This is a genomic window from Rossellomorea sp. DUT-2 (genome assembly GCF_052665285.1).
The window spans coordinates 173,015-230,685 of record NZ_JBQPEO010000003.1 but is presented as its reverse complement, the minus strand read 5'-3'; the positions used below and the strand labels follow the sequence as shown (position 1 = coordinate 230,685).

Genomic DNA, 57,671 nt, shown 5'->3' with positions numbered 1-57,671 from the left:
TCTTTATTTGAAACTTTCCAATACGTCTGATTGGAATCGACAAGAAATTATGGATAAAATAAAAGAGATAGAAAATCACCTTCAGCTAAATGTGAAGTGATAAAAAATTTACTTTATGGGAGAGACGATATGACTTTATTAACGAACATACTTGATTACAACCAACAGTTTGTACAAGAACAATCGTACGAAGAGTACAGAACAACCAAGTTTCCAGACAAACGATTAGTTATTCTTACTTGTATGGATACCCGTTTAGTAGAGCTTCTGCCTAAATCCATGAACATGAAAAATGGCGACGTGAAAATCGTTAAAAACGCCGGTGCTGTCGTGAGTCATCCATTTGGTAGTATCATGCGCAGCCTTCTCGTTGCGGTGTATGAGCTTCAAGCAGACGAAGTACTCGTGATCGGTCACCATGACTGCGGCATGAGTGCCATTGACAGCCACCAGATCCTGGACAAAATGAAGGACCGTGGGATACCAGAAGAAACACTCGACACCGTCAACTACTCCGGCATCGACCTCCACGACTGGCTGAAAGGCTTCAGCTCAGTACAGGAAAGCGTCGCCCACAGCGTCGACATGATCAAGAATCATCCGTTGATGGATAAAAACATTCCTGTTCACGGGCTAGTCATCAGCCCTGAAACAGGGAAGCTGGATTTGGTTGTCGAGGGATACTAATAAAGCCTTGCCCTATTCTGACTACCAGCCCAACCTCCCCCTGAAGGAATAACACCTTCAGGGGGTTTTTTACGTCACTTTGAGGGACGGACCTCCAATTCCCACTAAAACCCGTCCCTATAGCCTTCTTGCCAATTGATTATAAATTAAAGGTCCGTCCCTCCAGAGAAATTCTTCAATTCCTTTAGAATCGGCATCTTTTCCATTTCGTCTTCTGATACGTGTTCCCATTCGATGCCCTGTGGTTTTGGGTATGGGGTGTGGGTTTCGGTGATGCCTGCTTCGGTGATGATCCAGTCGACGGCCAGGTCATAGGAATCTCTTGGGATATCGTCCCCTACAAGCTGCTCACTGTTTATGGTTGTGATGACAGGCACCGGCTTGTTTCCGATTTCACGCAGGATGGCGTATTCACGATCGGCATAGCCTTCCCCTTTTCCAAGTCTTCTCCCATCACGATGAATTGCAACGGAACCGACCACTATCAGGTCAATGGGAGGTATATCTGTGAGCGGTACGACTTTTCCATATGTATTCATATGCTTGATGCTCGCAGCCTTTCTCTCTTCTCCCCGGGGCACCCATCCAGGCTTAATCATGACAAATCCATCCTTTAAGCGCGGCGTTGGAATGAGCAGGGTTTTCCCGTCCTTCAACACAGTTGCGCGAAGTGGAAGCTGAGGTGCATCGGGATTCACCTTTACGACCTCGGCATCTTTGTATATATCCATATCCCGAACAAAAGAAGCAGCTGTTTCAGCTCCTTTGAAGTTTGGAATCCTGCCCGTTAGAGGAAATGGAAAACCGCCTAATTTTCTCTCTGTCAACCGATTCCATACCTTATGCCTGATTTCATCTTTCTCACTCATACTTTTCTCTCCTCTCTTTCCAAAAAAACTGGAAACTAGTGCTAATTTACTATACAATGAAATCTATTCAAAACTTCCTTAGTTGGAGGTGAAAAACATTTATTGGTTCTTGTCCACATCGTTGCTGCAGTAGCTGGACTTGGTGCAAGCTTTGCGATGCCCGTGGTGATGAAGACACCAGAAACGTCTCATCAGGCAAAATTCTCTTTAGAGCTTAGCAAAAAAATCGAAACCTTTGCAAAAATTGGCAGTATCGTGTTACTTATCACCGGTCTCATTATGGGTATTATGAACCCTTACTTATTCAAATCCGGTTGGTATATCGCGTCCATCGTGATCTACATAGGTGTCCAATTCATTGTAGCAGGCCTCATGCCGAAGAAAGTGAAGCAAATGGCTGAGATCATCCACAGTCATAAGGGTGACGACGTCCCTGAATCTTACGGAAAAATCAACTCAGAATTAAAACCATTCAATATCATTATACATAGTTCTGCCATTATTCTTATCATCTTAATGTCAATCAAACCGTTTTAATCTGAGTCGCCAGCCTGCTTGATGTGGGCTGGTTTTTTTGGGGTGTGAGCCGGCTTTGGAAAATTCTCATTTTATATATTAAACAAAAAAAGAACCGAGCGATTATAAGAGTCATCTCGGTTCTTTCGTCTATGCAGTAGCTTCTTTTGATGAAACATTCCCTACGCTTTCTTTGTTCGAAGTTTTTTTAATTTTTGGTACAGGAATGAAATAACTGCTAAATGGAACCTGCTGAATAAGTTGGATCAATCCTACACAAATTAATAATACAGCTACAAATGTTATTGGAAGATACATCATGTTCCATGCAGAAGCAGGTAAATAAATTTTCATCAAGTGAAGAACAAAGGGATGAATCAAGTAAATCCCCATTGAATACTTCCCTAATAACGTCAGAGGCTTTTTCAAGACACTCCACTTTGAAAGTAAAGGATACATTCCAATAGTAGCAATGCTTAATAGAGGTATATTCAATAAATTGCTCGCTCTTCTGTTCGTGAGATCTCCATTGATTGTATACTCTATAATTGCTCCTGCTGTTATGAGTAATGATAAGGTTAACATCATCCAGGGAAAGTCTGTTGCAAAATCTCTAATATCCTCCCAGAAGAAGGCCAATAGTCCACCGAATGAGAAATAGAACATCCATAAAGGCATGAATGATTTACTTGCCATGAAGTTTCCGATAAATCCTTCAATTCCAGGATCAAAGCCGATCAAATTATAACTGATAAAAAATGAAATGACGGTTAAAACAATCAATCCCATCTTCGTTCTAAATACTTTCTGCAGGATAGGAAAAATAAAATAAAATTGAACGATTATGGCAATGAAATAGAGATGATAGAAGTGACCACCTGTAAAGACCTTCACAAGTTCTGTTTTTATTGCTCCAATCTGTTGATTATCAAAATAATAGAGTAAGAAACGATAGACCAAGCTCCATAATATCAAGGGCATAATGATTTTTGATATTCTGGAAGTAACAAATTTATTAAAGGAATACGTGTTTCTTTTTACTTGGTAGAATAATAGAAACCCGGCAATCACAACAAATATAGGCGTTCCAAAACGGCCTACTTGATTTAGAAAGTATGAAAACCAATTAAACGTATTATCATTCATGGAGTAATTGGTAGCTGATACGTGCACTCCTAATACAGCTAAACAAGCAAATGCTCTTAAAAAATGTATTTCAAAAAGATATTTTTTCTTTTTGGTTGTAATGGATGACATGTTCTCTCCCCTTTCTTGCTGACAATATCATAGGTAATTGTAATAGAATCAGGCATAAAAATCCTTGAACAAATTTAAAAGGGAACTTTGGTTCTAAATTTATTTGGAATACTTTCAGACCACAATACCTTCAAGGAATCCTTAGTAATCAGTATTAAATCTATTAAAATTAGATTATCTGTACTTTTTTATTTGCAAAAATAAGAAAAATGTCTTATAAGAGTACACTAGCCATTTTTAAACAAATAGCGACAAATTTCAACATCAACTTACTTGAAGAAGAGGTAATAATTGGAAATGAAGAATTCACAGTACAAATAAAATAAGACCACTTGAACAATCCAAGCGGTTCATTTCTAAATCCAAGACCTCCGGCACCGATGCCCCTGACACGCAACCCTCGTCTGCAGTTTCATATATTGATACATAAGAAAAGCATGTCTACCTTTTCGAGAATCGGGATTGATTTCATTTTTCAGCTTCCTCATGAACATCCGATCACATTGGCAGCTTGGACCGTATCGCTCATAGCAAAGGTCATGGGCCTTGCATGCTGCGTCTACTGAATTGATGGGGGCACCGGGTCCGCTGCATCCTGGTCCGCACCATTTGTATTCCGGGAAAATGCACAGGTTTGGACCTGTCTTATTTCTTTTCATATCCATCGTCCTTTCTACTCACTCTGCACAATAGTACGTTTTGTTTCTCACATAAAGGGAAATACACTCCATGTAAGCAAAATAAATTACTATACTGTATGTATTTCACTCTGGTTAGGATTGTCTTAATGCCTATCTGACTGGAAAGAAAACAATAGGAGGAATGAATAATGGCAACTTTTCAATTAAATGATACGGTACCAACTTTCACGCTCCCGGCAGTTTCAGGTGAAACGTTCTCATTTGAGGACCATCAAAAAGAACATCAAAGCTGGCATCTCATCGTTTTCTTTAGGGGCTCATGGTGCCCGGTATGTCAGGAAGAACTTAGAGAGCTGCAAGCAAACAAAGAGGATTTTGAAAAACATAATGTTCACATACTAGCGATTTCCAGTGATAAATTGGAGGACTTGCAGGAGTTTGCAAACAAAGAGGATTTAACTTTCCCTGTCTTAGCAGACGAAAAGTTAGAGGCCATCAAAGCCTATGATGTGTTCTATCACGGTGAAGATGCCCCTTATGAGGATCACGGACAACATGGTGAACCGGCTTACTTCCTTGTGAATGAAAAAGGACAAACCATGTACCAGCAAAGACAAACGAGCCCCTTTGGCCGTCCACATGCCAATGAACTAAGAAAAATCGTGAAATATATCCAAAAAAACGTTAAATAATATCAGAAGAGGGACGGACCTTGTGTTACTCACCAAGGTCCGTCCCTCTTATTAATGCAAGCTCTAAACTTTTCTGGGCTTCCACTACTGTATGAGGCTGCTTTTCATGATAGCCGTAAAGAAGCAGGACGACGTTGGTGTAAATGGCTTTGAAGCGTGCATATTCCAACTCGACTTCCTCTACCTCTCCATATTCTTCAAAAAACAAATCCCGCCCCGCAGGATTGAGATAACTGTACACGAGGTTTAAATCAATGACTCGATGGCCAATATGAACGTCACCCCAATCCAGAATCCCTGATAAGATTCCATTCCCATTCACAACAATATTTTTAAAATGAAGGTCGCCATGAACCAACGTGGTTTCTGATGGTAATGGCTTTTTGGGTACGTGCTGAAGATAGTCTTTTAACCTTTCAACCTGGTGAAAAAGGTTTAGTTCTTCGATTTCATGAATGTTTTTTTCCAAGGTCGGGATCCGTTTTTTAACATCTAAGCGATGTAATTCATCATGAGGGACTCCCCGTTTCACGGCCTCTGAAGCATCCGTCAGATGAAGCTTCTTTAGAAACCATGCCAATTTGACGGCTGACTCCCCTTCTCTAACCACCCCATGTGCTCGGGATGGAATCGTTCCTTCTACAAAACGGTAGCCTAGAAAGGGCCATTTGTATGGAGGGGAAGGCTTTCCAAAAAAGGTCGGAACCGGAATTCGGAGTCCGAGACTCTTTTCATCGAGCAGTGGCAAGAGCTTTCCTTCTGTTTCCAAAAGCTTCACGGCTATATCCCTTCTTGGAAACCGAAACACCCAATCTTTGTTCACTTTCATAACTGTGTTATCGAATCCATAGTCTATGATGTCTATTCTTGCTGGATGAAGTTCCGGAAACTGATTCCCGATTAATAATCTTGCCTGTTCAATGGTGACAGCGACCTCCGCATCCCAACTATTCGCCACATTCACCCCACCTTTCTCAAGTGTTATTCTTTGTAGAACCTAGACTCCATGTGATAAGTTTCAAGTAATAGGAAAAAAAATTTTCAGCTTAAAATTACGAGGAGGAATCATGATGTTACCCGAAAAGCAGCAGCAAATCCAATTAGTCGCCCGTCCTGAAGGAATGCCTGTAAAAGAGGATTTCAACTTCAAAGAGATTGAAGTTCCTAAACCATCCAAAGGACAAGTATTAGTCAAAACACTTTATCTTTCCGTGGATCCCTATATGCGGGGCAGAATGTCTGATGCCAAGTCGTATGTAGAACCATTCCAATTGAACGAAGCGTTGGCTGGCGGAGCGGTTGGAGAAATCGTTGAATCAGAATCTGAACACTTCCAAAAAGGGGATTTCGTAGTAGGAATGCTGCCTTGGCAGGAATATTCCCTTGCCAATGAGAAACAGGTCCGCTCCATCGATCCGAATGTTGCCCCTATTTCTACTCACCTTAGTATACTGGGAATGACTGGATTGACCGCATACTTCGGACTCCTTGACATCGGTCATCCAAAAGAAGGCGAAACCGTGGTTGTATCCGGTGCTGCAGGTGCAGTCGGCTCTGTTGTCGGACAAATAGCCAAAATCAAAGGAGCTCGTGTTGTCGGGATTGCAGGTTCGGATGAAAAAGTAAGCTACCTGACAGATACGCTTGGATTCGACGAAGGAATCAACTACAAAACAACGGACAACATCTACGCTGCGTTAAAAGAAGCGTGTCCAAACGGCATCGATGTATATTTCGAAAACGTTGGTGGTGAAATTGGTGACGCTGCCCTTAGTTTACTAAATAAACATGCACGTGTACCAGTGTGCGGAGCGATTTCTTCTTACAACAAAACGGATCGTGATCTGGGGCCTCGCGTACAAACCAGATTGATCAAATCAAGCGCACTCATGAAAGGCTTTGTCGTCAACGACTATAATGACCGCTTCAAAGAAGGAGCAACAGAACTTGGCCAATGGCTTTCCCAAGGAAAACTCCAATACGAAGAAACCATCACTGAAGGCCTAGAAAACGTAACCGACGCCTTCCTCGGACTCTTCCAAGGCAAAAACATCGGCAAACAACTCGTCAAAATCGCAGAACCAAGTAAATAACCCTTATGAGGGACGGACCTCCATTTTTACTCAAATCCTATTAAATCAGCACTTTGGTTGAAGGAATTGTGTGAAACGAGGTCCGTCCCTCTATTCATTTTATTTCCAGAAGCGGACCAACACACTCACTTAACCCCTTTTATATCAAGGTCTTAGCTTAATATATGAATGGAATGAGGTCCGTCCCTCGCACATCCCCATGTTTACCCCTACCCATTGAACGGGAAAAGAAGGAGATATGATGAGAAACAGTTTTACAAGGAGGAGTAATCGTGAAGAAGTATCAGTTGTATATTAATGGTGAGTTTGTGGATAGTACGTCGAAGGATACGTTGGACGTGATCAATCCTGCGAATGAGGAGACGATTTCTTCTATTCAGATGGGAACGGAAGAGGATGTCAATCACGCGATTGATGCTGCTCATTCTGCTTTTCTATCCTGGGAGAAGGTCCCTTCCAAGGAGCGTGCCTCCTATTTATATAAAATAGCCGATAAGCTGGAGGAACGGAAAGATCAATTTGTTCAGATGCTGACAGAAGAAAACGGGAAGACATTGGATGCCTCAGAAGGTGAGCTGGATACTGCCATCGAGTATTTCCGCTACATGGCAGGCTGGGCGTTAAGATATGAAGGTGAAATCCTTGAAAGTGAACGCTCGAACGAAAACATACTTGTATACAAGAAACCGATCGGTGTCGTAGCAGGAATCGTTCCCTGGAACTTCCCTATGTTCATCCTCGCCAGGAAAGTTGCGCCTGCGATTGTGACAGGCTGTACGATCGTGATGAAACCGAGTCAATACACACCAAATACAGCATGTGAGTTTGCTAAGATCATAGACGAAATCGGGCTGCCGAAAGGAGTCTTTAACCTTGTAACCGGGAAAGGGTCCGATATCGGAAACCCAATGTCCAGTCACCCTAAAGTACGCATGGTGTCCATGACGGGAAGCTACCCGGCTGGTTCAAAAGTGATGGAAGCAGCATCTAAGTCCATCACAAAAGTAAACCTGGAGCTTGGCGGTAAAGCCCCTGCCATCGTCACCAAGCATGGAAATATTGATCTTGCCGTTGAAAAGATCAAAACGTCCAGAATCACCAACTCCGGGCAGGCATGTACGAACGCGGAACGAGTGTATGTCCATGAGGATGTAGCAGAAGAATTCATCAGCAAAATGACCGAAGCAATGAAAAACACGACAGTCGGCGATCCGACAAACCGGGATAACGACATCGGACCTCTTGTAAATAAAGATCGACTTGAAGCCGTAACGAAAATGGTCAATACAGCCGTTGAAAACGGAGCAAAAATCCTTACCGGCGGGAAACCGCTCAATATGGATAAAGGGTTCTACTACGAGCCTACCATTCTCGTAGATGTAAAACAGGATATGGAGATCATCCAGGAAGAGATCTTTGGACCGGTCCTTCCAATTATGACATACAAGGATTTTGATGAAGTTATCGAGCTTGCCAACGATACGGAATATGGTCTTTCTTCCTCGATCTTCAGTGAAAACCTCCATGAAATCATGAGGGCGGCGAATGAACTTCGATACGGAGAAACCTTCGTGAATCGTGAGAACTTTGAAGCCATCAATGGTTTCCACGCTGGTCGCGGTCAATCCGGAATCGGCGGAGCAGATGGAAAACACGGCCTTAACGAATACCTGGAAACTCATGTTGTTTATCTTGAGTACGATGAAAACTATAAAGGATAAGTACCCAAAAGAAAAGCCTGCCCGCTTTAATCCTAAAAGCGGGCAGGCTTTTTCAATGGAGAGTTTTGCCCAACAAAAAAAGTCCTACTAAACAGTCAGGACTTTTCAAATCACAACAATATGATTAGGCCAGGATAAAGAAATTTGCTAATGCGAGTAATAATAGAATAATAGCAACTCCGGAACTCATCCAAAGAATATCGTTAAAATCCATTTTCAAATCGGCTAATTTATCTTTGTTTAGCAACGAACTTCACTCCCTTGAAAATTTTCAATAAATCCGATGACTTTAAAAATCGAAAGGTCCAATTTAGGATCTGTAGATGTTGAACAATGAGAGCACTCGATTTGGTTGACATTCATCGTTGAACGGAATTCATTCTCACAGTGCGTGCACTCCAGAATATGTAAATCCTTTTTCTTCCCCTTGCGATCAAATTGAATGCGCTCTCTACCTTGGTTAATATAGCTCACTTTTCTCTCTCCCGTCGTGTGTTATTTAGTACATATTTACCCGATGGAACGAACATAAAACATCATTTATCTGATTTCTTTAAGAAAATGGGGTTCAAAAGCACATTGTAGATTTTTATAGAAGAAAAAACTTCAGTAAAAAAACACTGAGCGTACTGGAAAACTTGTACTTACAGAAACCTGATAAGTTGTTGACTGTTTATTTGAATACGGACCGCAGCGACCACGATCAGCAAGGCGGTGAATGGAAGATAGCCCTTAAAAACGGATTCAACCGCCTGGAAGAATACCTTAAAAGTGCTCCCGAGGAAAAAGAAAGGCTTCAATCGATCCGTCCGAAAGTAGAAAACTATGTATATAGTTTAGAGCGTGAACTGCCAAGAAGCTTTATCATCTTCGCTTCAGCCGATAGTGGCATTTGGGAGACCTTCCGGCTTCAAGTACCGGTTGAAACGAATTTTTATTGGGAGGAAAATCCTCACCTGGATCAATTGAAATCCTTGCATAAAGAATACCCTTACACGGGATTGGTGCTTCTTCAGCAAAATCAAATCAAAATCCTCACCTCCGCCTTTGGAGAGATTCAGTCCAGCGAATTTATGGAATTCGATTTAGAAACAGATGATTGGCGAAAGCATGAAGGTCCCCACCACTCAGACGTAAGCATGGGAAGCGGTGGCGGAAAGGCCAATCAGCAGGAAGAATTCGAAAATCGCCTCAAAGCAAATCAACAACGCTGGTGGAAAAGCCTCGGCAGCATCCTGGACAAAAAAGCCGCTGATGAGGAGTGGGAACGGATCTTACTCGTTGGCGATAAAGAAGAGGCTGCTGTGCTGGAAGACAGCATGAATAAAGAGGTTCATGAAACGATCGGCAAAAACCTGCTTAATGAAAATGAGCATAAGGTTGTAGAGAAGTTACTCGCTTAAAAATGTTTTAAAAGACCACTGTCTTGGGATGAGACGGTGGTCTTATTCGTGGTTATCCGCCATTCTATGTATATCGAAAAATCCGCACATGACAACCACCACTCCACCCCACAAAAAACAATTCCCTCAAACAAGCACACGCCTCCCACATAGTCATACACTGAAATAAGGAGGTGTGTGTCCGTGCTTTCACGAATTAAATGGTTATCATTTTCTATCGAATTGTTTCTGGCGGTTCCGATCTTTGGCAATATTGCAGGTGATGCGATTCCTTTTCTCCTGTGTTTAGTAGCTCTTTGGCATGCAAGCGTGTTGTACATTTCAAGGTCAGAAGATCAGCCGATCCTTGGAAGTGCCCTCGGTATTCTTGCTTCCTTCTTAAACTTTTTCCCGGTCATCCGATTGATTGCCCATGCAATCACTGCAATTGTACTTATTTTTGAAATTCAGAAGGCTCCCGGGATGGAGTGAGTTCCCCCCAAAAAAGGATGATTCTCAGAAAAGAGAATCATCCTTTTTGTTCTGTTCCATACTCAAGGAACTTTTCATCCAACCTACTGTACAACCCCTCCAGCATTCACATATCTTGCATTGAACTCCTGCAGGAATTGATTGGTGATGGCATCGTCATGGATGATGAGCATGTTTTCATCATTCACATTATTGCCGTTTTCACTCCAGTTGGTCGACCCTACGATGACGGTTGGATCACTGTCGGTGTCGGCATCGATGAGCATCGTTTTGGCATGAAGCTTGCGGCTTTCATTTGCCTTGTACACGGGTGCAGGGTTTGCCCAGCGCGTATTTGGATTGTTCGTACTCGTTTGCGTAGCCGTTCTTCCTGTCATTTCAATACTCGCTGACCACCATTGGTTCCAGAAGCTGGAATCGTATAGACCTTTCACATCAAAGCCGGTCAACGTTCCCTGGTTATCCACATAGCTTCCTTCCCACTTATTCTTCAATTCGTCCACAAGGGCCTGGTCGCTCCATGCGAAAATGGTGAAATAAGCATTTTCGTCTGCTTCTGTTTTCACTAGCTCTGTCATACGTCCCACCGCATCGTCTCCTGAAGAGAAGTACACTTCTACCGTATCTCCTCCGATGGTCAACGTATGAGGTGTGTTATCTACTTTCCTTGTGCTGAAGTTCGATACTGTATGATTCGGAGTCGTGGAACCACTCCCCCACATTTCTTCAAATTCCGTTTTATAAATGGAGGCAAGTTCAGGAGAGTGAACTTCCACGACATGCTGCTGGTTGCCGCCAAGGATTCCCTGGTTCATGTTTTCCTCAGATCCATATAAACCTGTTACGGTAAAATTCCAGCTTCCTGTGAAAACCCATTTTCCATCCACAACAGCAAATTTATTATGCATTTGATTCCCTGGAGAATAGTAGCTGTCCGTTTCTTTCCATTCCCCTTCTACAAACATATAGCCTGTTGTCGCCGTGCTGCCAACCGTCACGTTTCGCTGCGGGAAATCGCTGAAGCTTGCAGGTAAATCGTAAGCTGCCCGCTTCACGGCATCTTCTACTACAAACATAGGGGAATCCGATAAAATATGAGCATCATCCGCTGATCCTACTATTCCATCCTGACCGCGGACGAGCTTCTCCAGATATAATCGCATAGTTTCATATCGTTCTGCGTAATGAGGGTCCGATCCATCCTTGGCATCAGCGAGAATCCGGACGTCCACCCCTTGTGCCGCTTTGGCCATCAATGTATCGACCACTCGTGGCAAATTGATTTCATACGTGGCGAAGTCAATGGACGTTGTCGCTTCATTCAAACGTTCAATGAGACGATTTTCAAGGTTCACGTTGTAGTTTGCTTCGTTACCTGGCATGGCATATTGAGTCGATGCACTTTTATTAAAGTAGACGTTGATGGCACCCGGCGCATCGCTTACATTGGTAATTGATTCACTTCCACTTCCCGAAGGAACAGCTGAATTTGCCGCTTTAGGTGTTCCAAATCCACCTTCATAGGAAGCCGTCGAGGTGCTCCAATTGGCTGGATCCGTACCGCTGATAGAACGATCGTTTCGCTCCATCGTGGCCTTCGTGCTGTTGTCACCAGCGTACCAGCTGTTCACTTCATCGATAACCGAACCCGACGCATCCTTTAAATAAAGAACTTCATTGGAATTCCCAAGACTTCCTGTATAGACTTGATCCGCTGCGACAGTTGAAATCGTGTCATCGCTTGTCCTTTCCAGTAAAAAATACCCCTGTGCCGGCACGGATCCGCTTAAAGCTATACTCGGTGATCCGTCCTGGGCTTCAATGGTCCATCCCTCCAAGGAAAGAGCAGATGAAGTGGTATTGGATAGTTCCATCCATTCATTGTTGTAAGAGCCCGTTGTCCCCATCCAGGCCACTTCATTTATTACAGCAGACTGAGGTGCAGCTGCTACTCCCTTGTCCATACTTTCTTGAGGCTGAATGAAACCTCCAGTCAGTAAAAACAGAATACTGATAATCGATAGTGAAATCTTTTTCGTCCTCATAGCCTTTCCCCCTTCAGTTAAAAAACAAATATGTTTAAATGATTACAGTACAAGTATATTTTGTCGCATTTTGTAATGTAATGGGATAATGGGCACTATTTTTCTTATTATTTTGTAAATTACGTATAGTAAATGTAAACCTCTATCACAATCATCCTACTATATTTACTTAATTTTCTATCCAACCATCTAATTTCTTGAAAGATTGCTTTAATAGCCACGATAAATCTTCATTAGGCATAAAGTCCTTTTCATCTGACAAATAAAAAAACAGCAAAGCCCTCTCTAGACTTTGCTGCTTTCTACAATTCAAATTCCCATTCTTCCCTCAATGACAGGTATAAAAGGAGAAGGGTATCCTCAAGCTCCTCATATGTTTTATCCTGCACGTCTAATCCCAGTTTCGGATAGAGGATAAGAGCAAGCTTTTTGGTTAATTGGTTTCGTTCTGAAAGGGGGAGCTGAACGAATCGGTTGCTGTACGTTTTGACCAGATTCCATTCCTTCGCACCGAGCTGCTTTAATTCCCACTCTTCCACCGTTAAATCCTCTTTCCTCAAGCCCCGGCGACGGATTTCCTTCTCGATGGCTTTTTCTTTTCGCTTTCCTTTGACGCGTCGCTCATGAACCACGATCGTTCCGGCAACGAGATCCCCTACCCTCTTATGCTTGGAATGAAGGAAGATCATGACCATACCAATGAAATAGGAAACGGGAAGCATGTCGATGATTCTTAATAGATTGCGAATGAAACAGGATAAGAGCGTGACGCTGTGTCCGTTTTCCTGCATCACCCGGATCCCCAGCAATCGCTTCCCTACCGTCTTTCCACCCCAGAAGAATTCTAACGCAAAGAAATACCCCCAGTTGAGAAAGAAGATGGCGATGATGGCGATCCCCCATAGTGTCGAGTTGATTTCCAACATGCTAAATATGCCATTATTCCCTGACGTTATAAAGAATAGGAGTACAAGGATCAGGATGTTTACGATTGTTAACAGCAGCTGATCTATCATCAGGGCTACAGCCCGGCTGCCTAAGCCTGCAGGTTGAAATTGCAGGGAAACATATTCGGGGGTTTTAATATCGACTTGTTCTTCATGCAATACAATCCCCTCCTTATGGATGAATTTACCTTTAATGGTTTCTATTTTTTTCTTAACTTACTATAATAGGAGATAAGAAATCAAAGAACAAGTAGGTGTCACAATGAACGTGAAGCAATTTGTCAAACAGCACCGGGACGACTGGAAGCAGTTAGAAGATCTCCTCGGAACTCTTCGCAAGAGGAAGAACACAACGGGTCCGGCCATTGATCAATTCAACCGGCTTTATCAAAAGGCTGCCCAGAACCTTTCCTACAGCCAGACCTATTTTCCCGGCGAAGAAGTAACCGATTATTTGAACGGCCTCGTATCAAAGTCTCACAATCTATTATATAAAGACCAAATCTCAAGTGGAAAACAGATTAGACATTTTTTCTCTACGACATTTATCGGATTACTGCTTGAACAGTGGAAGTTCGTTGTCGGGGCGATGCTTTTATTTACGATTGGTGCTCTCGGAGCCTTTATTTCTGTCGTGAATGATCCCCTTCACCTTTATTCCATCCTGCCAGCTGAGATGTCTCAAGGGGTGGACCCTTCTAATCTCGGGAAAAGTGACGGAAGAGTGGATTCTTCGCTAATGTCGGCTGCCATTATGACCAATAACATTAAAGTCGCCTTCCTTGCCTTTGCCGGCGGTGTGACATTTGGCCTGTTGACGGTCTATATGCTTGTATACAATGGAATCATTGTAGGTGCCCTGGCCGCTGTCTTCTGGCACCAGGGAATGAGCTATGAATTCTGGGCTTACATCGTCCCCCACGGAATGATCGAGCTTACAGCCATCTTTATTGCAGGCGGTGCAGGTCTCTTGATGGGCTATAAACTCTTTGTACCTGGACGTTTCTCACGCGGCTACCAATTAAAGCAGCAAGCGAAACGATCCGTCCAGCTGCTCCTCGGGACGGTACCCCTGTTTGTGATTGCCGGGATCATCGAAGGCTTCATTACGCCTGCTGCCATACCGCTGCTCGCAAAATACATGGTTGCCTTTTTAACGGTTATCGGTTTGATTCTCTATATGACAATCGGAAAGCTTCGCTTAAACAAAGCGGTCCTACAGTAGCCCCCGGTTCATCATATCGATATAGTAAGAAACAGCCGTTGCGGCCAGTTTCTCTTCACGGGCCTCCACCATCAGGAGGCCCTGCTTTTCCCACTTGGCTTTCTCCCTCTTCTTCACGAGCATCTGCTTCTGGGCCATGCTCTTCATCATCGCCTGCTCTGAATCAACAGGCTCTGTCTTGATTCGCTTGACCAACGTTTCGTCTTCTACTCCAATCGTTAAAAAGAGATGCTGTTTCCGCAGGCGCTGTAAATAAAACAGGGCGCTATCTTCATGTAGGAAGGTGTGTACGTCACTGAATAATAAGAGCAGACTCCGCTTTTTCTGAACCGTTTGAACATAGTGGAGGACGGCAGCATAATTGGACTCGGCTGCGTCCACTTTCAAATGATAAATACGTTGAAGGATCGTTTGCAGATGCGCCATCCCTTTCGCCGGAGGGATATATACCTTCACATCTTTACTGAAAGCTAGGACCGACACATAGTCCCCGTTTTGCAGGGCCGCTGCCGTCACGGTCAGGGCCGCCTCCAGGGATTTCTCCAACCGGTTTCCTTTTTTCAGTTCCGCTCCCATCATTCTTCCGCAATCAATGAGAATCGTGATGTACTTTCCATGCTCAGGTTCATATTCATTGGTCATCACTTCCCGGAGCTTTGCGGTTTGACGCCAGTTGATCTTTCTGGGATCGTCCCCGAGTACATAATTTCTAATCTTGGAGAACTCTCCGGCACCGCTTTGCTGCTTACGGATCTTTACCCCTTCATACAGTAGGAACTGCTGAGCACTTTCCAATACTTTTTTCGTTTCAGTGAGATCTGGAATGACTTTCACCCCATCCTGGAGCTCCATTGTTTTTTGTTTTTCCCACAAACCGAGGGAGCTTCGATAGCGAAGATACAGCTTCGTCAGGTTATAGTCTCCCCGCACCTGTGTCACCACCTCATAGGTAAGGGTCCCTGCTGATTCCTGATCAAGCTTTCCTTCTAAGGGAAAGGATGTTTGAAAGCTTTGCGGTGTACCATCCAGGATCCGAAACTCCATGCCACGGGAAGATCTGTTTATGATTTCCAGATCGACGGCATAATCAAGACCCCTTTCCATTTGATCCGGGATATGGCGCTTGATGTCCACATCCTTTTTGGATGGCGACAGGGTCAGGTCCATGAGACTCACGACGATAAATAAGCCGTTCAATACAAAAATCAGCGTCCATGACAGTCCAATAAACGTTCCGGCAAGAAGGATGACGGAAAATAGGAGATACGAAATTAACAACCTCCCCGTCGGCAATATCCCCTTATCTTGGAACAGGAATCGACCCAACAAGCTCTTGGATGACTTGGTCAATGGTCACTCCCTCCAATTCTACGTGCGGGGATAGCTGTATACGATGTCTTAGGGCCGGTCTTGCCACGATCTTGATATCATCCGGTGTGACATAGTCACGTCCTGACAGATAGGCCCATGCCCGTCCGGCTTTTCCAATGGAAATCGCCGCCCTTGTACTTGCCCCGAAGCGGATCGATTCCGTTTCACGGGTTTTTCTCACAATCTGCATAATATAATCCAACACCGCGTCACTAAGTGTGACCTCCCCGATTTCCCTTCTGATGGAGAGGAAGGTTTCCATGTCGAGAACTGCCCCCACTTCACTTGCATCATAATGATTCTCGATCACTTGTTTCAATACGTTTTTCTCTTCTTCAAAGGTAGGGAAATCGATGTCCAGCTTAAACAGGAATCGATCCTGCTGGGCCTCAGGCAGTGGATAGGTACCCTCGAATTCAATCGGATTCTGGGTGGCTACCACGAAAAATACCTCTTCAAGGGGATACGTTGCCCCTTGGATCGTCACCTGCTTCTCTTCCATGGCTTCGAGCAGGGCCGCCTGGGTTTTGGCCGGTGTCCGGTTGATTTCATCAGCCAATAGTACATTGGTGAAAATCGGCCCTTTGATCGTTTGGAAGCTGCTATCCTTCATATTGTAAATCGTACTACCCGTGATATCACTCGGTAACAGATCCGGTGTGAATTGGATACGGTTAAAGCTTCCCCCCAGCAACCGTGAAAGGGTCTTCACCATCTGTGTCTTCCCTGTCCCCGGGACTCCCTCGATCAGTACATGCCCTCCTGCCAGAATGGAAGACAACAAGAGTTTAAGATTCGTACTCTGACCTACAATGCGCTCTTCATATTTCTCCATTAAGGATGTGATTTCTGGTTTCAACGATCCTCCACCTCTTTCCTGAATAATTCTATTTTTATAGACCATAGTACGTATTCCTGTTTACTGATGCGCTCTTTCTCTAATACAGCCCTTATACCAGTTAAAAACGAATCAATTTCTTTTTTAGAAACGGTGGTTAATCTCCGTTCTAACGGTTCGTTCAATTCCGACCATTCCTTACTCGTCGGAATCCCCCAACGTTCCTGGAACAGAACTCTGACATACTCGGCTTGAATCACTAAGGACTCTTTGTATTGGCGCCCTTTTAAATACCAGGCAGAAAGCGCCTTGATTCGTTCATCACTGAATCGGACCGTCTCTTCCCTTGGTAGAATAATACCTCCGAATCGTTTCCCACGCATCCAGAGCCAAAGGACGGTGATGATCAGCAATTGAAGGATGATAATGAGCAGCCACTGGGGATAAAGGGTAGTAAGGCTTGCCTCACTCTCTCCCCCATGAAGGTATTCATCGACGAGAATCGTTTTCCGGTCGGCTCCACCGCTTTCTAATAGAGTGAGAACCAGCGGGAGATGATCACTATCAAGAATATTCCCGTTCCTTACCCATCCCGGTGAAGTAGAGACAATCAATTGACCCTTTCCCATAGGAGAGCTGTAAGCAATTGTTCCATCCAGATCATCTAATAAAATGGTATCTTCATCCGTCGTTTCCAGTCTTACGTCCGATAAAATATCCGTTTGATATGTATTCCCTTTACCATCACGTATAAGAGGATTATCAAGCCCTTCCCCTAATAGGAACGTCTTCGTGTCAAACATTCCTTTTGGATTATCCTTTAAAAGAAGAATCGTATTCCCTGCCCTCATGAAATTCTCGTAAGCTTCCATTTCTTCTTGTTCAGGGATTGAAAAAGGTTCTACCATAATCAGTAATTGATCAGATTCAGCTGCAGGCAGCCTGTCAGGTGAAAAAGACCACCGTTGTATAGACGCACCTTCGTTTTCCAAATAAGTATAAAGGGCTTTTATTCCAGAAGGAGAGGGAGACTCGGAAACATAGGCTGGATACTCCTTAGGCTTTTCAGGTGAAAGAAATACACCGATGATGATAAATAAACTTAGCAGTGTAGTGAGCCAGACCCACGCCTTTATATTTGTTTTCAATGCTCGTTCCTACCTCCTTTCTCTTATGCGTAAGGCTTTGGATCCGTTTCATTTCCCAACCAGCTAAGAGCTTCCTGCTTATAGGGAAGATACTCTTCTTCCTCCACTTCCCGCTCCCCATAGGCCACCTCATCAAACAGAAGGGCCAGCCTGTAGAATCGCTCTGCCCAATCCCGATTCACTTTACGCAGTTCATCATAATACTCCCAATTTGTTTTCCAGACCTTCGCTTCGAGGTAGTCTCTTTCGTGAAAGTATAATAGGAGGGCCAGGAACATATGACGGGTTGCTTTCGAATAATCTTCGAGCCCCTCTTGTTTATGTGCTTCTTCTAAATGTCTTTCATGGGACCACTCCATCTCATTCATGGATTGAAGTGGTTTATTCGAACGGAATTTCCGTTTTCGGACTCCGTTCCGAATGGCGAAGAATGCAACAACGAGGAGAATGGCCACTACAATGACAATCAACGTGATGAGGATGCCCGATGCCGCCCCGCCTGTCGGTTCAAGGGAAGGGAACAGTTTTCCCAGCTGTTCTGAAAGCCATTCCTTTGCCTTCCCCCACCAACTGGCCAGCAGTCCCTGAGACTCCTCACGATAGGCCTTGTATTCCTCCCCACCCAAGATTTCTTCAATGTGATCTCTTGCTCTGTTTTCATTCAACATTTTCTTCACCTAGCTTTCAGATCAAAAGCCCGGAAGCATGAGGCCTCCGGAGCCAGACTGGATACTTAAATTGTTCAAAGAAGCTATTGAATAGCGTTATAGTCATCGATCATTTCATTTAAATCATCTGCGTCATGTCTCGTTTTAAGGTCAAGGAACATAACCCCGAAACCAACGGCGAACAGCATCGAAGTAAATAAAGACACAACGTTTACAATCATGCCGTACAGGACACTATTCCCTAATACCAACCCAAACGTTAATTCGAAGGCTGAGCTTACAATTCCAACGATCAAGCCGAATACAATGAATAACCCAAGAAGGATCCATCCACGCTTCTTCGTCAGTCTCCAGCTTCTGCCGAGACCAGGTGCATCCTTTTCTATGGCTGTCGCTCCAAAATAGAAGCTCCAACGTGTTAAGAAGTAAGCTACCGCAACCCCGAATGCAAGCAACAGGACAACTCCGGCGACCACAATCCCGACGCCCGGCTCCAGAAGTGCAGCACCGAATACTCCGGCAAAACCAAAGATGAAAATCGGAACAAATACGATACCGAATACAATCACTCCGAATAGGAGACTGCTTCCGATAATCGGCCAAAAGCGGGAGAATGCCTGCTTGATCACAAGCTTCACCGTAAATTCTTCATTCTTCCTCATATGATTCAGGGCAAATAAAATCGCTGCTTGTGCGATAGGAGCGAGGATTATACTGATAAGTCCAATAAGACCTGTACCAAGCTCAGCCGCCAGATTTACTTCTGGACCCCCTTCGTCCGTAAATTCACCTGAAAAGCTGTTGACAATCCCATCGAACCAGGTCTCCCCTGTACCGACCGTTCTAAAGAAGCTAACCCCTGCTGCCAGCTCAATGAGTGCTTGCAGTAAATAAACAGGCCCTAACAGAATAAGAAAAATAAGAAAAAAGTCTTTAAAGCGGTTTTTACTTAATCGAAATGTATGGTCCAATATTTCACCGAACCCTTTAGGCTTACTAAATTTTGTGTTCACGTCGTATCCCCCTACCGGTTATTTTTCAATATTTGACAATATATCGCTTATTCTACCATTATTCTTCCTCCCGTTGATGATAGATTTGTATTTTTTTCATTCTTGTTACCAAAATGCACCAATCCTTATTAGATGTATATTTCACGCTTGGATTCTCATGCTTGGCATTTTGGGGAAGGAGATCCGTTTGCTTTCTTCTTTCTATACGAAAAAGTGACCCAAAAGTTTTCTTTTTGGGTCACTTTTTCTTTATTATTTAGCTAAGTCATGTTTAAAAGCATAGATCACAGCCTGGGTCCGGTCCTGGACTCCGAGCTTGGAGAGGATATTGCTCACGTGGGTTTTCACTGTTTTCAGGGCGATGAATAATTCATCGGCAATTTCCTGGTTCGTTTTCCCTTGTGTCATTAGGAGAAGGATTTCCAGTTCGCGGTTGGTGAGCTCTTCATGGGGATGAGAAACGGTCTTCTGTCTCATACGTGTCATCATTTTCCCCGTGACTTCCGGTTCGAGAATCGATTGACCGTTGTACGTCTTACGCACCGCTTCGGCAATCTCACTCGCTTTCGACGTTTTCAGCATATAACTGACCGCGCCGGCTTCCAGGGCCGGGTACACCTTATCATCATCCAGGAAGCTGGTGACGATGATGATCTTAGCGTCCGGCCACTCTTGAATGATCTCCTTTGTCGCCTGGATGCCATCCATTTCTTTCATCACAAGATCCATGAGAATGATATCAGGCCGTAGCTCCAGGGCAAGCTGGACGCCTTCTTTCCCATCCGACGCTTCCCCGACGACATCAATATCCGCCTGAGCCGATAGATAAGAAGAAACCCCGATCCTTACCATTTCATGATCATCTACGAATACCACTTTAATCATTTTTTTCACCTTCATTCTCCACAACGGGAACCTTCACTTCCAAGCGTGTTCCCTTATTCGGTACACTGATGATTTTAAACGTACCACCGATTTCAATGGCCCGCTCCCTCATATTCTGAAGCCCATAGGAGCTTGTAACCTTCGATTCGTTCACATCAAAGCCCCGACCATCATCCACTACCCGTAAAATAATGATCGATTCCCTTTGGATCAATCGAATATCCAAGGAAGTCGCCTTCGCATGTCGCAAGGTGTTTGAAACCGACTCTTGCAGTATTCTGAAGAGATGATCTTCGATTCCTTTATCAAGGCTCATGTCTTCTATTTTCCACTCGATATCAAGGGGGACCTTCTGAGCTAATTCGACCAACAGCTCCTTCATTCCTTCTTGAAGATTCTTTCCTTTTAACGCAACGGGGCGAAGATGAAGGAGGAGGGCCCTCATTTCAAGCTGAGACTGATGAATCATCTGTTCCACCATGCCTAGCTGCTTTTCTTCATGAGCAGTTCGGCCGGGCGATGATGTTTCCGTGATGGCTGACATCAGCATCGATGCGGCAAATAGCTGCTGACTGACGGAGTCATGTAATTCTCTCGCCAAACGGTTTCGCTCCTGGGAAACGATTTCCTGAATTCTTTTTTCCTGCTCTTCCGCCTTTTCATTGGCAAGCTTCTGGGAATATCGCGCTTGATCCGTTAAATGTTTTCCTAACGAATCGACCTTTTTCCAAACCTGCTGCACTTCCGAGGTTGCCGTTTCAGGAAGTGTGATCAATCGTCCCTGCTGCACATTCATAAGGGCATCTTCTATCTCCCTCAGCTGCCGTTTATCCTTCAACCCTGTCCGGATGCCAAACACAATCCCGATAAGGATACTCACAACGAGGATAAACCCTGCTCCCGGTATATCCATAATCTCTACTTCCCATAATAGGGACCAATCCTCCAAGGGATACAAATAAAAATAGGACAGGGATAAAAAGACCACCATCCCAAGGGAAAAGAGAATGCCTGCAACAATCTGCTTACTGACCGTGCTCATATTCTCTTCACCTCTAAATCCCCAATCCACATAGAGGTGACAATCTTCACCCGCTGGACAGACGTATCATATCCAGGTGTTTGATAATAAAGGGACTGATTGATCGCTTTCGGCTCCACTTCTTCAAAAATCTCAATCGAACCGGCAAGTACTGAGTGATGGACACTCACTTCTACATCGTACGGAATCAAGATTTCAATATTGCCTAAAATGTTTCGAATCGAAACGACGGACGTCCCTTTAGGAAGCACCGTATTTCCAATATCGATGACCGAGTCTCCAATCACACCCTGAATGTTAATATCATTCCATTCGTATACGTCTTCCGGAGTCCGTTTCGGCCCGAACCATTCGTTTTGAAGAGCAGACTTTTTCATGACGAGTGGCTCATTGTTCTGGGTGAACGTTTCTTTAATCATCGGAGTGATGTATTTAGGATGTTTCTTGGAATCAGCAAAACGGACGATGATAAATAGAAGAATGGCAAACAATAAAAATTTAAACGCTACGGTATTAAAGATATTGATGGCTAAGCTGATGATCCCGAACCACAGCAGGAGCTTTCCAAGAGTACTCGGAAGCTTCTTTCTTCCAATATAGATACAGAAGGCCGCAATCGAGAGAAAGACGAGAACCCCCCCATCGTAGAATGATACTTCCAACAGTATTAAAAGGGTTCCTATTAAAATGATCCAGCTGATCCCGTCTGAACGTAAACGATTGAACAAGGGGGTTCCTCCTTTCTGGTTATGTATTTTTTTGAATGAAGATTTTTCGACAAGAGGTTCATATATCGTGATTCCGGATTAAAAAGTTCGTAATGTGGTTCATATTTTCTGATTTCGGGTCATAAATCCCAAATCCGGTTCATATCCCCTCATTTCGGGTCATAAATCTCAAATCCGGTTCATATCTCCTCATTTCGGGTCATAAATCTCAAATCCGGATTATAAATTTCTCATCCTAACATATATTTGATGCTAAAACGGGGTGAACCCGCTTGGGCTCCCCCTTTGTTTATCGTTTCAATTCGTTTTCTTAGATTAGAATACCATGTTTTACGAAGGAATGGCTTCCGTTTCCTCTTTTTTTACTTCTTTTTCTAATTTGGCGATCTTTGCGTCGATCGTATTTCGATAATAAGAGGAGTTCACACCATGCTCTAGATGATCTAAGTATGTTTCAATTTCATCGAATTTAGAGAAAGCCTGGCTATTATAGCCTGAAGACGATTCAAGTACAGAATTCACCTTGTTATGGGCACGGGCGATATTCTCTCTTCCCATCAGCTCCATTCGCTTGATGTACATATCCTTCAGCTTGTGTTTCATCTCTTCATATTTTCTCTCAAGCTCCTCAAGCTCTTTCGTTGCTTTCAGCTTGGAGTCCTGGATGCGCACGGCGCGCTCTTCATAGTATTTTTGTTCCTGCAGGGCAAATTCATACAGGCCTTCTTCATTTGCCTTCGATGCAACCTCAGCCTGGTATTTTCGTTTGTCACCTAATGCAGAAGCCTGCTGATACTCTTTTTGGAATTCTTCTTTTAATAGATATTGTCTTTCCACAAGCTTACTTACTTTTTCTACTTCCTGCTCACATTGTCTTAAATAATGATTCAACACGGCAATTGGATTTTTCTTTTCCTTTTTATCTAATGCTTCGTGCAGGTCGGACATGACTGTATTTTTAATTCTTTGAAATAAGTTTGCCATAGTGAAATCTCTCCTTTAGTTTTTTAATTGAGACCATTCTCTTTCAAAATTTGTGAATGGATCCGATGATTTTTCTTCTATAATCACTTCTTCTTTTTTCCAGTTCTTGTAGATCACATACAGAACGTATAGAGCAACCAATCCGATGATCGCAGGGAAGTTGGATATCGAAGCACTGAATGCCGCAAGACCGATCAGTGCCCATAAGATCTTCTTCATTGTGGAATCTGTTTTCACAAATCCTTTAAAGCTGTAATACATGATCACTAAAGAGATGGCGAGCCCTACGATCGGTCCCAAATTGGCAAGCAGGACAATGGCTGCAATCCCTCCGGCTAAAAGCAATCCGAATTTCTTCATATGTTGTTGCCTCCTTTCTTCTTCATGTCTCTATCCTATCTATTTTCGGGGTTTCCCATAACGAGCCTGAGCTTTATTTTCGTATCAGACTTGAGGCTTAGGGGTGGTAGGACTTGTCGTTTTTTGGTGCTTCTGGGGTCGGGTCACGAAATTTGTCGCTTTTTGAAGGACGGTCGATATATTGAAAATACGGTTGATAAAATGAAAGAACGGTTGATGAATTTTTTTAAAGGTCGATAAACTTGAATATCGGTTGATAAACCTGAATAACTTACGATAAACCACAACAACAGTCGTTCCACTACAAAAATAAGGTCCGTCCCCAAAATGGAACGGACCCTACAAAACATTATTCTGTTAACTCAAGAAATTCTTCCACATCCGCTATGCATAGCTTGATACCTTTTTCCCAGAAGGCTTCTTTGGTAATGTCTTCACCGAGGTGCTTCATCGCAAGCTCCTCGACATTCATGACCGCTGTGTCACGCAGTAATGCCATGTATTTATCTTCATAGCTTTCATCCGACTCCAGGGCTTTGGCGTAAATACTCAGTGAGAACAAGTATCCAAAGGTGTACGGGAAGTTATAGAACGGCACTCCTGTAATATAGAAATGAAGCTTCGATGCCCAGAAGCGCGGGTGAACCTCTCCAATGGAGTCTGAGAATGCTTCCTTCTGAGCGTCCACCATCAGTTCGTTGAGTTTATCAGCAGGTACAATCCCCTTCTTACGTTCTTCATAAAAACGGGTCTCGAATAAGAAGCGAGCATGGATGTTCATGAAAAACGCGACACTTCGCTGCAGTTTATCTTCCACTAAGGCAATCTTTTCTGCCTTCGTCTCCGCTTCTTTTACGGCAGCATCGGCGACGATCATTTCGGCAAAAGTCGATGCGGTCTCGGCAACGTTCATGGCATAGTTCCGATTCAATGTATGCATCGGTTTTAACGCATAGGAATGAAACGCATGCCCTAACTCGTGTGCAAGGGTGGAGACATTCGACATAGAGCCGGAATACGTCATAAAGATACGAGATTGATCACTTAACGGGAAGGATGTGCAGAACCCGCCTGGACGTTTCCCGGACCGGTCCTCTGCTTCGATCCATTGGTTCTCAAATGCCTTTTCAGCAAACTGAGCCATCTCCTCACCAAATCGGGAGAACTGCTTCAGAATGAATTTTGCCCCTTCATCATATGACAAGGTGCTCGTCGATTTGGCCACGGGTGCGTCCAGGTCATACCAATCGAGTCGGTCTTTCCCGATTAGTTCCGCTTTTCTTTCCAGGTACTGAACGAAAGGCTGCTTGTGCTTTGAAATTGCGCCCCACATGGCATCCAGTGTTTCTTGCTTCATACGATTATATTCAAGGGGTTCCTTCATCAATTCGTCCCAGCCACGCTTTTTATAGACATTCAAGCGAAAGCCGCCCAGGTGATTAAGGGTCCTTGCAAAGAGTTCCTCATTTTGTTCCCAGGCCTTCTCTAATTTTTCAAAAACCTGTTTGCGCGTATTGGCGTCTGGACTTGAGAGCAGGTTATTTGCCTGACCGACCGATAGTGTTTTTCCACCGTGTTCAATCTCCACGGCCCCCACGATTGTGTCATACATCTGTCCCCAGCCGTGATAACCGTCGACGGCTAACGCCTGGATCAGTGACTCTTCTGTGCTGGATAGCTTATCTTTCGCTTTTTGTCTCCACTCATTGAGGACGAACGTAATTTCACTCAGTTGATCATGCTGAAGCAGTTCATTCCAGACCTCCTCTCTGCAATCTGAAAGCTGCTGCTGAAACTTTGTAAAAGTAGAAGAAAAGTCGGCACTCAGGCTGGTCACTTCCGCGCGGAGAGAACCTGCTTTTCGGTCATGCATATTTTGAGCTTCAAGACAGCTCACGAAGGCACCTGCCTGACGCAAATACAGCATCACTTCTTTGGCTTCTTCAATCAGGTTCCACACCAGGTCAGCATCACTAGCCGATTGCGGCGGATGGAAAGCGAGTGCATTTTCTGCGAAGTCATTTTTCTTTTTTTCTAACGTATCGAGATGCTTTCTGAATTCCGGTGATTCACTTCCTCCTTGGAAAAAAACATCTAAATCCCAAACATCCGAATATGTATGATTTGTACGGTCCATATTGTCCCCCTAATAGATTTTCTCATTGTCCCTATCCTATTTCTAATTCTCGATAAATCCCTTAAATCCTTCCTGATCTTTCACTAATCCTTTTTGCCTAACTCTCTTCATTTGGTTTTTAATATGACAAGAGTGGAATATTATATAACAACACTACTTACAGGGGGTACACTCAATGAAACTGATCTTGAATATTTTAGCATTCGCTTTAGTGATCGTTATGAATACGCTGGCTGTGACTTTGCCTTTGAATAATCAATCCACTGGTGAAATCAGTGACAGGCTCGATATCATGATTACTCCGGCGGGTTATGTCTTTTCCATCTGGAGCCTGATCTATCTGCTGCTCGCGATTTGGATCATCCGTCAGTTCCCTAAAGACAGAAGAGATCTTCCCCTTTACCAGGAAACAAGCGGACTTTTTATCCTGAGCTGTTTATTGAACTCAGCATGGATCTTCGTTTGGCACTACAATTACTTTCTCGTTTCCGTCTTTATCATGATCGGACTCCTATTAACTCTTATTGCCCTTTATAGACGGGTGAAGAGCACAGGTCCGTCCCTCCTGGATATAGCCCCATTTTCGATATACTTAGGTTGGATTTCGGTTGCCACGATTGTGAATATCACGTATTACTTAACGGATATTGGCTGGGGCGGTTTTGGCATTTCTGAATTAGTGTGGGCTTATCTCGGACTGATTGTCGCAACGATCCTTGCTTTCTGGTTCCGCATCGGGCAGCATGACATGCTCTATCCGCTTGTGTTTGTTTGGGCATTTGTCGGTATCGGAGTAAAGAACATGGCAGAACACTCAACCTATGCCTATACTGCCTATGCACTCGCCTTTATCATCCTCATCTTTGATCTGGTCTACAAGAGAACACGACAATCATAATGTGCACGAAGGTCCGTCCCTCGGGCCTTTTTTTTGTATAGGAAGCCTTCCGATGACTTACATTATGTGATAGGGGGTGTGTAGTATGAACCAGCAAAAGAAAAACGTCACTAGTTCCGGAACGGATATTGATGAGGTTAAACGACTCAATCAGCATTCAGGGCTGACGTATAGTCAAGTGAAACAGTTACTGGGAGAACAATATAGCGGAAAGAAATAGATGCAAAAAAAGAAAGCGTCGACTTAGTCGGCGCTTTCTTGATTCGTTTCATTTTGAGCATTTATGATCTCTTTTTCACGTTGAACCGTAAGTTTCTCCTGAATCTTATTCTTTTCCTTACAGGGCTGAGTGAGACTGACAATCACATCTCCCTGCTCAATCTTAGGTGAAGCACCTTCCGTAAAGAACTCGATTCTGCCTGCAGGTTTAAGGGCAAACATCAATAATGTATTTTCATCCCGCTCCTGCAGATAAGATTCAAATGTGTACTTTTCAGTAATATTCGTTTTTCTGAATACGTCTCCCCGTTCGACACGTTTATTCAGCTCTTCCCACGTCACGTGGTTTTGGAAGAGGATCCTTCCGCCAATCGTATGAACCATATCTTCAAGATCATCGTCCCGCTGGCTGCGCAAACTCAGTTGGAATAGGTTATTACGGCCAATCTCCGGAACAAACGTCGTACAGACAAGAGCGTTGTAAGAATCAAGCTCCGTGGCCGCAATCATGTATTCATACGGCGTCATATCCAGATAGTATTCCGTTTGTTCGGACAAGATTTCACCACGGTAGAATGGGATCCCGGCTTTTCTGACTGAAAACAATCGTTGCCATGATGAATCCGAAATTAAGACGGGAATCTTCAGGTCTTGAAGGGTTTTGGCAAATTCAGTACTGAATTTACTTCCTCCCACAATCATAACTCCCGGTCTTTCATCAATGGCAAGGTCCAATTTTTTCGCCAGCCATTTAATGGAGAAGCCATGTGCACATACCGTAGAGAAAACAAGTGCAAAAGTTAGGGACGTCAGTATAGCCGCATCTTCAAAGCCTTTATCTAATAGGACTGAAGCAAAATAACTTGAGACGGTCAGCGCGACAATTCCCCTTGGGGCAATCCACCCGACAAGCAATTTCTCCTTATTAGAGAGGTCCGTCCCTATCGTAGATATCCAAATCGATAATGGTCGGACAATGAATAACATAAGAAGCACAAACGCTACGATGTTCCAGTTAAAGATTCGTAATAGCGTATCTACGGTTAACGAAGCCGTCAGCATCACGAAAATGGTTGAAATGAGTAGTACTGAAATGTTTTCTTTGAAGTGACGCATATCATCAATGGATGAAATATGCATATTCGCAAGTGTCATCCCCATTGCCGTGACGGCTAACAGTCCTGTTTCATGTGTGATCTGATCTGAAACTGTGAAGCAGGCAAGAACCAGCGCAAAAACAACAGGTGATTTCAAGAACTCCGGTACATGTCCATTTTCAAAAATGAAGCCTGTGAATTTCCCCAGTGCCCATCCAAATACCACGGCAAATAAGGAAGCTGCAAAGAAGAGTAATAAAGCTAATCCCGTGACTTCATCGCTTATAAAGAAATTAATGATTTCAAAAGCAAAAACGGCAAGCAGGGCACCGAATGGATCAACGACTATACCTTCCCATTTCAGGATCGCTGCAGGTCTTGGTTTCAACTTCGCCTGTCTGAGCAGCGGTAGAATGACGGTTGGACCAGTTACGATAAATAATCCACCAATGACAAAGGAAACAGCCCAGGATAACCCGGCCACATAATGAGCCCCGAGAGAACCTAATATCCAAGCAAGAATGGCTCCTATGGTGACTATTCTAAATAAAGGCTTACCTAATCCCTTTACCTCTCGAAAATTAAGATTTAAGCTTCCTTCAAAAAGGATGATGGCAACCGCCATGGATATAATGGGTTTGAACACTTCCCCAAAATCGTCCTTTGGATTAATGAGACCAAATATAGGTCCCACCAGCAATCCAACAATCGACATGACGACGATTGCAGGCAGCCTGAACCTCCAGGCAATCCACTGGGAAGCGATCCCGAGTACTCCGACTAACATGATGTTGAATAAAATAGAATCGATCATAGCTTTCTCCTTTGAAGGTTATGAAATCAGCCATCATAACAGTAGATATTATGTACGTGTTTCCAGGATAAAAGATTTGTCCCTCTTTGTGCAAAACAAAGAGGTTCAAAAGGGCACATCTGTTTTTTTATAGTTTACATTTTAATCGCTGATTTTAACCATAGAGTCGTTTCCAATTCTCTGCAGATCGTAAAATAATGAAGCATGGTGATCAGAACGGCTCCCGCGTTCATGCCAAGAATGACTCCCTCCATTCCAAAACGGGATCCGAGCAAGTATATCAGTGTAAAAGAAAATACACTCGACCATATGGTATGAAGGAGAGCATCCTTCACCAATCCCAGTCCGATCAGAAAGGCTTGGAGTGGAAACACCAGGAAATGAAAGAGAAAATACGGCCAGAGCAGCTTCAAATAATAGGCCGATGCCACAGAATGAAAGAACGTTTCTGTAATATAGCCCCCAAGCAAATAGTATATGAATACTACAGGGATTCCATATCCTAATGTAATCCACATTACCTGCTTAAGATGGGTCAGTATTCCATCAAAGTCCTTTGATGACACTTTTTCCGATACAGTCGGAATTAACACGATCAACATCGAAAAGGCAATAAATGATGGGAAAAAGCCGATGGTAAGGGCAATTCCAGCCAGCATCCCGAAATGCTCATTCGCTTCCAGCACTTCCATACCTGAAAGAACTAACGCCCATTTGATCAAAAATGGCTGAACGGCATGGGTGAGAGCGTGAAAAATCCGCAGCACGGTCGTTGGAACCGATACAGATAATACTGACTTTCTCATTTCAATTGTTGATAATGTAAAATGGCTTTTCTTTCTATTACCCCTAATCTCGAGTACGTAAGCATGAATTAAATAAACAAAGACGACCACTTCACTGGCAATCAGCGTCCCAAGTGCTATGAAGATGGACGTATTGATACCAAATGATAGAAAATTATAGATCGAAACCAGTAAAAATAGCTGAATTCCTTTACGCAGAAAATTAGCGACGGCAATTTTACCCATCTGCTGGATCCCCATAAAATAGCCTCTGGTGATCGAAGTAAACGCCACAATGGGAATGACAATCAAAATGAGCCATCGAATTCCTGGGTGGTATCCTTCAAATAAAGGAGTCCAGGCATATATGAGGACCATGACAATTAAGAGAATGCACGTCGTGATGACCGCAAATCGAAAGGCATAATGAAGCATGCCCCTATGATACTTTTCTTCCCGTTCGGCAAAGAATTTAGAAAGGCTGATCGGGAGCTCCATGCTCGACAAAATGACAATCAGAAACACAGTCGGCAGAATCGACATATACGTGCCAAGACCAGCTTCCCCAAGCTCTCGAGCCAAAATCATATTGATCACAAACTCCAAACACTCTCCTAAAAAAGCCGTCACCACCAGCACCAATGTACCTCTTAAAAACAGACTCATATGTTTGTACCCTGCCTTTGTTTTAGATGGTCTATTCTATGATGGTTGTCCGGGGAATATGTGAAGGGTGCGTCTATCTTCAACGCATAAAAGCAGCCCTCTACAGGACTGCTTTTTTCAATCAACTAATCATAAATGTCGTTATGGAATGCAAGGGAAGAGTCGTGGTGAAACTTCCATCGCCACAGCATAACGAAATCTCTTCATCATGGTCATTTTGATTCATGGCAACCACCACAATCTCCCCATCCTTATTTTCAAAGGCGGTAGCTATAATTCTTGTATTTGAAACATCGCTCCAAATACGTCTTGCTCCAGGCTTGATAAACTTACTAAAATGGCCAATATAATAATAAGAGCTATTATAGTGAACCTCGTCCTTCCCTGTATCTACGATCACCGGGGCATCGCAATAATTCCCTACGTGATTAGGTCCGCCTTCTTCATTCAATACCAGGTTCCAATCGATCCAGGCTTCAAGATAATTGTTCAAGTCCCCGATGATATTCCTGCCGTAACGCTCGCCGGTATCCCATGAACCTACTTGGACCCCGCCTTCCATGCACCCTTCTGTAAAAATCAGATGCTTATCAGGGAAAGCATGATGTACTTTAGAAAGATTTTCAAACTCCTCTGATACATACCAGTGCAAACCAGTTCCCCATACGTACTTAGCTGCTTCAGGATCCGATAACACGGCATGGGCACGCTCAAAAATCACATCACGATTATGGTCCCATATGATGACCTTCACATCATCATGCCCATTTTTCGCCAGGGACGGACCTAGATGATTTTTGATGAAGTCACGTTCTTCCACTCCTGAATACAAACAGGAATCCCACACCTGCTTTGCTTCCGGTTCATTTTGAATCGTGATGCCCCAGATTCGGATACCCTCTTTTTCCATCGCTTCTATATATTTCGAATAATAATCAGCCCACACAGATTCATACTCCGATAAAAGTTTCCCGCCATTGTTCATTTCACCGTTCGTCTTCATCCATGGAGGCGGACTCCAGGGTGAAGCTACAATGGAAAGCTCTTCTCCTGCTACATCCATGGCTTCTTGAATAAGAGGAATCACGAGCTTCTTCTCACGTTCGATGGAAAAGCTTTCTAACGACGTATCGCCATCCTCCACATACGTATAGTTCCCTAATGAAAAATCACAGCTATTGATATGTGTTCTGCCTAAACGATAGCCCAAACCTTCAATCGGATTGAAATACCGGCGGATGATTTCTTCCCGCTTTTCCGGGCTGATGAGGGACAGGCTGTGAGCCGCCGCTTCGGTGAACGCGCCACCAAATCCTAACATTTCTTGATATTTCCGCTCCGGGTCAAGCTGGATAAGAGTAGCGGATGGAGCAAGATCAGAAGAAAAGGAAACCGGTTCTTTTTCAGAGAAACGATCTCCTGTTTCTTTGGCTGTCAATATTACCTTTACTTGCGTCGCATTCATTGTGCAACTTCCTCAGCATTTGTATGAAGGCCATGCTTCTCTTTATGCTCCCGGATGATTTCAGCGTATCGGAAGGCGCTGTCCTTCCAAATCCGCTCCTGTGTATCGAAATCCACATAAAGGATGCCGAATCGCTTATCATATCCGAAGCTCCACTCGAAGTTATCCATCAGTGACCATAAATAATACCCCTGGATGTTCATGCCTTCCTCATTAAGGTCAGAAACTGCCTGAAGATGAAGATTCAAATAATTCACACGTTCCTGATCATGTACTCTTCCATTTTCCAATACATCGTCATAGGCCGCTCCATTTTCCGTGATATAGATTGGCAGATCCGTATATTCTTGTCTCAGGCGGCGGATGAGGTCTTTGAATTCATTCGGCGCAATATCCCAGCCCATCCCTGTTTTCTCATAATCAGAGTAGGCTCCTTTGTGCATGAAGTCATTGGCTGCACTGAACTCCACGATCCCACGGCTGTAATAATTGATCCCGAAGAAATCACATTCCGTTGAAATCAGTTCCATATCCCCTTCTTTGATAAAGTCATAGGTATGAACATATTTAGAGAACAGGTTCATCATGTCTTTCGGGTATTCCCCTTTGAATACCGGATCAAGGAACCAGCGATTCGAATAACCATCTGCATTGTTGGCAGCTAATGCATCGTTCACTGAATCCGAATTGGGATAAACCGGTGATAGATTCAACGTGATGCCGATATCCGTTTGGGATTCGAATTCTTTCTTCAGCATTTCAACCGCTTTTCCGTGGGATAGCAGCATGTGGTGGACCGCTTTGACCGCTTCATCCATATTGGTATGACCCGGAGCATGCACCCCTTGATGGTAGCCAAGGAAGCCCGCACACCAAGGCTCATTATGGGTGATCCAAGAATCGACTACTGAATCAAGTTCCGTGAAACATGCTCTTGCATATTCCAGGAACCATTGAACAGATTCACGATTGACCCATCCGCCTTCTTCATGCGCCCACATTGGCAGATCCCAATGATATAGCGTAACGGCCGGCTTGATTCCTTCTTCTTGAAGTCTTCTTGCAAGCTTTTTATAAAAGTCCATCCCTTCCTGATTGTACTTACCCTTTTCAGGAAAGATGCGTGGCCATGCAATGGAGAAACGGTACGTATCCACACCAAGGCGTTTAATATGCTGGATGTCTTCTTCAAATCGGTGATAGTGATCACATGCGACATCACCATTATGCTGCTTATACACTCTTCCCGGTATATCACAGAACATATCCCAAATGGATGGAGTTCTTCCCCCTTCCTGGTGTGCTCCTTCAATTTGATACGATGATGTGGCGGTTCCAAAGGTAAATGTTTTATCAAAATGCATATGTCATTCTCTCCTCTATTCTTTGATTGACCCTGCTGAAATACTGTTGACGATATATTTAGATAAGAATAGGAACGCAATCATGATTGGTACGACTGAAATGGCAATCCCTAAATACATCGATCCTAAATTTTGTGCTACTTGAGATCCCTTCAAGAATCCCATCAATACTGGCAACGTATATTTTTCAGGTGAGAACAGGATCACGAGTGGCATGATGTAGTTATTCCATGATCCGATGAACGTGAAGATCGACATCGTTGCAACAGCTGGCATCATGATCGGGATCGCCACTGTATGGAAAATCTTGAACTCACTCGCACCATCGATTCGGGCCGCTTCTATTAGACTTGGATGCAAAGTCGTCTTGATGTATTGTCTGAGAAAGAACACGACAAACGGACTTGCGATCGCAGGTACGATCAATGGGATGAAGGAATCCAGTATCCCAAGGTTCTTACTTAGTTCATAAAAGCCGATAAGCCCCAATTGTCCCGGAACCATCATCATCACCAGCATGAATACGAATAAGAAATTCTTCCCCCTGAATGTGTAAAAAGCAAATCCATAGGCTGTCAAAGCTGAAAAATATCCTGATAAAACGGTCGTGAGTACAGAGATGATCAGACTATTCTTAAAACCCGACCAGATGTTTACGTATTCCATCATATTGGTATAGTTTTCAACTAAGGAGCTGCCTGGGATCAAGGTGAACCCTGACAGGATGGCTTCATTTGATCTTGTTGCGTTCACAAGCATCATAAGAAATGGAATGAAGCAAATAATCGCCATCAACACAAGCACGATATAGATGATGCTCTTCACAATGTTATTTCTGGTCTTTAGTTTGGACTCATGTGGCAGAAGTTCAGGTATTGGTTTTTCTACTTTCCCAGTGGATACATTTTTTTCAACCGCTGTTTTTCCCAACATGCTTTACACCTTCCTTGCTTGTTTGCGTTCATTACCATACATCCCTTTGAAGACAATCGCAGAGAAAATCAAAGTAATGACAAACAATCCGTATGCTACAGCTGATGCATACCCGTAATTGTTAAACTTGAATGCTTGATTGTACAGGTACAGTACCATGGTATTCAGTGATCCATCCGGGGAACCGATTCCGTCTGTCAGAAGCATCGGCAGATCAAACAGCTGAAGGCCACCGATCAGGGATGTGATCATGATATAAAGTAAGATTGGTTTTAATAAGGGAATGGTGATTTTTGTAAACGTCTGCCATCGGTTTGCCCCATCGATCAATGCAGCCTCGTAGTAGTCTTTCGAAATTCCGGAAACACCCGCCATGACCACAATGAACGAATGACCGAACCACATCCAGGTAAGAATCAGGGATACAGACAGCTGTGCAGTCGTCGGCTCGTTCAGCCAATTAATCGGTTCTGATATGAGACCTATATTTAATAGAATCATATTTAATGATCCGTGCTGCCAGTCCAGTAAGATACCAAACAACAGAGCGACCGAACTAATCGTGATTAAATTAGGCAAATAAAAGATCGATCTGAAAAATGCCAAACCTTTTAACTTCATTCTCATATCAGAGAAGATTAATGCGAGTACAAGGGCCAGACCTATTTGCAGGGCAAAATTGATCCCCCATATTTTCCATGTGTTAAAAAACGCTTCCACAAAATAACTATCTGTCAGTAAACGGGTATAGTTGGCAAGACCAACGACTTCTGCTGTCCCGCTTCCTGAATAGTTCGTAAAGCTGTAGTAGAATGTAAGTGCAACGGGATAAATACTAAATATTAAAAAGATGATCCAAAACGGGGCGATAAACAGATAACCAAATCGATCTACTTTCTTCATTCCCCAGCCCCCCTAGTTGATAGATTTGACAGGTGGCACGGTTCCATGCCACCTGCCCTGAATTTTTTTCTTGTTAATTTTTTGGTACTTTTATGTCCGGATATGCGTTTTGTACTTTTTTATAGAACTCTTTAATGGCATCGTCTTTGGATTTCTTTCCGTCCACATACTGTTGAACGGCATTTCCGTAGAATGTATCAATCTGTTGATCGTATTTCGTTACGATACCAGGCTCGATTTCTTTCGCCTGCTCAAGGAAGAATTGATAGTTGTTTTGACCGCCAAGGAATTCTTCGCTGAAGTCATCCTTAATTTTGTTTGTTACCGGCAGATAAGATAAAACATCTCCCGTTTCTTTTGCCCAATCCGTCAGGAACTCGTCTTCCTGAGTCATCATTTTCACAAAGTCATAAGCAAGTTCTTTGTTTTCTGACTTTTCGTAGACACCTAACCATGTTCCACCCCAGAAGTATGGGCTTGGTCCACTTGTCACGGCCCAGTCACCGGCAGTTTCTTTTACATTCGTTTTCAGGACGCTGTGAAGTCCCCAAGTAGGAAGAACATAGGAGAATACTTGTGTTTCTTTCTCTTTTCCGTTTTCTTTCATTTTAATCGGCTTATCCATCGCTTCGAACCATGAAGGAGACCACTCAGCTGCAAGAGCTGTATAGTTGTTCTCACGAAGTTTTTTTGCAGATTCCATGTATTCGATCTTTTCATCAGTCAACTGAAGCTCATTCTTGTCGTTCACCCAAGGCTGTGGATTATCTCCTTGAGAGAACCAGCGGATAGAGCCCTCATCCGGGAACATGCTGTAGCCTTTTTCCTTCATCTTTTCAGCCACTTTGAATACATTGTCCATTGAGTTCATCATGTTTCCTACCTCGGTAGGATCATCTGTACCAAGTACTTCTTTCGCGATGCTTCTTCTATAGAAGATCCCGCCAGGAGTTGTCTGCCATGACAAAGCCCTTACATTTCCATCTTTATCTTTGCCTAAGTCGAATACATAAGGTACATATTTATCTTTGATTTCATCTACATTGTATGGTTTTTCCGATAAGTTTTCCCAGTAACCTGCGTCCACCCATTGCTTTAGGAACGCGATTTCACCAGTGAATACATCTGGTGCCCCTACTCCACTTTCTAATACAGGCTTTAATTTCGTCGGGTAATCAGCGATCGGTACAATCGTCAATTCCACTTTCACACCATTTTTCTCTTCAAACTTCGTAATCGGTTTCTTTAACTCATCCGTGAATGACCAAACCTTTAAATCTACATCTTTATCTTTTGAACTTCCCGATGACTCGGAATCTCCGGAGCAAGCTGACAACACCCCTGCCAGCAATACAAGCGTCATAAAAATCCCTAAAAACTTCTTCATCATTATCCCCCTTTGTTCTTTTTCAATATAGTTTCGAAAGCGGTTTCGATTCATTTCTTTTAAAAATTCCGAAACCGGTTTCGGAATTACCAAAAAATAAAAATTAATTCTTTTTTTCTTTTTTTACAGATGTGCATGATTCTCTAATGATTAGTTCTACTGGAATGATTTCTGTTGTTATGAGCTTCTTTTTTTGGATCATTTGTTTAATTAGTAATTGTCCTGCACGAGCACCGATTCTATCCGTGTCTTGTCTGACTGTGGTTAGTTTAGGAGTGACATACGCCGACATTTCAATGTCATCATACCCGATGACGGAGATATCTTCCGGTATTTTTAATCCCTTTTCTTTAATGGCTTCCATTGCTCCGATGGCCATATGGTCACCTGCTACAAAAACAGCGGTAGGTATCGTTTCGAGTTCTAGAAGGGATTTCATTGCTGCTCTACCTTCTTCAATAGAAAACAATCCACCATTCACAAGGTATTCTTGATGAATCGGAAGGTTTAAATCATTCATGGCCTTAGAAAACCCTTTAATCCTTTGTGCTCCTGCATCGACCTTTGGATCTCCTGAAATATGAGCGATTCTTGTATGGCCCAATGAATGAAGATAGTTCACTGCAAGCCTTCCTCCCTCAATATTATCGGAATAGACGACGCTGCAGTTCTGATTGCTCATATCAATCACGACAATCGGCAAATGATTATTAATCATGTCTTGAACCTGCGGGTCATTAGGGTCTGAACATATCACGACGATCCCATCCACTGCACGGTACATAAAATGCTCTAAATAACTAGTATCCCGATTTCGCAGATTACGAGAAGCAAAGATTAAATCATACCCTTCCCGTTCGACATGCTTTCGAAAACTTTCAATAAGGGCGCTGAAGAAAGGATGCTTCATCCCGACCTCATTGTCCTCAGCGAACATCACACCGATCGTCCAGGATTTTTTTGTCGATAAGGACTGAGCGTGGGCATTTGGTAAATACCCCATTTCTGCTGCTGCATCGAGGATTTTTTGCTTCGTTTTTTGACTCACATCTGTGTAATTATTAAGAGCTTTAGAAACTGTCGTACTGGAAAACCCAGTCCGCTTTGCTAAGTCATAGATTGTAACCATTGTTGTCTCCTCTTCATCGAAAGCGCTTTCGTTAATGTTATTATAGTCCAGACTTTTGATGGAATCAATACTATTTTTCAGAAATTTATATATGAGGCTTCCTAAAGAAAAAAGCAGCCCCGCAACAGGACTGCTTTCCTAAATTATCCTTTTACTACCTTTCGCTTACGTCGACCAATCTTTCCTTTAATCTTCATCAGGATTTCATACACGATCGGCACAACGACAAGTGTTAATAGTGTCGAACTTGTCAGGCCGCCAATTACGGTCACACCCAGTCCTTTCGAGATCAATCCGCTTCCTTCAAGACCCAATGCCAACGGGAACAGGGCCCCGATTGTCGCAATGGCTGTCATAAGGATCGGACGAAGTCGGGTGGCACCGGCTTCCAGTAACGCTTCCCTTGTTGATAGACCCTCGTTTTCTTTATGAATCACCCGGTCAATCAGGACGATTGCGTTGGTTACGACGATACCGATCAGCATGAGAGCACCAATCATGGAAGAAATACTGATCGTTTCACCTGCGATCAATAGTCCAACCAATGCTCCAATAATCGTAAATGGAAGCGAGAAAAGAATCGCAAACGGTGCAAGACCTCCACCGAACGTGATCACCAGGATCAAGTACACAATGGCAATGGCTGCGAGCATCGCTAATCCTAATTGTGTGAAGGATTCCTGGATATCTTCTGTTACTCCGCCCATGTCTACATTGATACCCGCTGGCAAATCAAGCTCTTCGATTTCTTTTTGAATGTCTTGCGAAGCTTTTGATACATCATCCGATTTTAATTCTCCGCTCACTTGAGCAAATACTTTTCCGTCCCTTCTTGAAACGGTATCGGATGTCTTACCTTCTTGAACTTCAACGACGTCTTTAATCGGAACTTCCATCCCAAGTGGTGATTGGATCGTTTTATCCGTCAAGTCGTTGATGCTTTCGTACTCTTCTTTCTCAACGTCTAAATAGACATTTATCTCTTCTCCATCCTTTTCGATGGTGGTGAGGACCGGACGCTGACGTGTCTGACCAAGTTCCATGGCGATTTGACCCGCTGTCAGGCCAAGCTCACTCAGCTTTTCCTGGTCTGCGATGAATGAATACTCATCGTACGATTCAGAGATACTCGACCCTACTTTTTTGAAATCTTCTTTATCTTTCATCATAGCTTGAATATCGTTTACAACAGGTTCGATTTCTTTCAGGGTTTCACCGTACACATACACGACAATTTCATTGCTGCCGGCACTGGCGGAAAAGTCTTGTGAAGCCCATTCCCCTTTATCTGTTGTTTCTTGAAGTTTTTTAATGACTTGTTCTTTTTCTTCAGAGAAATTCTCTGTATCATCACTGTATTGAACATAGAAAATGGCATTGTTTGAGCTTCCCGGACTCATTGGATTCTCTCCACCAACCGAGTACTGAATCGTTTCAGCCCCAATACGTCCTTGGAAATACTCTTCTGCATCTTGAGCGATTTGATTTACATCTTCTTCTGTTTGACCAGGTTCCGGTTTATACGTTGCCATGATCATCTTTTCTTCGTCTGATGGCAGGAAACTCACCCCGATGAGCGGAACCAGGAACAAGCTTCCAACAAGCATCGCGACAGCCAGGAGTGACGTGATAATTTTATGGTTCAGTGTCCAATTCAATACGCCTTTGTACCAAATCGCTAAACGACTTTGCTTTTCCACATGCTTCTTCCCGACACCTTTTTTAAACATCGAGTGAGCAAGCATCGGCACAATCGTTACTGCCACTAGAAGTGAAGCCAATAGGGCAAATACGATGGTCAATGCGAATGGAAGGAATAGTTCCCCGATCATTCCTTGAACCAATCCTAATGGCAGGAACACAGCGATCGTTACAATCGTGGAAGACGCGATCGGAACGAACATTTCCTTCGTTGCTTCCCGGATCAATTCTTTCCCTTTCAGCATCTCCCCTTTAAGGGACATCCGTCGGTAAATGTTCTCCACTACTACGATGGAGTCATCAATGACCCGTCCAATGGCTACAGTCATGGCCCCAAGAGTCATGATATTTAACGTGATATCCATCTGTTTTAAAAGTAAAATCGCGATTAACAGCGATAGGGGAATCGATACGACGGAGATAAGCGTCGATTTAATATCCCGTAAGAATAGCAGAATGATGATGACCGCAAATATGGCACCGAATAATGCTTTGTTCAGCATGGTGCTGACCGATTCTTCAATCGGTTCCCCTTGGTCAAAGGTAGAGATGATTTCAACCCCATCCAGGTCTTTTTCAAAAACTTTCACTTCTTCTTTTACCGCGTTTACAACGTCTACCGTATTGGCATCTGCTGTCTTCACCACTTGAAGTCCGATGGATTCCTTCCCATTGGTTCTGGAAATGGATTCAACTTTGCCTTTCAGCTCGATATCAGCAATGTCTGATAGTTGAACCGTCGGGATCTTCATGCCCGCAGGTGCTTCACCGGCAGGCGGGGCTTGCCCCCCAGGCGTTTGCCCTTGTGGAGCTTCCATAGATCCGCCAGATGAAGGCGTCACAGGAATTTTCATTTCTTTCAAATCTTCAATTGTCGTAATATTTCCATCAACCATCACAGATTTCTGGCTGTCTTTAAACGTATAAAGTCCTAATGGTGCTGTGACATCAGAACCTTTGATTATATTTTGGACCGTTTCTTCCGTTAAGCCGTATTCAGCAAGTTTTTCTTGATCAAAAACGACTTGTGCTTCTTGAACTTGTTGACCTGAAACTTGTACAGATGCTACCCCGTCCACTCCTTCAAGTTGTGGTACGATTGTTTCTTCTACAGTCGAAGTTAATTGAGCAAGAGATTGATCATCATTTGCTACACTGAGTGCGATGATCGGGAAAGCGTTAAAGCTTAATCTTGATACTTCCGGCTCATTCACCCCTTCTGGAAAAGGGAGATCCGAAAGAGCATCTTCCACTTCAGTCTTTGCTTCGTCCATATCTTTCGAAAACTTGTATTCTATCTGAACGGCTGAAGCATTTTGATAAGACGTGGAGCTGACAACATTTACCCCATTTAAATTCTTCAAACGTTTTTCAATTGGTTCAGAAACCTTTTCGGCTACATCTTCAGGAGTGGCTCCCGGATATACCGTCGTAACACTTACAATCGGGGTATTAATATTTGGCAAGGTTTCTAGTTTCATATTAAATCCTGAATATAAGCCTGCAATAATGACGATGATGGTCATTAACCATACGGCAAACTTATTCTTGAGTACGAAATTAATAATACTATTCACTCTTTATTCGTCCCTTCTATCATTTATCTGACCGACTAGTCATAACACAATCTAATATAACTGACCGCATAGTCATAAGTCAATATACTTATAAAAGAAAAGGTTTATTTTTTGTGACCAATCGGTCATAATGAAGATAAGGAGTTTATCAAGGAGAGGAAAGCATGAAGGAAAAAGAGAAATTAATTATAGAAACATCGATTAAGCTGTTTGCCACGAAAGGATTTAACGCCACCTCGGTGCAAGAAATCGTGAACGAGTGTGAGATATCAAAAGGTGCATTCTATTTGTATTTCAAATCAAAGGAAGCCCTTCTGTTAGCCATCATGAATTACTATTTTAAAATGATCACGGCTAAAGTAAATGAGATTGAAAACGAGGATTTGCCTCCTTATGAAAAATTCCAAAAGCAATTAGAGTGTCAGCTTATTGAAATCTGTAAACATAAAGAGTTTATCATCATGCAGATCAGAGAGAATGCCATGCCGTTTAACGATGAAATCCATGATCTCCTCAGTGAGATGAAATTGGACACCCATCGTTATTATAAAAGAAGATTATATGGGATATACGGAAAAAAAATCGAGCCCTACTTCTGGGATATCACCATGATGATTCAAGGTTTTTTCCATTCTTATTTAGAATTGGTGATGCTTGATAAAATCGAATTGGATTTTGCCTATTTATCCCGATTCATATTGAAACGTACGGATGATTTGGTGGAAGGTCTACTAAAAAGCGGGGATCAGCCTGTCCTTTCCTTTGAAAAAGTGGAGGATCTGGTGAAGGATTTCACTTTATCTAACAGGATCAATGAGTCTACACTTGTTCATATGATCGAGGATGCACGTGAAGTAGCAGAGGACGAAAACACCAAAATTTCGTTGGAAGTCATTCAGGAGGAAATTCAAAAGGATGAAACCCGGCCGGTCGTCATCAAAGGAATGATTGTGAATCTTGAAGAGGACCCGTCACTGAAGCATCTCGTGAATGCCTTGAGACATTTTTATACATTCTGACCGCGAAAGACCCGCTTAGTTCAAATGCGGGTCTTTTTTTTTGCTTATGTTATTTTACAGCTGCTGAATTTGATCTGATTCATGGATGGTTACTCTTTCACCGTCAGGGCCATTGGCGGCACGGTACATTCCATAAGCCACCTGACGTCCCGAAATGCTTCTGTATTTCTTCAGCCTGCCTACCATTACCGGGCGGATGGCTCTGGAGAAGAGTTCTCCCGCTTTTTCCCCAAGGCGGAATTCATCTCTTTCCCCTAAAAGAAGGGATGGCCTGAAAATGTGCAGGGCGGGATAATACAGGGCTATTAAGTCTTCCTCGAGCTCCCCTTTCACCTTACTATAAAAGAACGGTGAACCGGAGCTCGCCCCAATAGCTGATATGACCATATATTTTTTGGCTCCATGGTCTTTACCGAGGTTTCCTAGTTGAACGGGGTACTCGTAATCTACCTTTCTAAACGCTTCCTTCGTCTGCGCCTTCTTGATGGTCGTTCCAAGACAACAAAATACATCATCGATTTCCTCGTGGGGCAGGAGCTTCATTTGATCGAATGGGATGATTCGTTCATCCAACTTCTCATGCTTCACCCCGCTGCTTCTTCTCACGAACGAAATCACTTTTTTATACTCGGGACTCTTGATCAGTATTTCTATCAGGTGTGAACCAACCAAACCTGTGGATCCTGCAACTAGGGCAACCTTTGTCATCAGCATTCCCTCTCTCTTTTTAGTGACATGTTTATCTCAATAACCTATTCCAGCGTTTGTAGTGGTGGACAGCAATACCTGCGGGATGAGGCTGCCAGCTTGCAAAGAGTGGCAGGCCTATCACTTCATTTCCTTATCTTTCAACAAGTTTGCCTTTTTCAGTTTGTTTTATTCTTCCTTTTAAGTATAGAGTTTTTTCCTTTATTGAAAAGATGAAATTTCCGAAAAAGGATAACTTACCTTTATATGTGAAACCCTAACATTAATTGGCTATGATTAATTTCATTCTTTTTCTTTACAACTCTTTTCTACCTGTGAGATAGTAGGACCTTGTGTTTTTTCATAGGTAAAAAATTAAAGGAGCATTTGTCTTATATGTCTATTAAAAATCATTACACGTCCAAGATTGATTGGCCCGTATTTGCCATCAGTGGAGGGTTATTAATCGTTTTCGTTATCGCAGCTTTTCTCAGTCTGGACAGCGTCACCGCATTTGTGAATGGAGGCTTCGCCTGGTCTTCGAAATACTTTGGTGCTTTCTGGCAGGTGTTGATGCTAATGCATTTTCTTGTGGCACTTTACATTGCATTCTCTAAATATGGGAATGTACGGTTAGGGTTTATGGAAAAACCGGAGATTGGAACGTATAAATGGTTATCGATCATCATGGCAACCTTACTTGCAGGGGGCGGCGTGTTCTGGGCAGCTGCTGAGCCAATGTATCACTTTATGACGGTTCCTCCAATGCATGAAGGAATCACTGCTAAAACCCAGGAAGCAATCATGCCTGCCTTGGCCCAAAGTTATATGCACTGGGGCTTCCTCGCTTGGGCAATCTTAGGAACATTGAGTGCCGTCGTTATGATGTACGGCCATTACCACAGAGGGATGCCACTGAAACCGCGAACTCTGCTATATCCCATATTCGGCGAAAAGCTTAAAGCAAGCATCCTCGGAACGTTCATTGATGCATTTGCCATTATTGCTGTAGCGGCTGGTACAATCGGACCGATTGGATTCCTCGGTTTACAGGCTAGTTACGGTCTGTCTACTCTTTTCGGCATACCTGACCAGTTCTCGACGCAGCTTGCCATCATTATCTGTTTAGTGATTGTTTCCACCGTGTCAGCTGCAACAGGAATTCATAAAGGGATACAAATCCTGAGTAATTTTAATGTACGCTTGGCCTTCGGATTGATTCTCTTCGTCTTACTATTCGGCCCCGGAGGATTCATTATCGATTCCTTCGTCTCCTCATTCGGGTACTATGTGGATCACTTTATTCAGATCAGTACATTCCGGTCGGATACAAGTTGGTTGGGGAGCTGGACCGTGTTTTTCTGGGGATGGTTCATTGGGTATGGGCCTATGATGGCTATTCTTGTAAGCCGAATTTCACGCGGCAGAACGATTCGTCAAATTATTCTGGCCATTGCGATCATTGCTCCCATTGTCACCACCTTCTGGTTTACCGTTGTAGGTGGCTCAGGTATATTCTATGAATTGCAAAATCCAGGGAGTGTCTCACAGGAATTAATGAGTGGAGGTATGCCTGCTGCAATGATAGCCATCACAAACCAACTGCCAGTTGCAGGGATTATTTCACCACTGTTTCTATTGCTAACGATCATTTTTGTTGTCACAACAGGAGATTCAATGTCCTATACGATTGCGATGGCCGTTTCCGGAGAAGGAGATCCCAAGGTTTCCTTACGTGTATTCTGGGCAATCTTGATGGGCTTCATCGCAGCAATCCTTCTTTATATAGGTGATGGGAGTGTCACAGCACTCCAGAACTTTATCGTAGTAACCGCTGTTCCCGTCTCACTTCTTTTATTACCAATGCTATGGCTCGCACCCAAAGTATCAAAAGAGTTGTTGATCGAACAGTCACGTCAAACAAAATAATATTAAAAGCGCCAATCCACTTTATGATTGGCGCTTTCTTATTTCATTAACGTTTCACACTGCAAACACGATGGATTACTTCCTACAACTCTTCATCCTCAAAAAATTGCTGTAATTTCTCATCTTGTTCAGGGTCTGCATTTGCAGATGCATATGGATTATCCTTGACTCCTGCCGTATCCATATTTGTTTTGATGGCGAGAAAAGGTCCTTTCGGTTCCTCTGCTATGACACGATCATTTAACTGTTTGAAATCCGGCATGTCTTCATTTCCTTTATTCACCTTATCTTCTTCCTTCAATTGTTTCACCACCATTCTTATAAGCGATTAGAATAATATCCTCGTTCGTTTGCTGACGAAGTTCACTCTCCATACTCTGCACTTGATTCAACGTATCTTCTGATAGGTTTGCCACCGGAAACTCTTTATTCATCCTATTCTTCACCTCTTAACTATTTTCGTTTGCTTGTCCGATTTCTTTTTCGGCAATGAACCCGTTTCCTTCTTCTATTGCATGATGTTCCTCTACTGACTCTCCCGGTACATACACCTGACTGGGGTTGCGAACCTCATTGTTCAGTGTAAACTCAGGATTAAGCGGTGTATCCATACGTAGATCTTCAGGTTTCTTATGATCTCTCATCTATTCCACCTCCATTATTTAGTATGGCTACTGATAAAAGAATCATCCAAACTTCATTTAACTCAAAAAAGCGTTAAGCAACTTAAGCTGCTTAACGCCACGATTCATCTTCAAACCCACGTATAATCCCTTCCCCAACTATCCCGGGCAAGATTTTTGATTTCATCGACAATCTCATTTTCCACAGCAAAAGCATCTCCCTGTTCATAAGGGTTGTAGTGGAATGCGTAAAGCCTGGAAACAAACTCGTGAAACGGAAGAGAGCATTCTCCTTCCAGTTCCCCGTTCTCCATGACAGAAGGTTCGATACCCTGACCCCAATTCTGGGAGCCGTCGTTATTCGGATTATAGAAATAGATCCGATATTCTCCCTTGGGATCTTGGGTGATTCTCAGAATCGAAACGGCATGGAAACCAAGAAGCTTCCCATGGACATTTGTGATGAAGATCCCGACCGGATTCGGATAGATCAATCCGTAGTCATCATTGTATTCCGGGTGGTGAGTGGCATAGAACAGGCGCACGAATCCCGGATAGTCAGAAATGAGGCCTGTTAATGAATCAATGACAGTGCTAAACCCTTTTTGAACCCAATCTCCATAAAATTCCGGATTCACCCAGCGGTGTCCATCTTCCCCTCTAAGCGATACTCGCCTCATCATCTCACTGTAAATACGGTCAAGATGTGGAACGAGAACAAGTGACACAGGATCAAGCTCTTGATGAAGCTCAGGCGCCAGCCCTCCACTTAATTCTTTCGAATGGACCGGTGTACCTTCAAACATAATATCGATATCTCCGTCCCTCGCTGCCCTTGGAATCAGTTCGAGTAAGTACCCTGGAGCATGCTGTGCCCAAAGGCTGATCCCCCGCGCTGTTTGACAGGTCGGATTTAAGCCTTGGCCAATTCCGATAGGTTGACCGAGGACATTGATGACACCGGCAAGAAGGACAGAATTCGCTGTAATTCCGTCTCCTGCTTTACACGAATTAAGGAGCGTCTTCCGTACTTCCGGTCGAATATCAAGCTCAATCAGCCTTTTCAATCCCGGTGATACTGGAGATGATGATAACACTCCCCGTTCAAGCATAAGAGCTAGTCCGTAAACCGATTGCTTTGTGGCTGGATAGATGGCCACTTTTATGAGCTGAAAGACGAGTTCCTTATGTTCATCCAAGTTTGCTTTTCCTTTGTCATTTAACTGAAGGGCAGCCGGAACAAGCTCTTGAACCTTTCTACTTAGGAATCTTAGTAAAATCGCATGCTGGGGAGCAACAAGCCCCGTTTCACGCATGGACCCCGCAAAGGCAACAGCTTCCTTCTCCAGTTCCTCCTTAGACAAGTCCATAAGCTTCTTACGGTATTCACCCGGCTGGGAAATGCTCTTACTTAAGAGGGACGGACCTTCGATAGCAGACACATACTTTTCCAAAACAAGTCGTTCCGCTACGCTTAAGTCTGAATGAAGCATCTTTTTCGCTGTTTCTATCATCGACACTGTCCGCTTCACCATGATTGGACGTTGTGCGGTCAACCGTTCAATTTCTTTAATCAGTGTAGTCGTAAGTGCTTGATAGGAAAGCTTATCGGATAGAAATCGAAATAACTCCGTTGCTCTTTCACTCTGCTCCCCACCTTCAATTCGTGCTGCTTCTGTTGCTTCAGGGAAAAGCAGGTTCAGATTCAGAACCATGACTTCATTGAGGAAATCCTCTGCCATTTCAGTCGATACATCGGGATGTTCATATTGACCTTCTGCAATGGATAACATTCTTAACTCACTAAGAATTTCAATAATCGAAGGAAGCCCCTTCGCTTGAAGTGACCCGGCCACAAGAGGTGGTTGAAGCTTGGACGCCTTTTCCCATGGACCGTCCTGGAAGACCCCCGCCATTTCAAAGCGACTTGCGCTTCGATATAGGATCTCCAATCCTTCGTCCGTATCCAACAATCTTTGCGCTTCCTGATAGACGTCAGTTTGATACATTGATTTTGCAAATGAAGCTGCGCTCTCCAGATCATTAAGCGCTTGCAGAAATCGATCTTCCAGCTTAGACGTTAATTCAAATGCCATTTCAAAACTCCTTTATCAATCAAAATACCAGTGGATGAGAGAATTAGATATAGAAGTTAAACTGTTCGTATTCCTTTAATAGACCCCTCATGATTTCACTGTCTTCCCCATAGAAGAAGATCGTTCCGTAATGATTACCGAAGCCGATTCGCTGAGCTACTTTCCCTTGGGCCGGACTGAACATATCATGTTTTTCAAAATAGGCATGGTTCTCCAGTTCATCGGGCACCTCCAGTTTCTCCACATAATTAACATGCGGATGGACCATTAAACAACCTGCATGGGCTTTTGCCTTTTCACCCGTAGAAGGGAAAAACTCTCTAAGCTCTTCTTCTGTTGTATTGGGATCACTACAAAGGATTTGCGCTTGATATGCATTAAATCCATAAGCCCGCTCGATCAAATCAAAGATATGTCCGCCAGGGACTCTGGCTGCCACTTCACCGAAATGAAGAGTACCATCGGACGTAATGAAATATTCCGGATGAATAACACCGTATTCAATCTCAAACGCATCAATGAGCTGTTGAATCGCCTCACGGATGACCGGACGCTTTTCTTCAAGGGTTGGAGATGCCGGTACGAAATTAGAGTAGCCTAATCGCACATACTCCGTTATATTTAAAAATTGGATCTTTCCATTATGAATAAACGCTTCACATGAGAATTCCTGACCGTCTAAATGGCTTTCCATCAGAAGGGGAAACTCTGACTCCGTGAGAGCATCGATATCTTCCGGATTCTCAATGGCCCGGTGTCCGACAGACCCTGCTTTATCAAGAGGTTTTACGTGAATGGGATCGTTCTTATCTCCTTCGACTTTCAAGAGGGCTTCGTTCACACGTTTCAAGAAGCGTCTTACATCTTCCTTATCCCGTGCTTCTTCAAATACACCTACTTTGATTCCGGCAATTTGCGCTTTACGCTTCATCATCCCTTTATCTCTTAATAGAAGAGAACGGTTGAAGACGCGCGGTTCTTTACGGAAACGGGAGTTTAATGCCCCAGACCACTCCACACACTCTTCATACAAAGGAACAGCCACTTCTGCACCCATTGCCTTCAGCTGTTTATAAAGATGATCTGAACCTTCATTTAACCGATCGAAGTCCCAGCCGATAAAGGCAATATCATGTTTTTCTGCATAGCCCTCAAAATCGGGCGGGCCAACTACGACGAACGGCCTATTTAGCTTCGTACACGCTTCGATTGCCGGCAGACTCCAACCGATCAATGCTGTTAGATAGGGTTTGGTTTTTTCCTTTCGATCCACGTTCTGTTCTGCTTGCTGTAATTCAAGTTGATCTAGTCCCATAATTTCCTCTCCCTTGTCACGTATTTATTCAGATTCCTCTTTAGCATAACAAAGCAGATAGGGAGAATGAAGTATTTTGCTGAATTTTCAATCTATTCGACAAATAAAGTGGTAATACGACCTTTCACGACAAGAACAAGGCATACTCCCCTTTTGGGAATATGCCTTGTTTTGATTATGTTAAAAAGGGATGCCTTCTTTCGTTGAGATATCATTGTTGATAATCCCCAAACCTTTGATTTTCCCTGGTTGAACATCCGGTTGCATAGAAGGATTGGAAGGATACGTATGACCATCGAAGCGTAATAGCTTATATCCCCCTTGCATTCCCCCTCCAGAAACATACATGATAATATTCTTCCATTTGTTTGTTTTATCATTTTGGATGATGATGGGAGACCTGACTAATGAAAACGTTGTGAGAAGCTCATATTTATTATTATCCTTTGTGAATAGTGCACCGCTGCATCCCCCGCTTCCACACACAGGCAAACCGACTAAATAAACAAACGTTTCAGGCTGTTGATCATCATTCAAGTCGATATGATTATAATAATATTGAATGTTATCCTTACCCCTTTTCACATCAAAAGCTTTACTAAACGCATCCTCCAGCATGGGATCAGGTATCGTTTCTGACTGAACATACGTCACTTCACTTAAATCCACTTCGGCATTTTCCTGATAGGGATGAGCGCTTCCGTTTGAACCCGTGCTCATATAAAGGACGCCCATTATTACTGGAAACAAAAGCTTAATATTCTTCATTGGATCACCTCTAACAAGATGGTATAACAGTAGTTTTACCATCTTTACCGAGATTATCTGAAGTTTTCTATCACCAATTTAGTATTTTCTACAAAGAAAAAAAGCCCCAGACACATAAAGCGTCAAGGGACTTCATCAACGGTTATTCACCTAAATCAACATTATGATATACCTGCTGAACATCTTCCAAATCTTCGATCGCATCAATCATTTTTTCGAATTGAGCTTGACCGTCTTCTGGAAGTTCGACATCATTCTGCGCAAGCATTGTCAGTTCCGCCACTGTAAACTCAGTGACACCTGCACCTTTAAACGCTTCTTGAACCGCATGGAATTGATCTGGTTCAGCGTAAACGATCACAGCATCATCTTCTTCGATAATATCACGTGCGTCCACATCCGCTTCCATCAGGATCTCCATGACTTCTTCTTCTGATTTCCCTTCAATACCGATAACGGCTGTGGCATCGAACATATACGCAACAGATCCACTCACACCCATGTTACCGCCATTTTTGCCAAAAGCAGCACGCACTTCGGATGCAGTTCGGTTTACATTGTTCGTCAGGGCATCAACAATGACCATGGACCCATTCGGTCCGAAGCCTTCATAGCGAAGTTCGTCATAGTTTTCTTCTGAACCACCCTTCGCCTTTTCAATGGCACGGTCGACGATGTGTTTCGGTACGCTGTATGTTTTCGCACGCTCAAGAACAAATTTCAGCGTTTGGTTCAGTTCAGGATCCGGCTCACCTTGCTTGGCCGCAACATAGATCTCACGACCGAACTTCGCATAAATACGACTCGTATTAGCATCCTTAGACGCTTTCTTTTCTTTAATGTTATTCCATTTACGTCCCATATCGTTCCACTCTCTTTCACATTTATCTATAGATACTTTCTATCTTAAAAGGTATTTTCGTTTCTATTATACATGAAAACAACTATTTTTGGCTAAGTAGATTCCTTGCCACTCTTACCTAAAGAAAGCCGACTCAGATGAGTCAGCTTCCTTCCTGGTATGCACTTATCGCTTCATATTCTTCTTCCAGCAAACGTGGAACGCGAATAAAGATAGGCATCAGCTTCGTATAAGCCGCCGTTGCTTTCGGATCAGGCTGATGGGAATGAACGGAACCGACCATTTCACTCACTTCTTCCAGTGAGTCGATCATCCCGCTGCCATACATTCCAAGTACCACCGCTCCCAGACAGGAGCTTTCGAAGCTTTCAGGCACTTCCACTTCCTGATCAAATACGTCGGCAAGCATTTGACGCCACATTTCAGATCGGGCAAATCCACCGGTTGCCTGCACTCGTGTCGGCGTACCTATTAATTCTTCCAGCGCCAAAAGAACACTGTATAAATTCATGACAATTCCTTCTAAGACAGCTCGGATCATATGCTCTTTTTTGTGATGCATGCCGAGTCCAAAGAAGGATCCCCGCGCTTTTGCGTTCCAAAGAGGTGCTCGCTCTCCGGCCATAAATGGATGGAAGAGTAATCCTTCTGATCCCGGTTCTACTTTAGAAGCAATATCCGTAAGGACTTCATAAGGATCTTTCCCTAACCGGCTCGCCACTTCCACCTCTGCAGAAGCCAGCTCGTCCCGCACCCAACGGAAAATCATGCCACCGTTATTGACTGGCCCGCCAATCACCCAATGATTATCCGTCAACGCATAACAGAAAATACGACCTTTCGGATCCGTTACCGGACGGTCCGTTACAGCACGGATCGCACCACTCGTTCCGATCGTAACGGCTACGACACCCGGTTCGATGGCGTTGACCCCAAGATTCGATAGGACCCCGTCACTTGCTCCGACGACAAACGGTGTGTCGGCTGATAAGCCCAACATGTCCGTGTACTCAGATTTCAATCCAACTAAGCTTTCAGTCGTTGAGACAGGAACCGAAAGTTGATCCTTTGTGACACCTGCCACCTTCAACGCTTCTTCATCCCAAGCCAGGTTTTCCAGGTGGAACATACCTGTTGCAGATGCGATGGAGTAATCTACGACATATTTTCCGAAAAAGCGATGGAACACGAATTCTTTAATGGATATGAATTTAGCCGCTTTCTTAAATAATCCCGGTTCCTCATGCTGCAGCCACGCAAGCTTTACAAGCGGTGACATCGGGTGAATCGGAGTCCCTGTTCTGCGATAGATCTCCAATCCATTCATTTCTTTCTTAATCTTATCCGCCCAATCGGCACTTCGGTTATCAGCCCAAGTAATGGAAGGAGTCAGCGGCTGGTCCTTCTCATCCACCAGGATCAAGCTGTGCATAGCAGAACTGAATGACACAAACGAGATTTTCTCACTTGTATTCGAGGTCACTTCCTTTATACAACTGATGACGGCGCGGAAGATTTCTTCGGGATCCTGTTCAGCGGTCCCCGGTGTTGGTGTATGTAATGGATATTCGACCCCATGACGATCGATCGCTTCTCCCTTTTCATTAAAAAGTACTGCTTTTGTACTGGTTGTCCCGATATCGACACCAATCATGAATTCTGACATCTTCGTTCCTCCTAAACAAATAGAGAAAAGGAAGAAGCGACATGGCTCTTCCCTCTTCCACTTTATTCTATCCTATTTTAACCAATGAATATCCCTATAATGAATACTACGGAAAAACCTACAAACCCGATGAGCGTTTCCATCATCGTCCATGATTTTAACGTATCTTTCACATCTAATCCAAAATAACGGTTCACTAACCAGAATCCGCTATCATTTACATGAGAGAAGACGGTTGCTCCTGCTGCAATGGAAATAACCATTAAGCCAAGGACCGGCCCTTCTAAACCAAGAGTTGAAATTAATGGACTCATCAACCCTGCTGCCGTCACCATGGATACAGTGGCTGAACCCTGTGCCACACGAACCACCATGGCAATTAAGAAAGCAAGGGCAATTGGAGGCAAGCTTGAACCGGCCATCATTTCCCCAAGTACTTCACCGACACCTGAATCGATCAGAACCTGTTTGAACACTCCACCGGCACCTGTAACGAGGATGATGATCCCAGCCGGCTCAAGTGCTTTTGTCGCAATATCCTGAACGTCCTGACGGGAGTATCCACGTCTTGTTCCTAATAATGTAAACGTCAGTAGAGTCGCAATCGTTAACGCTACGAACGGATGACCTAAGAAAGTCAGGATCGAACGAATGGTATTTCCTTCATCCAGCAAAACACCCGAAAGCGTATTCAATAAAATCAGCACTAAAGGAATCGAGATAAGTGACGCAATCATGGCAAAGCTCGGAAGCTCTTTATCGTACTCGATCTCTTCCACTTGCATATAATCCGGTACTACTGCATGAATTCGTTTCGAAATGAATTTTGCAAAAAGTGGACCGGCGATGATCATGGATGGAATACCGGCAAGAGTACCGAATAAGATGACCCAGCCAAGATCCGCTCCAATTAAATCAGCAACAGCAATCGGTCCTGGAGTAGGCGGAATGAAGCTGTGTGTTACTGCAAGACCTGCAAGTAAAGGAATCCCATAGTATAGTAGAGACTTTCCAGTTTTCTTTGCCAATCCATATACAATCGGTACAAGAATGATGAATCCGACATCGAAGAATACGGGAATGGCAACCAGGAAACCTGTGATACCGAGGGACCATTGCGCTTTATCTTCACCAAATTTATTAATCAGGGTTTGAGCTAATCGTTCCGCTCCGCCTGAAACCTCAAGCATACGACCGAACATTGCACCTAAACCAACAACGACAGCGACAAACCCGAGGGTCCCGCCCATTCCGCTTTGAATCGAAGCGACAACTTCCTGAAGAGGCATCCCTGCGGCGATCCCTACAATTAAACTTACTAATAATAGGGCAACAAAAGCATGAAGCTTCGTTTTGATAACTAAGAATAATAGAAGAAAAATTCCGGCTAATGCAACTAAAATGAGCATTTGATCAGACATCTCTATCCCTACCTTTCTTTTTTGACGACAGCTTGGCTGCCAGATTTTTTTATAACGGTTGATCCTGACTGCCAGGGAAAGTAAAACGTTTACAATTTTCTCTATGTAACTTCTACTCTTTGATCTACTAAACGGAAATAGGTTAAAGGAAGTTCATTTCACAGTTTAATATAATCAGGAAAATTATTTTCTGTATACCTCTATTATAAAAAATATTTTTCTTTTTGCAACCGTTTACAGAAATTATTTTTATTTTTCTATTATTCTTGTATAATAAAAGCATGAAAACCCTTACAGGAGTGATGTCTATGAGTCAACATCAGCATTGTTTAGCCAGTATACGCTCACACTATCCTCAATTTAGCGTGACCGAGAAGAAAATTGCCGACTATATACTTGAAAATCCAACCGAGATTATTCATTCAACGATTAATGGTTTGGCAGAAGATTTAGGAGTCGCGGACTCCACTGTCTTCCGTTTTTGTAAGCGAATCGGCTTTAAAGGATACCAAGCGATGAAAATCGCCCTTGCTTCAGAAATTGTGACGGGACTTAAGGATATCCACGAGCGCATCGATGAAGGGGATACAACGCAAACCATTGCCACAAAAGTATTCCGTTCCAACATCAAAACCATCGAAGACACCTTAATGGTCGTTGACGAAAAGAAACTATTAAAAGCTGTGGATATTATGAGCAGCGCACGCTCAATCGAATTTTTCGGCAGTGGCGGATCCGGCGTCATTGCCCTTGACGCCTATCATAAATTCATTCGAACCGGTCTGCGCGTTCATGCTGCGAGCGACAGTCATATCCAGCTGATGACCGCTTCCCAAATGACGAGTGAAGATTGTGCTGTATTCATTTCCCATTCCGGTTCAACGAAAGATATCCTCCAGGTTCTTGACATTGTCAAAGAAACCGGGGCAAAGACGATTTGCATCACCAACTTTGCAAAATCACCTTTGAGCCAAAGAGTGGATACACCGCTTTTCACTGTCTCAGAAGAAACCGACTATCGTTCCGAGGCCCTCTCTTCCCGTATTGCGCAATTAACGTTAATTGATGCTCTGTACGTAAACCTGATGATGAGAAGAGAAGTGGAAGGTCAGGATGCACTCCGGAAAATGAGGAAGGCTATTTCGGTTAAAAGACTATAAAAAAGGTTGATCAGTGTGAAACTGATCAACCTTTTTTTATGCTATGGGAATTCAATCAAGATGGCTCATCAACGCTTCTTCATACTCCGTTATAGCTTCATCCAACATCGCCAATCCATCATCAATTTGTTCTTTCGTTACAGTAAGTGGCGGAATCATACGGATCACTTCACTATGATTGCCGCACAAGTAGAATAACACGCCTTTATCCAGGGCCCGATCAAGAATGTCCATTAAGCCTTCCTGATTTGGTTTTCCTGTTTGAGGATGAACGATTTCAATGCCAATCATCAGTCCGACTGATCGTATGCTGCCGATTACATTATGTTTTTCCTTCAGGAGTTCAAGTCTTGATACTGCATAAGCCCCCATCGTTTTCGTATTATCGAGAAGTTTTTCTTCCTTCATGACTTCTAATGTCGCAAGTCCAACGGAACACGCAATCGGGTTTCCTCCAAACGTCGTCCCATGGCTCCCAAGAGGCCATTGTTTCATGAGCTTATTGGATGCGACCGTCGCGCTCAGGGGAAGCCCCGAGGCAATCCCTTTGGCAATCGCCATGATATCCGGTGTTACATCAAAGGTTTGAGCGGCAAACCAATTTCCCGTACGCCCAAAGCCTGTTTGGACTTCATCGAAGATCAGTAAAATATTGTGACGATCACAAATCTCCCTTACTTTTTTGAGCCATGCTTTCGGAGGGACGATGTATCCACCTTCACCAAGGACAGGTTCCAAAATGACACATGCTACCTCCTCAGGGGTGACCTGATGATTAAAGAGAGTTTCGAAATCCTTTTCAAGCTTCTCAACCACATACCCCACTGAGTCAAGTCCCTCAGGACACTCTCGTTCGTTCGCATATGGAACTTGATATGTCAGGCCAGATGGCTGCATAAACTTACGATACTTACTCTTGGAAGTCGTGACACTTAACGCACCGAGAGAACGTCCGTGAAAACAGCCGGTAAAAGAAACGACATAAGGGCGCTTCGTTACATATTTCGCAAGCTTGATTGCCCCCTCAATCGCTTCAGTACCACTATTGGCAAAGAAGAAACTATCTAAATCTCCTGGAAGGATCTCCGCCAGCTCATCAGCCAATCGAAGGATCGATTCATACATGATTACACCTGAAGGGCCATGCATCAGCCCATCTGCTGCATCTTTAATCGCTTGTACAATTTTCGGATGGCGATGTCCAACATTCGTTACGGCAATTCCAGAGGTGAAATCAAGATATTTCTTTCCGTCCAACCCGTAGTAATAGCACCCCTCTTCTTTTACTACCGGTAAGTTCGGGTGATCCTTTGCCATACTGGGTGCCAGACGATTAGGCATATTTTGAATAAGCTGTTCAAATGTTTGTTCCATTCTAGTAACCTCCATATATGTGACTGACAAATTTGTTTTTACATAACGCTCTTTTTCTCAGAGATTGTAGCGGAAGGATGCTCGACTCCTGCGGGAATAGCTGGACAGGTGAGACCCCGGAGGCGCAGCCGAGGAGGCTCACCGCCAGCCCCGCGGAAAGCGAGCATCCTGTAGCCTTACATAAAGAAGAAATGAGCCAATAACGCGACGATTGGTAACGTGATAATCGTACGTTGGATAAAAATGATGAATAAATCTAAAAAGCTGATCGGAATCTTGGATTTGATTAATAGAATACCAATCTCAGACATGTAAATTAATTGAGTCAAAGACATGGCGGCAATGACGAATCTTGTTAATTCACTCTCAATTCCGCTCCCTACTACAGCAGGTAAAAACATGTCTGCGAAACCAACGATCATGGCAGGAGCCGCATCTGCAGCCTGTGGAATTTGTAATAACTCCAATAGAGGAACAATCGGATAAGCCAATACGTCAAATACAGGAGTATATTCTGCTACCACTAAAGCAATCGTTCCAAGGGCCATTACTAGAGGAATAAGACCAAACCAGATATCCAGAACGTTCTGGAATCCTTTTTTCGTTACCTCTCCGACACTTTTCACTTCTGATGCTTTTTCTACTGCTTTTTCAAAGCCCCATTGAAAACGGGATACATTATCAGGAACGGTTTCGGAAATTTGCATGCCAACCGGCTCGTAATAAGTGTCTTTTTTGCGGGAAAGAGGCGGGATGCGCGGACATATGACCGCAGCTGCTATCCCTGCAATAACCACTGTCCCATACAGTTGAACGAACATTGATTCCAATCCGATGAAGCTGACAATCACAAGACTGAAAGCGATCGAAGCAACGGAAAAGTTTGTGGCAATGACTGCTGCTTCCCGCTTTGTGTAGTAGCCCTCTTCAAATTGTTTCGTTGTAATCAATACGCCGACGGTACCACTTCCCATCCAGGATGCAAGGGCATCGATAGACGATCGTCCCGGTAATTGGAAAAGAGGCTTCATGATTTTCTGCAGCAGAGTGCCGAAGAAATCCATCAATCCAAAATCTAAAAGCAGGGGCATCAATAAGCCTGCAAATAAAAACCAAGTGGCTAAGACAGGAACTAACGAATACAATACGGTTCCTCCCGTAAAGTCAGAAATAATCCACTCGGGACCACTTCCATTTACCGTCATCACCGCAAATATCGAACCGAGGACACGAACAGCGATCCAAAAGTATCCTACGTCGAATAGTCCTTTTAAAAATGATTGATTAACAATCCACTGAGGCTTAAAAACTTTTGTATAAATAGCTATAAGAGCTGATAAACCAAAAACGACTGTCATGAATAATGGCAGTACACCTTCTAGCATCCCTTGAAAATAAGAAGCAAAGATCCCTACCCCGATCGTCATATTCCCTTGGTATGTTACAGGCACTAAGAACAACAATACCCCTAATAAGGACGGAATGATAAACTTCATTGCTTCCCTTGACGTTTTGCCTGACCGGGTTTCTAATTGACTAACATTTTGTTTTCCGACTTCCATTGTCAAACACCCCTTTAAAATTTATCCATAACCCCTAATCATTCGAGAACCACTTATGCGTCGTAATAAAACCCCCCTTCTACCTTTCAGTTCTTTTCACCTTACTACTTGCAAGTATCATGCCAATATTTTATTTTATTTTGTATTTTTTAAGTTTTCTGACTACTGAAGGTTGACTGATTCCCAGGTTTTGAGCCATTTGGGTTGTAGTCTTATGCTTCTCCCTCGTATTCTTCAATACTTGTTCTTCGACTGATTCAAGAATGTCTTTTAATGATTGACCATTGTACTCAAATCCTGAAATATCAGCACTATGCTTTATGTATGGACCAGGCAGGTTTTCCATTTCAATTAATGGCTTGGAAGATGTCACAATCAGCCTTTCAATTAAATTCATCAGCTCTCTGACATTCCCTTTCCAATCTTGAATCAATAACTGGTGAACAACTCCTTCATCCAGCTCTCTTTGGCGCTGATATTTTTCACAAAAATGATTTACAAAGTAATCGA

Annotated in this window: 54 protein-coding genes (2 of these 54 running past the window's edge); 14 read left to right on the top strand and 40 right to left on the bottom strand. The window is 43.4% G+C overall.

Annotated features, from left to right (window positions below):
- Together ACOSV2_RS11915 and ACOSV2_RS11910 are read left to right on the top strand one after the other, a co-directional pair.
- A protein-coding gene (locus ACOSV2_RS11915) for a hypothetical protein (protein WP_428975264.1) crosses the window boundary here: on the top strand, positions 1-100 show its end. Its footprint begins 398 nt before the window's first position; only the last 100 of its 498 coding nucleotides appear in the window; its start codon lies beyond the left edge, outside the window; its stop codon occupies positions 98-100.
- A 29-nt stretch (positions 101-129) separates the two neighbouring features.
- Complete coding sequence (locus ACOSV2_RS11910) at positions 130-687, top strand: beta-class carbonic anhydrase (RefSeq protein WP_428975263.1); 558 nt, start codon at positions 130-132, stop codon at positions 685-687.
- Between the two features lie 146 nt (positions 688-833).
- Here ACOSV2_RS11910 and ACOSV2_RS11905 read toward each other — a convergent pair whose 3' ends face one another.
- Positions 834-1,556 (bottom strand): 5-formyltetrahydrofolate cyclo-ligase, encoded by a 723-nt coding sequence (locus ACOSV2_RS11905; protein ID WP_428975262.1) that lies wholly within the window; start codon positions 1,554-1,556, stop codon positions 834-836.
- A gap of 102 nt (positions 1,557-1,658) precedes the next feature.
- Here ACOSV2_RS11905 and ACOSV2_RS11900 point away from each other — a divergent pair, with 102 nt between their 5' ends.
- Positions 1,659-2,093, top strand: a complete 435-nt coding sequence (locus ACOSV2_RS11900) for a DUF2269 family protein (protein WP_428975261.1) — start codon at positions 1,659-1,661, stop codon at positions 2,091-2,093.
- A 129-nt stretch (positions 2,094-2,222) separates the two neighbouring features.
- On the opposite strand, the gene ACOSV2_RS11895 is transcribed toward ACOSV2_RS11900, so the two are convergent.
- Both ACOSV2_RS11895 and ACOSV2_RS11890 read right to left on the bottom strand, forming a co-directional pair.
- A complete protein-coding gene (locus ACOSV2_RS11895; protein ID WP_428975260.1) occupies positions 2,223-3,329 on the bottom strand; it encodes an acyltransferase in 1,107 nt (368 codons plus the stop codon).
- Positions 3,330-3,685: 356 nt separating this feature from the next.
- Positions 3,686-3,988: a phospholipase gene (locus tag ACOSV2_RS11890; RefSeq protein ID WP_428975259.1), complete on the bottom strand. Its 303-nt coding sequence runs from the start codon at positions 3,986-3,988 to the stop codon at positions 3,686-3,688.
- Between the two features lie 170 nt (positions 3,989-4,158).
- Here ACOSV2_RS11890 and ACOSV2_RS11885 point away from each other — a divergent pair, with 170 nt between their 5' ends.
- Entirely contained in the window at positions 4,159-4,662 is a 504-nt protein-coding gene (locus ACOSV2_RS11885; protein WP_428975258.1) for a peroxiredoxin family protein, read from the top strand.
- Positions 4,663-4,687: 25 nt separating this feature from the next.
- On the opposite strand, the gene ACOSV2_RS11880 is transcribed toward ACOSV2_RS11885, so the two are convergent.
- The gene (locus ACOSV2_RS11880; protein WP_428975257.1) at positions 4,688-5,620 is read right to left on the bottom strand and encodes a phosphotransferase; all 933 of its coding nucleotides are present in this window, start codon (positions 5,618-5,620) and stop codon (positions 4,688-4,690) included.
- 109 nt (positions 5,621-5,729) lie between these two features.
- Here ACOSV2_RS11880 and ACOSV2_RS11875 point away from each other — a divergent pair, with 109 nt between their 5' ends.
- Together ACOSV2_RS11875 and aldA are read left to right on the top strand one after the other, a co-directional pair.
- Positions 5,730-6,755: an NADP-dependent oxidoreductase gene (locus ACOSV2_RS11875; protein ID WP_428975256.1), complete on the top strand. Its 1,026-nt coding sequence runs from the start codon at positions 5,730-5,732 to the stop codon at positions 6,753-6,755.
- 272 nt (positions 6,756-7,027) lie between these two features.
- Positions 7,028-8,476 carry an aldehyde dehydrogenase gene (gene aldA / locus ACOSV2_RS11870; RefSeq protein ID WP_428975255.1) on the top strand — a complete coding sequence of 483 codons (1,449 nt, stop codon included), beginning with the start codon at positions 7,028-7,030 and terminating at the stop codon, positions 8,474-8,476.
- A 240-nt stretch (positions 8,477-8,716) separates the two neighbouring features.
- Here aldA and ACOSV2_RS11865 read toward each other — a convergent pair whose 3' ends face one another.
- Positions 8,717-8,950, bottom strand: a complete 234-nt coding sequence (locus tag ACOSV2_RS11865; RefSeq protein WP_428975254.1) for a hypothetical protein — start codon at positions 8,948-8,950, stop codon at positions 8,717-8,719.
- Between the two features lie 164 nt (positions 8,951-9,114).
- Between ACOSV2_RS11865 and ACOSV2_RS11860 the strand changes: the two genes are divergently transcribed.
- Both ACOSV2_RS11860 and ACOSV2_RS11855 read left to right on the top strand, forming a co-directional pair.
- Positions 9,115-9,879 (top strand): VLRF1 family aeRF1-type release factor, encoded by a 765-nt coding sequence (locus ACOSV2_RS11860; RefSeq protein ID WP_428975253.1) that lies wholly within the window; start codon positions 9,115-9,117, stop codon positions 9,877-9,879.
- A gap of 183 nt (positions 9,880-10,062) precedes the next feature.
- Positions 10,063-10,350, top strand: a complete 288-nt coding sequence (locus ACOSV2_RS11855) for a hypothetical protein (RefSeq protein ID WP_044339178.1) — start codon at positions 10,063-10,065, stop codon at positions 10,348-10,350.
- A gap of 83 nt (positions 10,351-10,433) precedes the next feature.
- On the opposite strand, the gene ACOSV2_RS11850 is transcribed toward ACOSV2_RS11855, so the two are convergent.
- Positions 10,434-12,395 (bottom strand): phospholipase D-like domain-containing protein, encoded by a 1,962-nt coding sequence (locus ACOSV2_RS11850; protein ID WP_428975252.1) that lies wholly within the window; start codon positions 12,393-12,395, stop codon positions 10,434-10,436.
- A gap of 302 nt (positions 12,396-12,697) precedes the next feature.
- Positions 12,698-13,501 carry an RDD family protein gene (locus ACOSV2_RS11845; RefSeq protein ID WP_428975251.1) on the bottom strand — a complete coding sequence of 268 codons (804 nt, stop codon included), beginning with the start codon at positions 13,499-13,501 and terminating at the stop codon, positions 12,698-12,700.
- A gap of 103 nt (positions 13,502-13,604) precedes the next feature.
- On the opposite strand from ACOSV2_RS11845, the gene ACOSV2_RS11840 reads away from it, so the two are divergent.
- Positions 13,605-14,567, top strand: a complete 963-nt coding sequence (locus ACOSV2_RS11840) for a stage II sporulation protein M (protein WP_428975250.1) — start codon at positions 13,605-13,607, stop codon at positions 14,565-14,567.
- On the opposite strand, the gene ACOSV2_RS11835 is transcribed toward ACOSV2_RS11840, so the two are convergent.
- The 11 genes from ACOSV2_RS11835 to ACOSV2_RS11785 form a co-directional block, all read right to left on the bottom strand.
- Complete coding sequence (locus tag ACOSV2_RS11835; protein ID WP_428975249.1) at positions 14,559-15,917, bottom strand: DUF58 domain-containing protein; 1,359 nt, start codon at positions 15,915-15,917, stop codon at positions 14,559-14,561. The two genes, ACOSV2_RS11840 and ACOSV2_RS11835, sit on opposite strands and share 9 nt — an antisense overlap.
- The gene (locus tag ACOSV2_RS11830; RefSeq protein ID WP_428975248.1) at positions 15,868-16,797 is read right to left on the bottom strand and encodes an AAA family ATPase; all 930 of its coding nucleotides are present in this window, start codon (positions 16,795-16,797) and stop codon (positions 15,868-15,870) included. The genes ACOSV2_RS11835 and ACOSV2_RS11830 overlap by 50 nt, the downstream gene beginning before the upstream one ends.
- A complete protein-coding gene (locus ACOSV2_RS11825) occupies positions 16,794-17,924 on the bottom strand; it encodes a DUF4350 domain-containing protein (protein ID WP_428975247.1) in 1,131 nt (376 codons plus the stop codon). The genes ACOSV2_RS11830 and ACOSV2_RS11825 overlap by 4 nt, the downstream gene beginning before the upstream one ends.
- 23 nt (positions 17,925-17,947) lie before the next feature.
- The gene (locus ACOSV2_RS11820) at positions 17,948-18,592 is read right to left on the bottom strand and encodes a DUF4129 domain-containing protein (protein ID WP_428975246.1); all 645 of its coding nucleotides are present in this window, start codon (positions 18,590-18,592) and stop codon (positions 17,948-17,950) included.
- 83 nt (positions 18,593-18,675) lie between these two features.
- On the bottom strand, positions 18,676-19,605 hold the full coding sequence (locus tag ACOSV2_RS11815) for a hypothetical protein (RefSeq protein WP_428975245.1): 930 nt from the start codon (positions 19,603-19,605) through the stop codon (positions 18,676-18,678).
- A gap of 252 nt (positions 19,606-19,857) precedes the next feature.
- On the bottom strand, positions 19,858-20,490 hold the full coding sequence (locus ACOSV2_RS11810) for a response regulator transcription factor (RefSeq protein WP_113968787.1): 633 nt from the start codon (positions 20,488-20,490) through the stop codon (positions 19,858-19,860).
- Positions 20,483-21,532: a sensor histidine kinase gene (locus ACOSV2_RS11805; RefSeq protein ID WP_428975244.1), complete on the bottom strand. Its 1,050-nt coding sequence runs from the start codon at positions 21,530-21,532 to the stop codon at positions 20,483-20,485. Before ACOSV2_RS11805 ends, ACOSV2_RS11810 begins: the two co-directional genes overlap by 8 nt.
- Positions 21,529-22,260 carry a cell wall-active antibiotics response protein LiaF gene (gene liaF / locus ACOSV2_RS11800; protein WP_428975243.1) on the bottom strand — a complete coding sequence of 244 codons (732 nt, stop codon included), beginning with the start codon at positions 22,258-22,260 and terminating at the stop codon, positions 21,529-21,531. The genes ACOSV2_RS11805 and liaF overlap by 4 nt, the downstream gene beginning before the upstream one ends.
- 330 nt (positions 22,261-22,590) lie before the next feature.
- Entirely contained in the window at positions 22,591-23,244 is a 654-nt protein-coding gene (locus ACOSV2_RS11795) for a PspA/IM30 family protein (protein WP_428975242.1), read from the bottom strand.
- A 15-nt stretch (positions 23,245-23,259) separates the two neighbouring features.
- A complete protein-coding gene (locus ACOSV2_RS11790) occupies positions 23,260-23,604 on the bottom strand; it encodes a lmo0954 family membrane protein (RefSeq protein WP_148967341.1) in 345 nt (114 codons plus the stop codon).
- 349 nt (positions 23,605-23,953) lie between these two features.
- Complete coding sequence (locus tag ACOSV2_RS11785) at positions 23,954-25,741, bottom strand: M3 family oligoendopeptidase (protein ID WP_428975241.1); 1,788 nt, start codon at positions 25,739-25,741, stop codon at positions 23,954-23,956.
- A 175-nt stretch (positions 25,742-25,916) separates the two neighbouring features.
- Here ACOSV2_RS11785 and ACOSV2_RS11780 point away from each other — a divergent pair, with 175 nt between their 5' ends.
- Positions 25,917-26,639 (top strand): TspO/MBR family protein, encoded by a 723-nt coding sequence (locus ACOSV2_RS11780; RefSeq protein WP_428975240.1) that lies wholly within the window; start codon positions 25,917-25,919, stop codon positions 26,637-26,639.
- Positions 26,640-26,724: 85 nt separating this feature from the next.
- Entirely contained in the window at positions 26,725-26,859 is a 135-nt protein-coding gene (locus ACOSV2_RS11775) for a hypothetical protein (RefSeq protein ID WP_428975239.1), read from the top strand.
- 23 nt (positions 26,860-26,882) lie between these two features.
- On the opposite strand, the gene ACOSV2_RS11770 is transcribed toward ACOSV2_RS11775, so the two are convergent.
- From ACOSV2_RS11770 to ACOSV2_RS11730, 9 genes are all read right to left on the bottom strand, one after another.
- Complete coding sequence (locus ACOSV2_RS11770; protein ID WP_428975238.1) at positions 26,883-28,769, bottom strand: cation:proton antiporter; 1,887 nt, start codon at positions 28,767-28,769, stop codon at positions 26,883-26,885.
- Between the two features lie 134 nt (positions 28,770-28,903).
- Positions 28,904-30,220, bottom strand: a complete 1,317-nt coding sequence (locus ACOSV2_RS11765; protein WP_428975237.1) for an oligosaccharide flippase family protein — start codon at positions 30,218-30,220, stop codon at positions 28,904-28,906.
- A 121-nt stretch (positions 30,221-30,341) separates the two neighbouring features.
- Positions 30,342-31,685, bottom strand: coding sequence for a glycoside hydrolase family 30 protein (locus tag ACOSV2_RS11760; RefSeq protein ID WP_428975236.1), 1,344 nt, complete (start codon positions 31,683-31,685; stop codon positions 30,342-30,344).
- Entirely contained in the window at positions 31,682-33,049 is a 1,368-nt protein-coding gene (locus ACOSV2_RS11755; RefSeq protein WP_428975235.1) for a GH1 family beta-glucosidase, read from the bottom strand. Before ACOSV2_RS11755 ends, ACOSV2_RS11760 begins: the two co-directional genes overlap by 4 nt.
- A gap of 15 nt (positions 33,050-33,064) precedes the next feature.
- Positions 33,065-33,841, bottom strand: coding sequence for a carbohydrate ABC transporter permease (locus tag ACOSV2_RS11750; protein ID WP_262371858.1), 777 nt, complete (start codon positions 33,839-33,841; stop codon positions 33,065-33,067).
- A gap of 144 nt (positions 33,842-33,985) precedes the next feature.
- Complete coding sequence (locus tag ACOSV2_RS11745) at positions 33,986-34,885, bottom strand: carbohydrate ABC transporter permease (RefSeq protein WP_428975234.1); 900 nt, start codon at positions 34,883-34,885, stop codon at positions 33,986-33,988.
- A 73-nt stretch (positions 34,886-34,958) separates the two neighbouring features.
- Complete coding sequence (locus tag ACOSV2_RS11740) at positions 34,959-36,272, bottom strand: ABC transporter substrate-binding protein (protein ID WP_428975233.1); 1,314 nt, start codon at positions 36,270-36,272, stop codon at positions 34,959-34,961.
- A 103-nt stretch (positions 36,273-36,375) separates the two neighbouring features.
- Entirely contained in the window at positions 36,376-37,401 is a 1,026-nt protein-coding gene (locus ACOSV2_RS11735; RefSeq protein WP_428975232.1) for a LacI family DNA-binding transcriptional regulator, read from the bottom strand.
- A gap of 143 nt (positions 37,402-37,544) precedes the next feature.
- Positions 37,545-40,679, bottom strand: a complete 3,135-nt coding sequence (locus ACOSV2_RS11730) for an efflux RND transporter permease subunit (protein WP_428975231.1) — start codon at positions 40,677-40,679, stop codon at positions 37,545-37,547.
- 164 nt (positions 40,680-40,843) lie between these two features.
- Between ACOSV2_RS11730 and ACOSV2_RS11725 the strand changes: the two genes are divergently transcribed.
- The gene (locus tag ACOSV2_RS11725; RefSeq protein WP_428975230.1) at positions 40,844-41,698 is read left to right on the top strand and encodes a TetR/AcrR family transcriptional regulator; all 855 of its coding nucleotides are present in this window, start codon (positions 40,844-40,846) and stop codon (positions 41,696-41,698) included.
- Positions 41,699-41,752: 54 nt separating this feature from the next.
- On the opposite strand, the gene ACOSV2_RS11720 is transcribed toward ACOSV2_RS11725, so the two are convergent.
- A complete protein-coding gene (locus ACOSV2_RS11720) occupies positions 41,753-42,406 on the bottom strand; it encodes an NAD-dependent epimerase/dehydratase family protein (protein WP_428975229.1) in 654 nt (217 codons plus the stop codon).
- A gap of 375 nt (positions 42,407-42,781) precedes the next feature.
- Between ACOSV2_RS11720 and ACOSV2_RS11715 the strand changes: the two genes are divergently transcribed.
- Positions 42,782-44,314 (top strand): BCCT family transporter, encoded by a 1,533-nt coding sequence (locus ACOSV2_RS11715; RefSeq protein ID WP_428975228.1) that lies wholly within the window; start codon positions 42,782-42,784, stop codon positions 44,312-44,314.
- A gap of 82 nt (positions 44,315-44,396) precedes the next feature.
- Here ACOSV2_RS11715 and ACOSV2_RS11710 read toward each other — a convergent pair whose 3' ends face one another.
- The 9 genes from ACOSV2_RS11710 to ACOSV2_RS11670 form a co-directional block, all read right to left on the bottom strand.
- Positions 44,397-44,615, bottom strand: coding sequence for a hypothetical protein (locus tag ACOSV2_RS11710; protein ID WP_428975227.1), 219 nt, complete (start codon positions 44,613-44,615; stop codon positions 44,397-44,399).
- A complete protein-coding gene (locus ACOSV2_RS11705; protein WP_428975226.1) occupies positions 44,599-44,748 on the bottom strand; it encodes a hypothetical protein in 150 nt (49 codons plus the stop codon). Before ACOSV2_RS11705 ends, ACOSV2_RS11710 begins: the two co-directional genes overlap by 17 nt.
- A gap of 15 nt (positions 44,749-44,763) precedes the next feature.
- Complete coding sequence (locus tag ACOSV2_RS11700; protein WP_397553026.1) at positions 44,764-44,958, bottom strand: hypothetical protein; 195 nt, start codon at positions 44,956-44,958, stop codon at positions 44,764-44,766.
- Between the two features lie 110 nt (positions 44,959-45,068).
- The gene (locus ACOSV2_RS11695; protein WP_428975225.1) at positions 45,069-47,033 is read right to left on the bottom strand and encodes a hypothetical protein; all 1,965 of its coding nucleotides are present in this window, start codon (positions 47,031-47,033) and stop codon (positions 45,069-45,071) included.
- A 43-nt stretch (positions 47,034-47,076) separates the two neighbouring features.
- Complete coding sequence (locus tag ACOSV2_RS11690; protein ID WP_428975224.1) at positions 47,077-48,348, bottom strand: ATP-grasp domain-containing protein; 1,272 nt, start codon at positions 48,346-48,348, stop codon at positions 47,077-47,079.
- Between the two features lie 180 nt (positions 48,349-48,528).
- Positions 48,529-49,116: a hypothetical protein gene (locus tag ACOSV2_RS11685; protein WP_428975223.1), complete on the bottom strand. Its 588-nt coding sequence runs from the start codon at positions 49,114-49,116 to the stop codon at positions 48,529-48,531.
- A gap of 142 nt (positions 49,117-49,258) precedes the next feature.
- Positions 49,259-49,978, bottom strand: a complete 720-nt coding sequence (locus ACOSV2_RS11680) for a YebC/PmpR family DNA-binding transcriptional regulator (protein ID WP_044339151.1) — start codon at positions 49,976-49,978, stop codon at positions 49,259-49,261.
- Positions 49,979-50,120: 142 nt separating this feature from the next.
- Entirely contained in the window at positions 50,121-51,632 is a 1,512-nt protein-coding gene (gntK, locus tag ACOSV2_RS11675) for a gluconokinase (RefSeq protein ID WP_428975879.1), read from the bottom strand.
- An 89-nt stretch (positions 51,633-51,721) separates the two neighbouring features.
- Positions 51,722-53,065: a GntP family permease gene (locus tag ACOSV2_RS11670; protein WP_113968612.1), complete on the bottom strand. Its 1,344-nt coding sequence runs from the start codon at positions 53,063-53,065 to the stop codon at positions 51,722-51,724.
- A 308-nt stretch (positions 53,066-53,373) separates the two neighbouring features.
- Between ACOSV2_RS11670 and ACOSV2_RS11665 the strand changes: the two genes are divergently transcribed.
- On the top strand, positions 53,374-54,225 hold the full coding sequence (locus tag ACOSV2_RS11665; RefSeq protein ID WP_428975222.1) for a MurR/RpiR family transcriptional regulator: 852 nt from the start codon (positions 53,374-53,376) through the stop codon (positions 54,223-54,225).
- A 51-nt stretch (positions 54,226-54,276) separates the two neighbouring features.
- Here the strand turns inward: ACOSV2_RS11665 and ACOSV2_RS11660 are convergent, their stop codons facing one another.
- From ACOSV2_RS11660 to ACOSV2_RS11650, 3 genes are all read right to left on the bottom strand, one after another.
- Entirely contained in the window at positions 54,277-55,599 is a 1,323-nt protein-coding gene (locus ACOSV2_RS11660) for an aspartate aminotransferase family protein (RefSeq protein ID WP_428975221.1), read from the bottom strand.
- 176 nt (positions 55,600-55,775) lie between these two features.
- On the bottom strand, positions 55,776-57,161 hold the full coding sequence (locus ACOSV2_RS11655; protein ID WP_428975220.1) for a YjiH family protein: 1,386 nt from the start codon (positions 57,159-57,161) through the stop codon (positions 55,776-55,778).
- 130 nt (positions 57,162-57,291) lie between these two features.
- A protein-coding gene (locus ACOSV2_RS11650; protein WP_428975219.1) for a sigma-54 interaction domain-containing protein crosses the window boundary here: on the bottom strand, positions 57,292-57,671 show its final stretch. The gene runs 1,000 nt beyond the window's last position; the window shows 380 of its 1,380 coding nt (coding positions 1,001-1,380); its start codon lies beyond the right edge, outside the window; its stop codon occupies positions 57,292-57,294.

What these genes read in the sequence shown, in the direction of transcription:
- ACOSV2_RS11655 (WP_428975220.1), bottom strand. Translation starts at nt 57,161, where the DNA reads ATGGAAGTCGGAAAACAAAATGTTAGTCAATTAGAAACCCGGTCAGGC.
- ACOSV2_RS11850 (WP_428975252.1), bottom strand. Translation starts at nt 12,395, where the DNA reads ATGAGGACGAAAAAGATTTCACTATCGATTATCAGTATTCTGTTTTTA.
- ACOSV2_RS11780 (WP_428975240.1), top strand. Translation starts at nt 25,917, where the DNA reads ATGAAACTGATCTTGAATATTTTAGCATTCGCTTTAGTGATCGTTATG.
- ACOSV2_RS11685 (WP_428975223.1), bottom strand. Translation starts at nt 49,116, where the DNA reads ATGAAGAATATTAAGCTTTTGTTTCCAGTAATAATGGGCGTCCTTTAT.
- ACOSV2_RS11760 (WP_428975236.1), bottom strand. Translation starts at nt 31,685, where the DNA reads ATGAATGCGACGCAAGTAAAGGTAATATTGACAGCCAAAGAAACAGGA.
- ACOSV2_RS11665 (WP_428975222.1), top strand. Translation starts at nt 53,374, where the DNA reads ATGAGTCAACATCAGCATTGTTTAGCCAGTATACGCTCACACTATCCT.
- ACOSV2_RS11695 (WP_428975225.1), bottom strand. Translation starts at nt 47,033, where the DNA reads ATGGCATTTGAATTAACGTCTAAGCTGGAAGATCGATTTCTGCAAGCG.
- ACOSV2_RS11700 (WP_397553026.1), bottom strand. Translation starts at nt 44,958, where the DNA reads ATGAGAGATCATAAGAAACCTGAAGATCTACGTATGGATACACCGCTT.
- ACOSV2_RS11820 (WP_428975246.1), bottom strand. Translation starts at nt 18,592, where the DNA reads ATGTTGAATGAAAACAGAGCAAGAGATCACATTGAAGAAATCTTGGGT.
- ACOSV2_RS11790 (WP_148967341.1), bottom strand. Translation starts at nt 23,604, where the DNA reads ATGAAGAAATTCGGATTGCTTTTAGCCGGAGGGATTGCAGCCATTGTC.
- ACOSV2_RS11785 (WP_428975241.1), bottom strand. Translation starts at nt 25,741, where the DNA reads ATGGACCGTACAAATCATACATATTCGGATGTTTGGGATTTAGATGTT.
- ACOSV2_RS11670 (WP_113968612.1), bottom strand. Translation starts at nt 53,065, where the DNA reads ATGTCTGATCAAATGCTCATTTTAGTTGCATTAGCCGGAATTTTTCTT.
- ACOSV2_RS11720 (WP_428975229.1), bottom strand. Translation starts at nt 42,406, where the DNA reads ATGACAAAGGTTGCCCTAGTTGCAGGATCCACAGGTTTGGTTGGTTCA.
- ACOSV2_RS11775 (WP_428975239.1), top strand. Translation starts at nt 26,725, where the DNA reads ATGAACCAGCAAAAGAAAAACGTCACTAGTTCCGGAACGGATATTGAT.
- gntK (WP_428975879.1), bottom strand. Translation starts at nt 51,632, where the DNA reads ATGATTGGTGTCGATATCGGGACAACCAGTACAAAAGCAGTACTTTTT.
- ACOSV2_RS11840 (WP_428975250.1), top strand. Translation starts at nt 13,605, where the DNA reads ATGAACGTGAAGCAATTTGTCAAACAGCACCGGGACGACTGGAAGCAG.
- ACOSV2_RS11770 (WP_428975238.1), bottom strand. Translation starts at nt 28,769, where the DNA reads ATGATCGATTCTATTTTATTCAACATCATGTTAGTCGGAGTACTCGGG.
- ACOSV2_RS11885 (WP_428975258.1), top strand. Translation starts at nt 4,159, where the DNA reads ATGGCAACTTTTCAATTAAATGATACGGTACCAACTTTCACGCTCCCG.
- ACOSV2_RS11905 (WP_428975262.1), bottom strand. Translation starts at nt 1,556, where the DNA reads ATGAGTGAGAAAGATGAAATCAGGCATAAGGTATGGAATCGGTTGACA.
- ACOSV2_RS11725 (WP_428975230.1), top strand. Translation starts at nt 40,844, where the DNA reads ATGAAGGAAAAAGAGAAATTAATTATAGAAACATCGATTAAGCTGTTT.
- ACOSV2_RS11875 (WP_428975256.1), top strand. Translation starts at nt 5,730, where the DNA reads ATGATGTTACCCGAAAAGCAGCAGCAAATCCAATTAGTCGCCCGTCCT.
- ACOSV2_RS11690 (WP_428975224.1), bottom strand. Translation starts at nt 48,348, where the DNA reads ATGGGACTAGATCAACTTGAATTACAGCAAGCAGAACAGAACGTGGAT.
- ACOSV2_RS11705 (WP_428975226.1), bottom strand. Translation starts at nt 44,748, where the DNA reads ATGAATAAAGAGTTTCCGGTGGCAAACCTATCAGAAGATACGTTGAAT.
- ACOSV2_RS11890 (WP_428975259.1), bottom strand. Translation starts at nt 3,988, where the DNA reads ATGAAAAGAAATAAGACAGGTCCAAACCTGTGCATTTTCCCGGAATAC.
- ACOSV2_RS11755 (WP_428975235.1), bottom strand. Translation starts at nt 33,049, where the DNA reads ATGCATTTTGATAAAACATTTACCTTTGGAACCGCCACATCATCGTAT.
- ACOSV2_RS11745 (WP_428975234.1), bottom strand. Translation starts at nt 34,885, where the DNA reads ATGAAGAAAGTAGATCGATTTGGTTATCTGTTTATCGCCCCGTTTTGG.
- ACOSV2_RS11910 (WP_428975263.1), top strand. Translation starts at nt 130, where the DNA reads ATGACTTTATTAACGAACATACTTGATTACAACCAACAGTTTGTACAA.
- ACOSV2_RS11680 (WP_044339151.1), bottom strand. Translation starts at nt 49,978, where the DNA reads ATGGGACGTAAATGGAATAACATTAAAGAAAAGAAAGCGTCTAAGGAT.
- ACOSV2_RS11740 (WP_428975233.1), bottom strand. Translation starts at nt 36,272, where the DNA reads ATGAAGAAGTTTTTAGGGATTTTTATGACGCTTGTATTGCTGGCAGGG.
- ACOSV2_RS11805 (WP_428975244.1), bottom strand. Translation starts at nt 21,532, where the DNA reads ATGAGCACGGTCAGTAAGCAGATTGTTGCAGGCATTCTCTTTTCCCTT.
- ACOSV2_RS11795 (WP_428975242.1), bottom strand. Translation starts at nt 23,244, where the DNA reads ATGGCAAACTTATTTCAAAGAATTAAAAATACAGTCATGTCCGACCTG.
- ACOSV2_RS11765 (WP_428975237.1), bottom strand. Translation starts at nt 30,220, where the DNA reads ATGAGTCTGTTTTTAAGAGGTACATTGGTGCTGGTGGTGACGGCTTTT.
- ACOSV2_RS11810 (WP_113968787.1), bottom strand. Translation starts at nt 20,490, where the DNA reads ATGATTAAAGTGGTATTCGTAGATGATCATGAAATGGTAAGGATCGGG.
- ACOSV2_RS11735 (WP_428975232.1), bottom strand. Translation starts at nt 37,401, where the DNA reads ATGGTTACAATCTATGACTTAGCAAAGCGGACTGGGTTTTCCAGTACG.
- ACOSV2_RS11715 (WP_428975228.1), top strand. Translation starts at nt 42,782, where the DNA reads ATGTCTATTAAAAATCATTACACGTCCAAGATTGATTGGCCCGTATTT.
- ACOSV2_RS11895 (WP_428975260.1), bottom strand. Translation starts at nt 3,329, where the DNA reads ATGTCATCCATTACAACCAAAAAGAAAAAATATCTTTTTGAAATACAT.
- ACOSV2_RS11660 (WP_428975221.1), bottom strand. Translation starts at nt 55,599, where the DNA reads ATGGAACAAACATTTGAACAGCTTATTCAAAATATGCCTAATCGTCTG.
- ACOSV2_RS11750 (WP_262371858.1), bottom strand. Translation starts at nt 33,841, where the DNA reads ATGGCGATTATTTGCTTCATTCCATTTCTTATGATGCTTGTGAACGCA.